Genomic DNA, 55,573 nt, shown 5'->3' on the forward strand with positions numbered 1-55,573 from the left:
AACTCCTCGGCGAGGAATATTCTGCGGCATATGTGTCACAAATCACAGACGATTTTCCGGCGGATGACCACACCATGGTGCCCATCAAATTGGCGGAGCCTGACATTATCCACCTTCTCCACCAAGGTGCCACGGTAAATATTGTCTCTACCAATAGCAACACTGGCACCCCTGACATCATTGCTACTGGTGGTCGCGTTGTTTTTGCAGGTGAAACCGATTCTAGTGATGCAGAAACTGTGTTAATTCTACTCCCCGAAGAGATGGCGAATGCGGCTGCGGCAGCTTCCCTCACAGCTCCCCTGACAGTCATACTTACCGAATCACATAAGAATATTTGAGCGTTTCTAACTTTACGAACAGAATTCGTCATAGTAACGTGCAGTCGTCGCGTGCGTCATGCACAAACTGCGCACGACTGACTTCGTTGTTGAAACCTTATTGAAGGAGACTTCTATGCTTCAGGGCTTTAAAGAATTCATTATGCGCGGCAATGTCATCGACCTCGCTGTTGGTGTTGTTATCGGTGCCGCGTTCACCGCTGTTGTCACTGCTTTCTCGGACAACCTCATTAACCCACTGATCGCCGCTCTGGGTGGCGCAGACTTCGCTGGCCTTGGCTTCAATGTCATCCCAGAGAACGACGCAACCTTCCTGGACTTCGGCGCTGTCCTCACCGCCTTCATCAACTTCATCCTGATTGCAGCGGTTGTTTACTTCGCAATCGTGATGCCAATGAACAAAGCAAACGAAGCTCAGATGCGTCGCAAGGGCCTCGACCCAGACGAGGAGACCCCAACCGACGTCGAGCTGCTCGCAGAGATCCGCGATCTCCTGCAGTCCGAAAAGGGCCAGGCACCACGCGTTTCCGAGTAATGCTCGCACCGAAGCATTTCGGCTAATAGAAAAACCTCGCATCACATCCTCAATTCGGAGGATGAGATGCGAGGTATTTCTTATTTCCTAATAATGAGGCGGTTTTTCGGTGAGGTAAGAGTCCTTCGACTTTTTCCCGTGATCGGCCTCGTCGTCATTCTCCGCCTCACCGTCGACCTCAAGGTCGACCGAGCGGACTGCATCCGCACTATTTAGCGAAGGGCTCCCCATCGTGCCAGGGGCATCCATTGAACGGTCATAGTCTGCTGCTGCCGAGCGCTTTTCTACACGACGACGCGGACGTGAACGGTCCCCCATCGCAGTTCACCTACTTAGCTGTTGGGCCTCTATTGGACCTCTATTGGACGCTGTATTTTTGCAAGTCACTGACCAAGTGATTAACCAGAGGAGCAACAGTGGCCATCCCGTCTCGCACCGCCAGGCGCGAGGAAGCAAGATTGACTACTACCGTCGAACCGGACACTCCGCAGATTCCCCGGGAAGTCGATGCATCGATTGCACCACATGCCTGACCCGATGAACGGATCGCCTGGGCTACGCCAGGAACCAGCTGATCGATGACCGCACGTGTCGCCTCGGGTGCTCGATCGCGGGCACCTACACCTGTAGCGCCGATAGTAAGCACGAGATCGACACCACCGACAACGGCGGTTTCGATTGCCTTGCGGATGTCGGACTTCTTCGACTTAACTCGCACGATCCCGTCAACCGTGAAACCTGCCTCGACGGCGAGCTCGCCAACCAAGCTACCGGTGTCATCGCTTTCAGATTCATAGCGGTGGTCGGAGACCAAAACTATGAGGGCACGCCTCACGGGTGGCAATGTTGCTTCCCGCTCAGCTGCCAAAAGATATGCATCATCTGGCTCTTCAATCTCTAAAGAGTCAAGAGAATCAGCCATACGGGTCTCCTCATATCGAATCTCCCCACTCGAAAGTAGGAAGATTTCTCATTGTCTTCTTGTAGTAATTTACTCGGAACTTAAGGTTACATCTACCGCTCGAGACTCTTCCGAGTTTCGGGGGTGGACTTCTAGGGTGACAGTTTCCCCAAATTGATGGGACCGTGCGGCCGCAATCAAATCATCCGCGGACTGGATCGTACGATCGTTGAGTTTCGTAACAATATCGCCTTCACCAAGACCAGCTTGATCGGCGGGACCTCCGGATTCGACACCCATAATGAGCGCACCATCTTCCTGGCTTTGAACATCGACTTGAACACCTAACATCGGCTGCTTGGCCTCACCGGTTTCCACCAATTGGTCGGCCACGCGTTTTGCAAAGTTCGATGGGATAGCAAAGCCCAATCCGATGGAGCCTGACGACTGCTCACCACTCGACAAAGATGCAATCACAGAGTTCATGCCGATGAGATTGCCATTCATATCAACGAGTGGACCGCCGGAATTGCCTGGGTTAATCGCGGCATCAGTTTGAATTGCGTCGATGAGAGAGCTCTCTCCCCCACCTTGAGAAGCACGAACAGGGCGGTCAAGCGCAGAAACAATACCCGAGGTCACAGTGGCAGACAGACCGAGTGGCGAGCCGACCGCGACTACTTCTTGGCCAACGTGTAGCTCATTGGAGTCACCGAAGTTGAGCACGGGCAAGTTACTTACGCCGTCGATCTTGATTACGGCAATATCGGTGTTGACATCCGAGGCGATGTATTGCGCGTTGTGCTTCTCACCGTTGTTCAGCGTGACCTGAATTTCGGACGGTCCGCTGGCGGCTTCGGATACGACATGGTGGTTAGTCAGAACCAGACCATCGGATGAGATGATCGAACCGGAGCCTTCAGCGCCACCCGACATCGTAGAAATCTGAATCGACACAACCGCAGGAAGTACTTGCTCAGCTACTGATTCGACAGATCCCGCTGGTGCTGGCTCCGATGATGAAACGCTAGGATTCTCCAGAGAGCTATAGGCTTGAGCGTCTTTAGTGGCATTGCCTGCAACATAGCCAGAAACTCCACCTGCGACAAGCGAGGTCACCAAGGCGATTGCAATGACTGATCCGGCTCCAAAACCCTTCTTTTCTTTCACGGGCTGTTGCTGGTTGCTCATCTGCGGGTCTTGAGAACTTTGGTTCCAGAACGACTGGCTGGATGAAGGAGTCTGTTGACTGTTGCCGTTTCCGTACGGTTGTTGCCCACTGTTGGGGTTGCCGTAGGGATATCCAGCTTGTGGTCGTTGTGGCTGCTGAGGAGTGTTCTCACCATTGTCTGGGCTGTTCATGATAGGAAATTATCCCCCACTGCTCTGTGCGAATTCTTAAGTTCCGAATCTGGCTAGCTACAGAATACCTGTAAGTTTCCTGTACCAGATACGCTGGCATTTTGCTTATGAATTCGATTCTAACGAAGAGCTCATCGCAGATGAAGCTGGCCCGGGAAGCACAAAAATCCCCGGTTCTAAAGAACCGGGGATGAATTGAGCTAGTGGCCTAGCTTAGAACTGCTCAACGTCGACCAAGCCGAGCTGTGCAGCCTTCACCAGACGACGTGGGATACGCACGGTCTGGCCGTCGATCTTCACTTCCTGCAGCTGAGTGTTATCAGCCTTCCACTGCGAGCGGCGGTGGCGGGTGTTGGACCGGGACATCTTAAACTTTGGGGTTGCCATATCTGTTTCTCCTCCTTCGACCTAAATTGTAGGTTCGAGCGACTTACTCTGCGGACTTCTTCTTGCGACGTGCCATGCCACCGAAACGGCGGTTGAACTTCTCAACGCGGCCAGCAGTGTCCATAACACGCTGCGCGCCGGTCCAGAATGGGTGGGACTCACTGGTCACGTCAACGACGATGAGTGGGTACTCATTGCCCTCGAACTCGACGGTGCGGTCAGACTCAACGGTCGAACGAGTCAGGAACTGGAAACCAGTACCTGCGTCCTGGAAGACTACCGGACGGTAATCTGGGTGGATATCCTTCTTCATAAATATTCGTTTCCCTCAGGATTGAACATCGGGTCGGTTCCAAGGCCTTGTATAACGTCCAGGGATCGTGCCCGAGTTGGGTGCGAAAATGTACTCTTATCCAGCAGCGACGCGAAGCAATCGCACGGAGTGATCCGAGTGAAAGCCCGATCGAGGCGGACAACTTGACCTATTCTACAGGTCAGCCCCCATTTTCAGAAATCGCTCTTTTGCCGACCGCGTCGTGGCGAAGTGCCCCCGACGTGCACAGACACACACGATCACAACTCCAGCCATCATTTGGGCAAGACCCGTGACTATCCACACCCGTGGACCGAGTTCCACGGGGTAGATCACCGAGCAGATTGCTAACCAGAAATGAAATCCTCCGTGAGTGCCGGCCGCCCACCAGAAATGACCCCGCCACAGTACTAATGCAGCACCCAGAACGGACATGCCGAGCGGAACGATGAGGTAATAAATGTGCTCTGCGACGCTTTGTTGACCACCTGAAGAAAAGAGGTGCGCGGCGACGAAGCCTACAGTTGTCCATCCGAACGCCGTCCACGGCCGGTGGCGCAAGACATCGAAAAGCCAGCCGCGGTAGAGTAGTTCCTCTGGAATGCCCTGCAGGAGAAATGATCGAGAGATCAGAAAGAACACGAGTGCTGTAATACTCGCGTTGTTAAGGTCTCCGCCCGGGCCAGTAAGTTCCTCCCCAGAAACAGCAGTCTCCGCGGGGCTCACCCCAGCAAGCATTGCCCAACTCGCCACCATCACAATGCCAATTATGAGGATTCCTCCCGCTAGGCCACTAGCGGCCGCCCGCGCATCGAGCATGCGAAGAACTCTGATCGGCCGACGTTCAATCCAGCGCATCCACACCCACACACCCAGAACAATCACGGCTGGGGTAAGAAGGAAGATCACGCTGGTTGCCACGATCTCGGCGTCCCCACTAAAGTGCGACTCCGCCCATGCATGAAGTGGCAGTCGTGCATAGTTGCTGCCGGATAAGACCGCCAGGGCGACCGCGAGGCGGATAAGTATTCCCCACCAGCGCGTACTCAGGACGGGCTGCGAGCTCGAAAGTTCATTTGATTTCATGCTTTCAACGCTATGAATTTGGCACGAACCACAAAAGTAGCTGCAGTCACGACTTTGCACCGGAAAAATCATGACCAAAGTCATGGGTCCAAGCCGGTAGTTTAGGACCCATGGCTCCACAATCTCGCACCTCGCAGGACCCCGCGAGTACCTTCCTGAGGTTCTTGGACTATTTCTGCATACTTTTTGCACTAGTCCTGATCAATTCGGGCATCTACGGCACGAACACCGCCCCCGTGTGGATCACCGTAGTAATCACCATTGCCTTTATGATCTCGTGGTTTGTATGGCGCCGGTGGCCTTCGGCAAGCACTGCCGCACTAGTCGGGATCGTCGGAGTCATGGTGCTGGTTGTGGCGAATAACCCGATTAGCGTGGCGGCTTTATGGCTCAGCATTGTGGCTCTCTCCCAGAGTCTGCCCCGCTCCATTGCCCTTGCATTGTGTTCCATACCGGTCGCCACCACGATCGGCCTCCACCTTGTCGTCGGTAGCCCGTTCAGCAAAATAGCCATTGAAGTGGGCGCCATGCTCATCGCGGTCGCCGCTGGCATCGCCCTTGCCGATTCCATCAACACCTCGATCGACAACACAAAGCAGCTCAAAGCAGCACTCCGCGACTCCCAGGAACTGGCACTTTCCCGGGAGCGCGAGCGCATCGCCGCTTCACTCCACGACGGCCTCGGACATCGCCTCACCAGTATCGGCCTGAGCCTGGACTATTCCGCGCGCATGATTGGCAGAGACCCAGCGAAGGCACGCAGCGAAATCGATTCCGCACGCCAGGCCACATCGGATGCGCTTGACAGCATGAGAACAACGGTCAGAGCAATGAAACCGATTTCGCTTAACGACGAGGCGCTCTCCCCCACCCTGCGCTGATTCGCCACGAGCTTCGATAACACGGACCTGGACGTGAGCGTTGAAGGCGAGCCCGAATCGTCGCTAAGCGATGACACTGCACAACTTATCTTGCACTTTGTCCAGGAAGCGCTGACGAACGTCGTGCGGCATGCACGCGCAGATCGTGTCATCATCCGCGTTGCCGAGGACGAAGTTGCAGTCTCCGATAATGGCATGGGTAACGACCACCAGGCGGGCTTCGGACTCGACTCTATGCGCGAGAAGGCGCACAGCCTCGGGGCCCGGATAGATACAGCGCCTCACGGCGGCATCGATGGTGGTTTCCGCCTGACTTTGAAACTCCCGAAGGAGCGCGCATGAACACGTCACTAAAGGTCCTGCTTATCGACGATCACGAGATGCTTCTCCGTGGCCTCACGCTCTTATTCGAGACGATTGAAGGGATTGACATCGTCGCAACTACGACGCAAGGTGGCCAATCGCTGAGTCTCGCGCGCGGCCATGCCGTCGATGTTGTTGTCACCGATGCGGCGATGCCCGGCGTGGATGGTTTGAGGGTGGTGAAAATGTGCGCGAAGGAATTTCCAGTCCTTGTCTTGACTACCTTCGATGATGCCAAGCTCGTCTCTACTCTGATTGCCGCGGGAGCGTCGGGCTATCTCCTCAAGGACATCCAGCCTGAGGAATTGGCACGCGCGATTCGGGCGGCTGTATCGGGAGGTTTGGTTCTGGATCCGCGGATTGCTCGGTTCGCTCATGGCACGGTTGAGCAACGTAGCGAACTTGCCATCCTGACGCGAGCGGAACGAGGAGTCGCGGAACTTGTTTCTCTAGGCCTTACTAATAAGGACATTGCGGGACAGCTCGTCTTAGCGGAAGGCACCGTGAAGAATCACGTGTCCCAACTACTGCGTAAACTTGGGGCGAAAGATCGCACGGCTTTGGCCCTGCGTCTGGCCCGGTCGCTTCAAAATGAAACTGCCTAGTTACTTTCTAGTTCTTCCCAGTTACCGCGTGAACAGGTGATTAGGAAAATTAAACACTACCAGGTAGCATTGACACTCGCTGTTGTCGAAGTACACGTTTACGCCCCGTCAACCGGCTACCAGTGACACCCTTGAACTTTTGGCCACACCTCACATCCGGTCAATCCTCACCTTTCAAGTGCGGAGTCACATTAATGGTCTTAGCCATGTCGTGGGCGGCAAGGAGAAAGAAGCACACCCATGTCGGCTATTTGCCAGGTCACGGGACGGAAGCCACAATTCGGCAAAACCGTCTCGCACTCGCACCGCCGCAGCTCGCGCCGTTGGAACCCCAACGTGCAGCGCAAGCGGTTTTACCTGCCCTCCGAGGGCCGTACCATCACCCTGACCGTATCTACTAAGGGTCTCAAGATCATTGACCGCGACGGCATCGAGTCCGTTGTTGCCAAGATCCGCGCCCGTGGGGAGAAGATCTAAGAGATGGCACGTAATGACATCCGCCCTATCATCAAGCTCAAGAGCACTGAGGGCACCGGTTACACCTACGTAACCCGTAAGAACAAGCGCAATAACCCGGACCGTATCTCTTTGAAGAAGTACGATCCGATTGCTAAGAAGCACGTCGAATTCCGCGAGGAGCGATAATTTATGGCTAAGAAGTCAAAGATCGCCAAGAATGAGCAGCGCAAGGAGATTGTCGCTCGTTACGCAGAGCGTCGCGCTGAACTCAAGGCAATTATCAAGAACCCAAACACGTCTGACGAAGACCGCTTGGATGCACAGTTCGAACTGAACAAGCAGCCACGCGACGCTTCCGCAGCACGTGTCCGCAACCGTGACGCACAGGATGGTCGCCCACGTGGTTACCTCCGTAAGTTCGGTTTGTCCCGTGTCCGCATGCGTGGCATGGCTCACCGCGGTGAGCTGCCAGGCGTTCGTAAGTCTTCGTGGTAAGGGAGAACTGCTGAAATGAAGCGCACTAATAACCGCAAGCCACGGGTTGAGCAGTCCCGTCGCCCAAAGAAGAACCCGCTCAAGGCCGAAGGCATTGAGAAGGTGGACTACAAGGACATCAAGACCCTTCGTCTGTTCATCTCCGATCGCCATAAGATCCGCTCCCGTCGCGTCACTGGCCTGACGCCACAGCAGCAGCGCCAGGTCGCTACCGCTGTGAAGAACGCACGCGAAATGGCTCTCCTGCCGTTCACCAGCCGCTAAATACGGTTGTTCGGACGATAGCAGCAAGAGTTCGAGAAACACCCGTTTCACCCCCGATTCATTCGGGCGTGGAACGGGTGTTTTATTTGGTTTAAGCACTTTCGGGGGCACCTTTTCCGATTCCGTCAGAAACGGTGTATCTTTCGGTCTATAGAAAAGTATCTTTGACGAAAGGTAGAAATGGCAGGTGCAGTCGGTCGCCCACGCAAGAGTGGGCCCCGCCGTAAAGGCAAAACAGCTCGGGATGAAATTCTCGATGCTGCATCTGAGCTGTTTACAACTCAAGGCTTCTCCACCACATCGACGCACCAGATTGCTGAAGCTGTGGGCATTCGACAAGCCTCACTGTATTACCATTTTCCGTCGAAGACTGAAATCTTCTTGACGCTGCTGAAAGAGACCGTGGACCCTGCACTGGCCATGGCTGAGGACTTTGCAGAGTCTGATGCCACGCCTGCAATGAAATTGTGGGCTCTTGTAGCCTCACAGTCACGCAGCCTGCTCATTAGCAACTGGAACATTGGTCGCCTTTATCAGCTTCCTATTGCCACCTCCGAGGAGTTCGCCGAATACCACGAATCTCGCCAAGCACTCGAGGAAATCTTCCAGTCGTTGGCGGCGGAACTCGTGGGCCCCGACGACCCGCGGACGGTCCTCCCCTTCCACATGGCGCTGATTGCCGTGGAGATGCGCGATAACACCGGCACGGCGCCGTTTAGCAAGAACAACCCCGAGCTTCCGCCTTATTCGATCATGCTTGCCGACGCCGTTCTGGAAGCCTTGGAAGCGCAAGTCCCCGACGACCACATTGAGCAGACGAAGGAACTGATTCAAAAGGTCGATGCGACTGCCGCAGCGAAGTAGTCAGTGCTGGTTTAGCACTCTCCGGCGAAATATTGGTCAATTATTCCAACCAGCTCCTGCGCTAGTTGGGTCGACATTGACTGTGCGGCTTCGTATGTGCCGGCTCCTGGTGAAGCTGTGAGAGCCACTCCGAGAGTGCCCGACGAATTGGGGATCAACGCTAACTGCCGGACATCGTAGGCGCCCGCTTCATTTGGGCCCCACCCACTTTTAGAACTGACACCAGCGACCTGGGTCAATCCATAGTTCTGCGATGGGTCGATGTTGCCCATCAATTCGATGACGGTGTCCGCTCCCTGCACACACCCCAGGTTCGCTGCAAAAGTGGCTTGCTCCGCGGTCGACCACGGGGTTTGCCCAAAAGCCGAGAACTCTGAACGAAGCACCTCTGCGTTTACCGCAATTGGCGAACCCGCTTCGGAGAGGACTGATTCAACGCTCAGCGCCGCCTGACTCGGTGTCCCCAGCGATTCCCAGAGGACGTTTGCAGCGTCATTATTCGACTCCGTGATCGCAGCAGCAGCGTTGTCGTATTGAGCCGGGTTGCCTCTCAGTGCAGCTAGCGCCAGTGGGACCTTAATCGTCGACCATGCCGGCGCATCAAAGTCACTACCTCCAACAGAGACTGATTGACCATTCGATATAGCGATCGCAGCACTGCCACCATGGACCGCTACGGCTCGATCCACGATCGCGCTAAGTTCAGCGTTGTCGATTCCGACCGCGCTTGATTCGGTCCTAGTTTCGGCGCTCGCTGACGGCACCTCATCGGGCGCAGCACGTGGAGTAGTCGTAATCGTGACGTACTCGGTGACATCCGCCGATTCACTTTCAGGCTGGAGCGTCGAGCATCCGCTCAAGGCGAGCGTGACGACGAGAAGAAGTCCCCCACTCCGTTTCATCTAATTACCGATGTAGACGACTGCGTTATTTCCGCCGGAGCACCGAATGTTATTCCCCGAGGCGACACAGCGCATGTTGTAGTTTCGGCCGGTCGTCGAGGAATAGACGTTAATATTTCCGCTCACGTTTCCGGTGCTATTGCGGTAGGCAATATATTCTCGGCGCACATTTTCGACGAATGGCGCACTGGTGACGCTAGTGCCCGCCCACGCAGTGTTCAACGAACCGCCGGGTAACACTGGCTCTGCCGGTGCCGGAGCTTGCGATGGAGCAGATTCTGGTGCCAGTGGCTCCGCGGTTTCTATCACCACCACGGTCGAGGTGCCCGACGTCGATCCCTCTGCGCCCCTACCGCCCGATTGGTTGTTCGTCAACCAATACACCAGGGTTCCAGCCAGGACGAGCACAAGCACGATGAGAACAATGATCAGACCGATAACAGCCCCGTTGCGCCTCTGGCGCGGAGGTTCGTAGGAGTACGCCTGCTGCGCGTATTGCTGTTGCGCATACGGCTGCTGGTTCCACTCCCCCTGCGAATTCCCGCTTGTCACGTTCCCCATCCCCTCTATGCTTAACGTTTGACAATGCAATCATAAATGCTGTCAATTATTGAAAATAATTGTCGCAGGAAAGTGTGCAATATAAAGCAAGTTGGAGAACTTCGACTCAGAATCCTGTTTCTTACCCCATTCCGGGTCGCAGGCCGAGGAGATATCGTGGCCCTTCTGCCCCACACATAAGTCATGCCCGGCACCAACTCGGTGCCGGGCATGACTTATTCTCTCAATAAATTAGTGAGCGAAGTGGCGCGTACCGCTCAGATACATGGTCACGCCAGCTTCCTTCGCTGCAGCAATGACCTCTTCGTCGCGGATGGAGCCACCAGGCTGAACCACAGCGGTAACACCCGCGTCAGCAAGAACCTGGAAACCGTCAGCGAATGGGAAGAACGCATCGGATGCGGCAACTGCACCGTTGGTGCGGTTGCGTCCCTCGTCGAGGGTGTTCGCGCGGTCCACTGCGAGCTTCGCGGAGTCAACGCGGTTGACCTGGCCCATGCCCACACCCACAGTCGCGCCGTCCTTGGCCACCAGGATGGCATTGGACTTCACGCAGCGGATCGCGTTCCATGCAAACTGCAGATCAGCCAGAACGTCAGCGGAGACTGCCTCGCCGGTAGCCAGCTCCCAGTTCTCTGCCTTGTCGCCCTCTGCCTGGAGGAAGTCGCGCTCCTGGACCAGCAAGCCGCCAGAGACCTGCTTGATCTCGTTGCCGGTGCGCACAGGTGCCTCAGCTTCAAGCACGCGCAGGTTCTTCTTCTCCTGCAAGATCTCAATCGCACCATCTTCGTAGGAAGGCGCGATGATGACCTCGGTGAAGATCGGCTTGATCTGTTCAGCCAGTTCCTTGGTGACCTCGCGGTTGGAGGCAATCACGCCGCCGTAGGCACTCATTGGGTCACAAGCGTGAGCCTTCCGGTGAGCCTCTGCGATGGAGTTATCCGAAACACCGATTCCGCAAGGGTTCGCGTGCTTAATAATGGCAACGCATGCGCGGTCGTGGTCCCAGGCCGCGCGCCATGCGGCGTCGGCGTCCTGGTAGTTGTTGTAGGACATTTCCTTGCCGTTGTGCTGCGTAGCGCCAGCCAGGCCAGTGCCGTCGGAGAACAGCTTCGCTGCCTGGTGGGGGTTCTCACCGTAGCGCAGTGGCGTAGCCGACTCGAAGGTGAAACCGGTCCACGTCTCGTCGTCAAGCTCGGAGCCCAACCACGATGCAACCGCAACGTCATAGCTTGCGGTGTGGCGGAATGCCTCGAGCGCGAGGCGGCGGCGCTGATCAAGATCGAAGCCGCCGTCCTTGACGGCCGCAATGACATCTTGGTAGCGCGAAGGCGAGGTCACAACTGCCACCGATGGGTGGTTCTTTGCTGCGGCACGCACCATGGAAGGTCCGCCGATGTCGATCTGCTCGACGCACTCGTCGAAGCTTGCGCCCGATGCGACGGTCTCAGCGAATGGGTACAGGTTGACAATAACCAGCTGGAAAGGCTCAACCTCAAGCTCCTTGAGCTGGTCCATGTGGTCCTGCTTGCGGGTGTCGGCGAGAATGCCGGCATGCACGCGTGGGTGCAGAGTTTTCACACGGCCTTCAAGACACTCTGGGAATCCGGTCAGTTCCTCAACCTGAGTGACCGGCACGCCGGCATCAGCGATGCGAGCTGCCGTCGAGCCCGTGGAGACAATCTGGACACCTGCCTCACCCAGTGCCTGTGCAAGTTCTTCCAGACCGGTCTTGTCGTAGACGCTAATCAGTGCGCGTTTAATCGGAGTGCGGTTTTGGCTCATGGGATTAAAACTTAACCTTCCTATCGGTGGGTGAAATCGCAGCGGAGCGAAGGACCTCAACGATCAGCTCGCGCTCGACAACTTTAATGCGCTCGTGCAACGAGGCTTGATCATCATCTTCCAGTACATCAACAGCGCGTTGTGCGATAATTTCGCCGGTATCGACGCCCTTATCCACAAAGTGTACCGTCGAGCCGGTGACCTTGACCCCGTATGCGAGGGCATCGCGCACGGCGTGGGCACCAGGGAAAGACGGAAGAAGAGCCGGATGAGTGTTAATCGTCCGGCCCTCAAAATGGGAAAGGAAGCCCTCCCCCAAGATCTTCATGAAGCCCGCTGACACAACAAGGTCAGGGTTTGCTTCAGCTACGGCATTTGCGAGAGTGACGTTCCACGCATCTCGATCCTGCTCCATTTCGACAACGCGAGTGGGAATCCCTGCACGCTGCGCCCTCTCGAGCGCGCGACATTCCACGTCCGCGACGACGAGATTGACGTGATAATGGGAATCCTGATTGTCCAAAATGGACTGCAGGAGGGTTCCTGTACCGGAAACCAATGCGGTTATGGATATTCCTTGCTGGCTAGTCACGGAAATAATCATAGCCCTTAGGCCATGGTCACTGGTAAAAGTGCCACGTCCCAGCTCGCTTTACGACGAAGTGGCTGCCGCATCTGAAGACACGACAGCCACTCCTTGCCCTGGCTCTACTCTGAGCGCTTCACGACTGTGTGCTTGTTAGTCCTTAATACTATGGTGCAGATTCCGCCGAGCACTGCGGTCACCGCGAAGACAAGGAATGCATCCGAGGTTCCCAGCCCGAGGGAGATAATAATGCCACCGAGCAGTGGGCCGAGGATTCCGCCGAGGCGACCGAAGCCAGCTGCCCAGGACATGCCCGCCTGGCGGGCGCGTGTTGGGAAGTGATTCGCGGTCAGGCCATAGATGAGGATCTGGGTGCCCATCACACCTACGCCGGTAATTGCGATGGCCGCGTAGATCATGGCTGCTGAAGTGAGGTACGGGAGTGCGAACAAACACACCGCCGCAATGGTGAACGTCGCGATGATCACAGGCTTGGGACCAATCTTGTCAGCAATTTTCGCAGCTCCGAGAGTACCAATCGCGGCACCGCCATTGAGTGCGACGAGCGAGTACAGCGATGCCTCCGCAGACATTCCGTTGATCTGCATAATCTGTGGCAACCAGGTGTTCAAACCGTAGGTCGCCATGATCGCGATGAAACTCATGAATCCGATCAGCAGTGTTGCAACCACAAATTTCTTGGAGAAGATCGCCGCCATTCCGACCTTCTGCTTTTTCGTTTCCACTCCCACAGGCTTATCTTCTGCGGATTCAACTCGAATGAACTGCTGCGTTGGCAGGTCGTACTTCTTGCAGATCGCTTCTGCACGAGCGATCTTGCCCACACTCATCAGCCAACGCGGGGATTCCGGCAGGAAGAAGAAGGCAAGTGGGACCAGGAAGAGCAACGGAGTCGCGCCGATGAGGAAAAGCCCACGCCAACCGATAGCGCCCTCGAACCACAGCGCAAAGAAGGAAGCAACGACGCCACCAACTGGGACACCCGTGTAGGCGATGGCATTGAAAAAGTTGCGGCGGTGCGCCGGCGCAAATTCTGCAATCACAGCGCCACCGCCCGCGGTAATCACGCCAAGCGCCAATCCGGTGAACAGGCGCGTCGCACCGAAGAATGCAATGGAAGTCGCCATTGCGCCAAGTGCCATTCCGAGCGAGAACCACACGAGTGCGACAATCATCATCTTTCGTCGTCCGATGCGATCTCCAATTGCACCCGCACCAAGTGCACCGATAAAGATACCGATCATGGTGTAGGAGCCGAGGCTTCCTGCAACGGTCGGGCTGAGGTGGCCGATCTGGGAGGGATCGGAAAGCAGGGATGGCAGGATGGCTCCGTAGATGACGATGTCATAGCCGTCGAAGACCATCGCGGTGAAGATGATGGCCATGACCGCGAGCACGGTGCGTCGATGCTTGGGGGACTTCCACCCCTCTTCATGGACTGCGCCTGCCGATGACGCTAGAGATGGCGGTTTGGTCACTGACTTAACTGACATTCGGTTCTCAACTTTCGGTAGATGGATGCGTTGCAGACACCACACACATAAGGTCTATGAGCCACATCACAATGTAGACCTATTTATATCAGCGGATTCATTAGTCGAATAGGAGGTTTTAATTATTTCCCTTTATACAACTTTAGAATTACCCCGTTTATGAAATAGTTTTTACCTGGCCCTATTTGGCACTTTTGAGTAATTCTTCACTAACTGAAAGTGTTGCAAAGGGGGAACTTCGCTAGATTCTCAACACCCTGCCAAATAGGCCGACTTATTTGGTCTACATATTTGACACGGTATTCATGCTTGCTTAAACCGCACCGCCCCGGCTGAGGTGCTGAGTCAGTGCTTAGTCCGAAAAAGCGTGCCTATTCGCCGTCGGCAAGCAATGCCGATATCGCCATCTGGGTTGCCTGCGTGCGCACCAGGTCTTCTCCTGCCCAATGGATCACAAACTGCACAGAGGTAACCAGTCCCGAGGCAAGTTGGGCTCGCAGGCGCGCCTCTTTCCGGCCGAGTTCCGGTCGCGCCGCCAACAACACATCTGACCACAACCGGAGATAGGCACGCTGCAAGGAGCGCACCTTCTCGGAGGCCTCTTTTTCAAGGTTCATCATCTCGCGCTGTTGCACGCGGATCAGGTTGGGTTGAGTAATGGCGAAATCTACGTGAAAATCTACGAGGCGTCGCAGCGCTTGAGTTGGATTCGTGCCTTCTTCCCGTGCTGCAGTGACGATCTGAGTGGAATTCTCCAACAAACTAGTGGAGATCTCGATGAGCATTTCCGCAAGCAAGTCGCCCTTGCTCGAAAAGTAGCGATAAAGTCCCGGCCCAGAGATGCCCACTGCAGCCCCGACATCGTCGAAACGCGTCTGATTAAATCCCTTCGATGCCATGATGTCGGCGGCAGCGACAAGAAGCTCTCTTCGACGTTGGTCTTTCGCTTCTTTACGTGATGACATCGTGCTGCACCTATTCTCTTGGGGTTGGGGACGGCAGAAATCGCCCTCGGCGAGCAATACGAAGACTATTTTTCCTGGGAATGCTCAGGGTCCACTTCGTCGGAGCCTTCCGCTACTTCTGAATCTTCTAACCCATCTAGTTCCACAGCTTCAGGGCCTTGTTCATCGTCATCCGCAGGCAAGTCATCCGAATCGGAGGCATCGTCATCGAGCGTTTCGACGACTTCCTCTTCCTCTTCTTCCGGTTCTTCCTCCTCTTCCAGTACCTCGCCCTCCTCCGGATTTTCCTGTTGCTCATACTCTTCGAGGACTTCATCGTCGTAATCCAGATCGTTCTGATCCGGATCGTCGTCGGAGTCTAATTGGGTGGTTCTACGCTGACGGAACGCCGCCACACCCCAAGAAACGAAGACAATTACGCCAACCCAAACAAGCAAGAGCAGCGCCATCAACCACAGCGTTGGCCCACTAAAGCCATATCCGCCGAGCTCTCCCGAAGCAAGATATGCCACAAGCAGCCCCCACAGGCCAGAGAAAACTGCGGTGCTGGCAGCACTGATCACATCCCAGCTTCGCTTGGCCACAAAGTGGATCAGCACTGCAAGTGGAATCAGCATTAGCGCCGGTGCCCATGTCGCTGCCGTGCCCGGAATGGCTGCGAAGAGCGGAAACACCGGCAGTGGCACCAAGTCAATAGAGAACAGACTGACGTGACCTGCACCAATAGCAAAGTCGCCACCGAGCAGTGTGGAGAGCGTGGCGATCGCGGCGTTGGGCAGGTACAAAACACACGCAACGATCAGACCAGCAGCGCCAGCGCTCGAAAGAATTGGGTAGGCAGCAAGAAGTTCCGAGAGCCGCTCGTAGCCTGCCGCAAGGAGGACAAGGTACACACCGGCAGAGACAAGTGTGAGTCGGGTAATAATCTTCCACGCCGCATGAGCACCGGTGACAATTCCTTCAGGTACCGATGAGCGTCGCGCGAGCAACTTCCACAACGTTGGCCCCATTCCAAGCACAAGGCCGGCGAGGTGAATGATCGCGGGTTGGACGAGAGTCAGTAGTACAGAAGGGGGCTCAACCGGGAAAACTTGGGCTGCATCCCAGACCATAAACCAGGCAATTCCAGACAATGTGAGTGGAATCACAAGCACTAAACCTGCGAGCGTATACAAATCCAATACGCTCACCCGATCTTTTACCGCGCGATGAACCCGACGCGATAAAAGTATGACGATTCCGATTGCGGGCAACAATGGCAGAACGCCGAGAGTGACACCGTCAAAAGTTATCGGCACGAGATGGACCGCAAACCACGATTCGGCAATCAATGCCGGCAACGTTGAAAAACTTCCAGCGGAAAATAAAATACCAGCGAAAGCAATTACGATGATGGCCAGCACAATTACAAGGTTTGGAATTAATACCACCGGCAAGTATTGGCGGATTCGCTCACGTTGATTCGTCGGAGCAATCGGCGCCTTTTTCTGCGGCGCTTTCACATTAACGCGTGGTCGCCGGACCCCCGAAAGGGCACGCGTCGACGACTTCCGCACGGAACCGGATCGAGGGCTGGACTTCTTACTCATCGCAATTAAGTGTTCCATGAAGCGCGCCCAAGATGCGCTTGGACACGACCGAAGATGACCTTGTAACGATTCTTAAGCATCGAACTATAAAGCAATTTCCACCAATTTAGTTGCCCCCACCGAACCGAAACGCTAATGTTACCTCTCGGTAGATAACAAGATGGTTACGATCACAACACGGAACCGTGATCGTAGACAGACAAAATGAGGTTACATGCGTAATTCGACACTTAACGCCAGCACTACTGGTGGCAAGCACCGCAAGCAAAGCCCAAACAAGGGTCGCGTCGCTTTGGTTGCTGTAGCAACCGGTGCAGTCTCCACTGCTGGCATCAGTGGTGCAGCAGCTGCGACGCTCCAGGCATCGCCTGAATCATCCGTCGCTGACTACGAGCTCACCAACGTCGCCTCCGACGTTGTCGATCAGGTCCAGCAGGCAGCCCCACAGATCCTTGCGATCTCCGAATACAAACCAACCGCCAATGTTTCCGAGCAGCTGGAAAAGGCCGTCGCAGCCTCCTCCGAGCGCGTTGAAGCCGACCTGGCCCTGCGCGCACCTTCCGTAGTGAAGCCTGCAGAGGGCGCCTTCACTTCCGGATACGGCCCACGCTGGGGCACGATCCACCAGGGCATCGACATCGCTGCCCCAATTGGCACCCCGATCCTCGCCGCCATGGATGGCGTCGTAACTGCTTCGGGCCCAGCCTCCGGTTACGGCAACTGGATCAAGATCCTTCACGACGACGGATCCACCACTCTGTACGGCCACATGTCCAGCCTTGACGTCGCTGTTGGCCAGGCAGTTACCGCCGGCCAAAAGATTGCGGGCATGGGCAGCGAGGGCTTCTCCACCGGCTCCCACCTGCACTTTGAGTACCACCCAGCAGGTTCGGGCCCAGTTGACCCACAGCCTTGGCTCGCACAGCACGGTATCTCGCTGTAAATCTCGGGGAATTTATTCCTTAATATATCTACCTCACTCCGCATCACGCTTCGCGTGGTGCGGTTTTTGCTGTCTGTATAAGTGAGGTTCGGAGACCTTCACACCGTGCGAGCAAGACGAAATTGCGCAGCGACACACCGTTCACTTAAGGGGTCACCCCCACCAACTACCCCTTATTTAACTCTATTCACAAAACTTTCTTTAGCCAATTTAAACACTCTAGTTCGAATCGTTATACTGGCATTTTCGATAACCAGCGAGCTTACTTTCCACCGAAACAGCACGTCAACGCATTGCGGGGCCGTGATACCAGCGTTATCTTAAGAGTCGTTGTGCCCACAGGGCTGCTTTATTTTTGTCGCACCACGAGAAGGACCGATATGAAACGCCGGATACTTGCACTCGCCACCGCTGCCGCAGTGGTCTTTGCCCCTACGGCTCAGGCACAGGCTCAAGGGCTCAACGTCAACATCGACGGAGCTCCGATCACCGATCTTAATTCCATACTCTCCGCAATCACGGATGCAACGGTCGAAATCTCATCAACCGGAGCGACCATCTCGGCCGCTGGCTACTCGATTGTGTACGACCCTCGTACTCTCGACGAATACATCCCAGAAGAAGCCGAGCCTACCTACCCGATCATGCATCAGGAAGGCATGGACACCCAGGGCCGTCGAGTCATCCTACCTTCCGAGGGCACCTTTACTTCGGGCTTTGGTGCCCGCTGGGGCGCGACGCACCAGGGAATTGATATCGCGGCACCACTTGGCACCCCAATCCGTGCCGTGATGGATGGCACCGTTGTCAACGCTGGCCCAGCAACGGGCTTCGGCAATTGGGTCGTGTTGGAGCACTCCAACGGCGAAAAGTCTGTCTACGGCCACATGGCGTCCTATAACGTTTCCGTCGGCCAGCAGGTCTCAGCCGGTGATGTCATCGCCGCGGTCGGTAGCGAAGGCCGCTCCACCGGACCTCATCTCCACTTCGAGATCAAGCCCAATGGTTCCACACCAGTTGATCCACGCCCGTGGTTCGCCGAGCGCGGCATTCTGATTAGCTAATCAGAGTTTCTCCATGGGAACGCCACCGATGAGCATCAGGCGAACCGTTCCCGCCGAACCAAAGTCGATGGTCACGGTCTCCCGCGCTCCGGCACCGTCGACTGCCATCACCGTGCCGAGACCATACTTTGCATGGTTGACCTTGTCGCCCACATCGAGCTTCAGGTTCTTATTTACCTTCATGCTCGATTTCGGCGCTTGGGTACGCTGCGGGCGAGACGGCTTCGGCTGGTGCGGTGTCCCCCACGCACTAGACGAATAGCTATAGGTGGGCTCTTCCCTCCGCCAGTCGATGAGATCCGAAGGGATTTCCACGAGGAAGCGACTGGCAGGGTTGGTCACCGGATTGCCCCACGACGAGCGGAGCATCGCACGTGTTAGGTAGAGACGCTCCCTCGCGCGGGTGATTCCGACATAGGCAAGACGCCTCTCCTCCGCGAGTTCAGCTGGGTCCCCCAATGCACGCAGATGCGGGAACTGCCCGTCCTCCCAGCCGGTAACGAAGACCACCGGGAACTCGAGGCCTTTGGCAGTGTGCAAGGTCATCAACGTGACCACTCCCTGATCGTTATCGGGAATCTGGTCGGCGTCCGCCACCAACGAAACCCGCTCAAGGAAGGCCTGCAGCGAACCGGGCTGCGGCTCCCCCTCTTCTAGCTCTGGCGCGTCATCGTAGGCCAAAAGGTTGGCCGCTTCGCTAGAAAACTCCCGCGCCACCGACACCAGCTCGTTCACGTTATCCAGGCGTGCTCCATCTTGTGGATCGTTGGACGCCTCCAATTCCGCCTTATAGCCCGTGATATCCAAGATGCGCGACACCAACAAGCCTAGATCCGGCATGCCGGTGACCTCGTTGGTCATCTCCGGCAGCTCCGCACGAACTGTATCCATCATTTCGTGAAAGCTGGTGATGGCGTTTTTCGCGCGAGTGGCCAGCATTTCCACGTTGCCGTTTTGCGCGTCGCGCAGTGCCTTGCCAAAGCTGATGTTGTGGTTGTCGGCGTGAAGCGCCACCATCGCCTGTGCCTTATCCCCGATCGCACGCTTGGGCACGTTAATAATGCGCCGCAGGCTCACCGTGTCATCCGGATTATCAATAACGCGCAAGTACGCCACAATGTCACGGATCTCGCGGCGTTCATAGAACCTGGTACCGCCGACCACCTTGTAGGGAATGCCCGAGCGGATAAAAATGTCCTCGAGCGCACGAGAGGAATTGTTCGTGCGATACATGACCGCGATGTCTGAGTAGCGACGTCCCTGATCCGATAGGGCATCAATCTCGCTGGCGATAAACCGAGCTTCGTCGTGTTCATTGTCGGCGACGTAGCCCACGATCTTGTCACCGGCGCCGTGATCCGTCCACAAACTCTTGGGACGGCGCCCCTCATTCTGAGAGATCACAGCGTTGGCCGCTTCCAGAATATTTTGCGTCGAGCGATAGTTTTGCTCCAGCAAGATCGTGGTCGCGTTCGGGTAATCACGCTCGAATTCCTCGATATTGCGGATTGTCGCCCCGCGGAACGCATAGATCGACTGATCACTATCACCCACAACCGCCAGTTCTGGTGCATCCGGACCGTCCCCGACCAGCGTATGAATCAATTCGTACTGCGCGTGGTTGGTGTCCTGGTACTCGTCCACGAGCACGTGGCGGAAGCGCCGACGATAATAGTCGGTGACCTGCGGATGCTGTTTGAAAATGCGGACGACTTCGCCGATCAAGTCATCGAAATCGACAGCGTTGGAGGCACGCAAGCGACGCTGATAGTCCGCGTATACCTCTGCCACGGTGAGTTCGAACAAGTTCTTCGTCCGATCGGCGTCAGCGTGCGCTTGGTCCGGGTCAATCAACTCGTTTTTGAGATTCGAAATCGCATTCGAGAGAGCCCGAGCGCTGAACTTCTTCAAATCCAAGTTCATGTCCTTGGCAATCATGGTCAGAAGACGCCGTGAATCATCCGAATCATAAATGGTGAAATTCGTGTTCAGCCCAGGCACGAGCTGTGCCTGCTGGCGCAAAATGCGCACGCACACGGAGTGAAATGTAGCGACCCACATCCTTTCCGCCTGCGGGCCGATTAGGCTGGCTACGCGCTCTTTCATCTCGGCCGCTGCCTTATTTGTAAAGGTAATGGCCAAGATCTGCCACGGCGCGACGCCACGATGAGTAAGCAAGTGCGCTATACGACGAGTGAGCACCGCTGTTTTTCCGGAGCCGGCGCCAGCGACAATGAGAAGTGGGCTGCCTGTGTGCTCCACTGCGGCAGTTTGTTGTGGATTAAGGCCCAAAGTCAGATCTGGAGTCATGATGTACATAAACCTACTAGTTGCACGAGACATTGCGACTAAGCACCAACCGCATGGCACAATAAGTGTCATGAGTGATGACAATCTTGAAATCCGCATGCCGTCGGGCACCGATGATCCACTTTCGGATGCTGAGATTCAGGAGTACCGCAAGGAGATCGATCGACTCGATCAGGTCATCCTTGATGCGGTAAAACGCCGCACAAAGGTGTCGCAGGCAATTGGTAAAACCCGCATGGGTTCGGGTGGCACGCGCTTGGTGCACACCCGAGAGGTGGCCATCATTAATCAGTTCCGCGAGGAGCTCGGCGAAGAGGGCCCGAACCTCGCGGGTATTTTGTTGCGTTTAGGGCGCGGAAAACTCGGTTAACCCCGGAGTCCGCGCCTCGTGGTCGTCGTTAATTATTTTCCGTCGGTGGAATCGAGCACTACCTCGAACTCGAGCAACTCGGAGTTCGTGGCTGCTGGCTTGCGAGGTGCATCCCCTTCGGCGCCCTCCTGCTGTGGGCGACCGTGTGCTGCCCTGGCGTCGCCGTCGCGCCATGCCGCGTAGGACTCTTCGTCCTTCCAGCGCGTGACCACGAAGTAGCGGTCCTCGCCTGCGACTGGGCGAAGAAGCTGGAATCCTTCAAAACCTGGTGCCGAATCGACGGCGTTCTTTCGTGCTGCAAAACGTTCTTCCAGCGTGCTCGCTGCCGCTTCTGGGACGGTCAACGCGTTAATCTTCACAATGCTCATGGAACCCAGTATGCCCGCGTTTCAGTTACTGCGCGCGAACTATCTTTTTTCACTAAGTTTGGTAGGTAAGAAGTCACCAATCTGGAGGAAGTATGTCGGATATCATAAGCACTGCAGCCTGGGAAAAGCTCACTCAACTTTATGGGGAGAAGAAGGATGCCACCCTGCGTACCCTCTTCTCAGAAGGTGATCGAGCCCAGAACTACACGTTCGACGCAGCCGGTCTGCACGTGGACTTGTCGAAGAACTTGATCGACGATGCCACGCTCGACGCGTTGGTCGCGCTCGCTGAGGAAGCACAGCTGAAAGAGAAGACCGAAGCGATGTTTTCGGGCGAGCACATTAACAACACCGAGGATCGTGCCGTGTTGCATACAGCACTGCGCCTTCCGGTAGAAAAGGACCTTGCAGTCGACGGCCAGGACGTTGCCGCCGATGTCCACGAAGTCCTGGGCCGCATGCGTGATTTCGCCTCTGCGCTGCGCTCGGGTGACTGGCTGGGCCACACGGGCCGCACAATCAAGAAGGTTGTCAACATTGGTATCGGCGGGTCTGATCTCGGCCCGGCAATGGCAACCAAGGCGCTGCGCGCGTACGCCACCGCCGGCATTACCGCTGAATTCGTCTCCAATGTTGACCCTGCTGATATGACCAGCGTCTTGGACAACGCCGACCCAGAGTCGACGCTGTTCATCGTGGCTTCCAAGACTTTCACCACCCAGGAAACCCTCTCGAATGCCCACGCCGCGAAGCGCTGGCTGCTCGAGCAGTTCAACGGCGACGAGTCCGCCATTGCGAAGCACTTCGTCGCGGTGTCCACCAACGCCGAGAAGGTGGCCGAGTTCGGAATCGACACCAAGAACATGTTCGGGTTCTGGGACTGGGTTGGCGGCCGCTACTCCGTAGACTCTGCCATCGGCCTGTCACTGATGGCCGTGATTGGCCCGCAGGACTTCATGCGCTTCCTGTCCGGTTTCTCTGACATGGACGAGCACTTCCGCACCACGGAGCTGCGCCAGAATGTCCCTGCGCTGATGGGCTTGATCAACGTTTGGTACCGCAACTTCTACGGTGCCCAGTCACATACAGTCCTGCCTTATTCCGAGGACCTTGGTCGCTTCCCCGCCTACCTGCAGCAGCTGACCATGGAGTCCAACGGGAAGTCGGTGCGCCACGACGGAACCACTGTCACCTATGACACGGGCGAAGTTTTCTGGGGCGAGCCGGGTACCAACGGTCAGCACGCTTTCTACCAGCTCATCCACCAGGGCACCTCGATGATCCCAGCTGACTTCATCGGTTTCGCAACGCCGAAGGCCGACCTGCCTACCGCCAGCGGCGAAGGTTCCATGCACGACCTTTTGATGGGCAACTTCTTCGCCCAGACCAAGGTCCTTGCTTTCGGTAAGACCGAAGAGGAAATCAAGGCCGAAGGTGTCTCGGAGGAATTGGCGCCACACAAGGTCATGCCGGGCAACCGCCCCACCACCACCATCCTCGCCGAGGAGCTCACCCCGCACACGCTCGGTGCATTGATTGCTCTCTACGAGCACATCACGTTCACCGAAGGCGTGATTTGGGATATCAACTCCTTCGACCAGTGGGGCGTGGAGCTGGGCAAGCAGCAGGCAAACCAGCTCGCCGGCGCAGTCTCCGGTGCTGAAGAGGCCAACACCGGTGACACATCCACCGATGCATTGATTAATTGGTACCGCTCGAAGAAGTAGCACTGAAGAAGTAACTCAACCAATTTCCCCCGCAACTGCCAATAATGCAGCAACAATGCGGGGGCAATTTCTGTATTTTTCTGTTCGTTCCTGCTGGTAGCGGGTAAAATAACGGCATGGGCGACGCAGTTTCTTCAGACACTTATACCCCGCGTGAACGCAGCACGTATCGCAAGCGGTTGATGGATGACCTAGAAATCTTCGACAAGCACCTCCAAGATGCGGAATTCATCGATCAGGGCACCATCGGGCTCGAGCTTGAGCTCAACCTGGTGGGCGATGATTTGCAACCAACCACGCGCAATCAGGAAGTTCTCGCGCAGCTGTCCGACGAATACCAGTCGGAAATCGGCGCGTACAACGTGGAGCTCAATCACCCACCGCTCTCCCTTGCCGGGGACGGGTTGCATAAGCTTCACCAGGGCCTCGACGCACGCCTGCAGAACGTCCGCGTGGCCGCAACCAATGCAGGAGCACGCGTGGCCATGATTGGCACCCTGCCCACGCTCACCACGGAATTCCTGGAAGATCCCGCCTGGATGACCCAGGAGAATCGTTATCTTGCGCTCAACAACGCGATCATCTCCTCTCGCGGTGAGCTTTTGCCCATCAACATTACGGGCGAGGAGCACTACAAACATGAGTTTGAAGACATCGCGCCCGAGTCGTCGTGCACCTCGATCCAGTTGCACTTGCAGGTCGCCCCGAACCGGTTCGCCGATGTGTGGAACGCCTCGCAGGCGATCGCCGCGGTCCAAGTCGCGCTGAGCGCGAATTCGCCACTGTTTTTGGGGCATCGCCTCTGGCACGAGTCGCGCATTGCGGTGTTCCAGCAGTCCATCGATACGCGTACCGACGAGCTGCTCACCCAGGGTGTGCGCCCCCGCGTCTGGTTCGGCGAGCGCTGGATTACCAGCGTGTTCGATCTCTTCGAGGAAAACGTCCGTTACTTCTCCCCGCTTCTGCCCGAGAACCGCTCCACCTCAGGCACCCCCATGATGGACGGCGACTCCCCTGCCCTGCACTACCTGAACTTGCACAATGGCACGGTGTGGCGCTGGAATCGCCCGATTTATGATCCGAGCGGGGACCTGTCCCACATCCGTGTTGAAAACCGCCTGCTTCCGGCGGGTCCCTCTGTGGCGGACATCGTCGCCGACGCGGCCTTCTACTACGGCATGGTGAAATATCTCGCGGAGCAGAACCGCCCGGTGTGGTCGCGCCTGACATTCGAGGAGGCCACAAGTAATTTCTACGCGGCCGCGAAGCATGGCCTCTATTCGCGCTTGAGGTGGCCAACCCTGGGCAGAATCAATGCGTCGACGCTGGTCACGGAGCATCTCCTGCCGCAGGCACGGGAAGGCCTCCAGGAGTTGCACGTTGCGCCACCGCTTATCGACGAATACCTGGGCATCATTGCTGAGCGTGCCCACACCCGCCAAAACGGGGCTTCCTGGCAGCTGGCGGCGCTGAAGCACTATGGTCGCGGCACGCTACCGGATACGCCCGATCGTCGTGAAGCGTTGACGCGGATGTTAAGTGACTACCTGGGCAACCAGCGCGGCGGCGACCCCGTGCATACCTGGAAGATCCCCACTACATCTTGATCATGGGTTCCCAGCCCACGGGGATGCGGTCGCTGTCGACGATGCGGCGACCGAATGGGAAACACGTCACCGGGATCATCCGAATATTGGCAATCGCCAGCGGGATGCCAATGATGGTGACCGCTTGGGCGGCTGCCGTGGTCACATGGCCGATGGCGAGCCAGAGGCCTGCGACAATAAACCAGATCACATTGCCGATGGTGGAAAACCCGCCCGTCCCGCCGAGCGGCTGGATAACGGAGCGGCCGAATGGCCAGAGTGCGAACTTGGCCATTCGGAATGACGCGATACCGGCGGGAATGGTGACCACAAAAAGGCAGGCGATAATCCCGAACAGGAAATAGCCCAGGGCTAACCAGATGCCACCGAAGACAAACCAGATGATGTTCAGAATCAGATTCATAGCTACAGCATATTCGGATGGCTGCCGATTTCCTGGGAAAAATAGGTGAAACGAGAACGAATATAGCCACACGGGCGTTCTGGATAGCATCCCTCTTGCTCAATGGGAGCATAATAAAGGTTGTTTGACGCTACTGCAGATTTCGTAGAAGGAGCCCCACGTGCAGGGAATAATTGACTGGATCGTCCGCTTGATGGAGATCCTTGGCGCACCTGGCGTCGGCATCGCCATCTTGTTGGAGAATCTCTTCCCTCCGATCCCTTCCGAGGTCGTTCTTCCACTTGCAGGTTTCACCATCGCGCAGGGCTCGCTGAACATGGTCAGTACCTTCATCTGGGCAACGGCAGGCTCGGTGGTTGGTGCCTTTATTTTGTACGGGCTCGGGGCCTGGCTGGGCGCCGCCCGCTTGCGCAAAATCGCCGATTGGATGTGGCTGGTTGAGGCACAAGATGTGACCAAGGCCCTGAATTGGTTTGATAAGTACGGTTCTGCCTCGGTGTTCTTCGGTCGCCTCATCCCGGGTGTGCGTTCCTTGATCTCTATCCCCGCGGGCATCGACAGGATGAACCTGTTCAAGTTCGGTCTGTGGACATTGCTGGGCTCCGGTATTTGGAACGCGCTGCTGATCTACTTGGGATACATTCTCGGCGATCAGTACACAAAGGTTGAGGGCTACGTTAACCAGTACTCCAACGTCATCTATGCGCTGATTCTGATCATCTTGGTCGCAGTATTGATTTACCTGATCGTGCGCCACAACAAGCGGAAGAATGCTCCTGATTTCCCGGCTGATACCGGCGACTGGGAGCAAGTACCGGAGCGCTAACCCCCTATTTTCCCTGGAGAGGCTGGCACTGCGGGCACCACCAAATTACGCGCTCGAGGTCGCCGTCGCCACCCAAGAAATCCTTCTGAATCAACGTCGTACACCGCCTGCACGGCTTGTTGTTTCTGCCAAATACATAGCTTGTTTCCCCGGCGCGCTTGATCCCAGTGGTCACGCGCACCGGGGAGTCTTTATTGGCCCAAATCAACCGCCTGGAAATCTCCAGGATGCGGCGCACATTCACGTCGCGCACCTTGGTTTTCGGGTGCACACCGGCAATAAAACAGATCTCCGCCCGGTACTCATTACCCAGACCTGCAAGATTCTTCTGATCTAACAGTGCCTGGCCGATCGTCTGCGTTGGCTGTGCCTCGATCCTGCTCAGGGCCTCGTCGATGTCCCACTCCGGTTCCAAAATATCCGGGCCCAGATAACTCACCCGCTCGTGGTATTCCCGCGCGGGGAACACCTCCACGAGCCCCAGCCAGAATCCCACCAGCTCGATGTCGCGGGGCTCGTCGGCAAGTTGTAAGACCACCCGCGCCGCGTGCCCCGGTTTCCTCCACTTCGCGCCGGCCCTGTGGATCGACCACGAGCCTTCCATTTTCAGGTGCGTCTGCAGGATATCGTTGCCGAATTGCATGAACAGGTGCTTCCCGTAGGGCCACACCCGCGTGCACGTCAACCCCGAGAAGTCCACAGTGGCATAGCTGGGCCAGCGTATCGAGGTCGCCGTGACCTCGCGGCCTTCCATCAATTTTAGGCGCTTGGCCAGCTGATAGACTGAATCACCTTCGGGCATAGCCCCTCATCATAATCGCGCCCCGTCAGTCGTCGAAGTTCAGCTCGTCGATGGCCTCAGCGTAGCTGCGACCACGGTTTTTGCTTTGCGACGATCGCCTGCGCCCCGTTATCTTCGCGCCGCGTGGGGTAACTTCTGCGCCGAAATCGCGCAGGATATAGGCCGACTCGCCGTTGACTCGTTCCACGTTGAGTGGTTGGACCAGCCCCTTCGCCACCACATCGGCCAGCGCTGCGATGACCTGCGGCATCGGATCCTCAATACCCGCGGGAAAGCTATCAAAAAACGTGGTCAGGGTCTTCCCGCCGCGGGTGACATGGGCTGCGAGTAGCCCGTCGATGAGCACCACAAGCGCTCCCGCCGCCCTGGTGGGCCCTTGCTCTGGCCACGGAAGCGCGGCACCGTAAGGGTTGGCCGGGTCAGTCGCTGCCAACACGTGCACTTGTGGTTCGCGCGTCCCCGAGGGCCAGCCCATCACGTCGTCGGTGTCCTGGTGCCCGCGCAACCTATCAATCACCGCTGGTGTGGAGAACTGCGAGGCGCCGAGCCCCTCCACCAGGTAGCCGCGCATCGCCTTGCCCGATTCCTCGAAGCCCGAGAGCACCTTGTAGGCCAGCGCGAATCCGCCGAGCACGTTCTCGGAGACGACCGAACCCCTAGTGACCACGCCATAGCGATCCAGCCAGGCCTCTCCTTGGGCCAGCGAGCGCTGCGTTACATCCGTGTCTGGGGACGGAGTAGCCGCCCATCGGCCCACCATGTCGGGCGGGGTGACAGGGGAAAAGTTCGTGCGCCCCGTCCGGATCCGCGAGCGCGACGGGCGCCTTTTTACCTTATGAGCTGTCTTGCCTCCCGCAAGCCTCGTGCGGATCGGTGCGTAGGAATCCGGCGCAATGACCCCTGCCTCCACCAGGTCCCACATCGCTTCGCGCAGCTCGTCGGTATCCGTGTTTTCCAGCAAGTCGGAGAAGAGGAACCCGCCGCCTGCGTGCATGCGTTCCATGATGTGCTGCTGGGTCAGACTGAGCACCGGTTCCTCAACCTGCGGGATTAACTGCTCCGCATAATCGGCGGGCAGCAGCATGATCCACGGGTCGCGCGCCCCGGCCTTGCCTGCACCCACGATGAGCACCTCGCCGGACAGCGTGAGCTGATCCAACATTGTGGGGTTGTAATCCCCTACTCGGCTGGGCAGCACCACCGACTCCCAGGCGCTGGCAGGCAGGCGCACCCCGGCGAGCTGTTCCAGTGTGGTGTACACGCCATCGGCTCCGCGCAGCGCGGCCCTGGTACCCACCGGTGCGACGTTGGCCCAATCCACGCTGAAGCGCGCGAATGCGGACTGAGACACCGGCCTGGTTTGCGCCCTCGCCGCCGCCAGCGAGCGCGTGCGAATGATTCTTAAGACCTCGGCCGCGCAGTATTCCTGTTCGTCGATGCCCTGGCGGAAGCGTCCCTCGACCACTTTCTCGGCATCGACCAGCGGTTGCAGCGCGGAATAGGCAGCGCCGATAGCCAGCCCGAACGCTGCGGCCAGCTCGCGGAGGGTAAAGGGACCGCGGGTGCGCACCCACCTGCTCACCAGCTGCGCGAGCGCATCCTGGATCGTGTCCTGCTGCGCCGCCACCCCAGGGGGAACCGGCACTCCCAGCCCGTCGCGCAACAAGGGTGCATCCAGGGACTGCGCAAAATGCTCACGTCCGCCAATGCGCACCCGCATCACACGCTGCCCCAGAGAATCTTCCAAGAAAGTCAGCGGCACTGAGGTGTAGGTAGGCAAATCGTCGATAAGCACTGGCCCTGTCATGCGCAACGTATCCGCGAACTGCTCCGAGGTCTGCGCCTTGCCCACGCGACGCAGATTCGCATCCACCTCGGCGATGATCTCCGGATCGAGCAGTTCGCGCAGCTCGACGGTGCCCAACAGCTTGGCCAATAGCGAAGGGTCCAGGGCGAGCGCCGCGGCGCGCTTTTCTGCCAGCGGAGTATCGCCCTCGTACATGAACGCGCCCGTGTAATTGAATAGCAGGCTCGAGGCGAAGGGACTGGGCTGCTCGGTGGTCACCTCGGCGACCCGGATGCGACGGGTGTTTAGATCCCCCATCACTTCCTGGAGCGCGGGCAGGTCGTAGACATCCTGGAGACACTCGCGCACAGTCTCCAGAATGATCGGGAAACTCGGGTATTTCCGCGCGACATCCAAGAGTTGTTCCGCGCGCTGGCGCTGCTGCCACAAGGGCGCGCGCTTGCCGGGGTTCCTGCGCGGCAGCAGCAAAGCCCTAGCCGCGCACTCCCTAAAACGCGAGGCGAAGAGCGCCGAGTTGCCTACCTGCTCGGTGACGATGTCCGCGATGTCGTCGGCTTCGAAGATAAAAAGGGAGGCGTCCGGCTCCTTGTCCATCTGCGGCAGACGCAGCACGATCCCGTCGTCGCCGGCGACGGCCTGGGCATCCATCCCGGTTTCCTGCGAGATCCGATAGCCCGTGGCCAGCGCCCACGCAGCGTTAACGCCCTTGCCAAATGGGGTGTGCAGCACCACGCGCCAATCCCCCAGCTCGTCGGTGAATCGCTCCAGCACCAGCGTTTTCTCATCCGGGATCGTGCCCGTAGCTTCCTCCTGCTCATCCAGGTAGCGCAGCAGATTGCCCTGGGCATACGCGTCGAGGCTCTTATCGACGAGGGCCGAATCGGAGTGCACCTCTCGTCGATAAGCACCAAGTGCCTTACCCAGCTCATACGGCCTGCCAAGCGTATCGCCTGTCCAAAACGGCAGGCGCCCGGTGTGGCCCGGCGCGGGCGAGACCTGCACCTGGTCGCGCGTGATGTTCTCTATGCGCCAACTCGACGCGCCGAGCGTGAACACATCACCGACCCGGGACTCGTAGACCATCTCCTCGTCGAGCTCGCCCACGCGCCGGGGTGCGGAGCCTGCTTCCCCACCGACGAGAAACACACCGAACATGCCGCGATCTGGGATCGTACCGGCATTGGTCACGGCAACGCGTTGCGCGCCGGGGCGAGCTTTGAGCACGGTGCCATCCAAGATCGCGCGGGGACGCAACTCGGCAAAGTCTGTCGATGGGTATACACCTGTGACCAAGTCAATCACCGAATCGTAGACCTCGCGGGCGAGGTCGCGGTAGGGCCAGGCGCGCCGAACGGTCTCGTACCAGTCGTCCACGTCTAGGTCCTCGACAGCCACGGCTGCCACCGTCTGCTGTGCCAGCACATCCAGCGGGTTCTTCGGGGTGTGCAGCTCCTCGATCTGGCCCTCACGCATCCGGGGCACCGTGACCGCTGTTTGGACCAGGTCGGAGCGGTGTTTCGGGTAGAAGGAACCGTGGGAGGTAGCACCGACGGAGTGCCCGGCGCGACCCACTCGCTGCAGGCCGGAGGCCACCGAGGGCGGTGATTCCACCTGCACCACGAGGTCCACCGCGCCCATGTCAATGCCCAGCTCCAGCGAGCTCGTGGCAACGACGGCACGCAGCGAGCCCTCCTTGAGCATGGTCTCGGTAAGGATACGCTCGTCCTTGGACACGCTGCCGTGGTGGGCGCGCGCGATCACGGGAGCGGCATGGCCCGCGGTATCGCTGGGAACCATCACCTGCGCTGGCGGGCGACGCAAGGTGGCGGACAATGAATCCGGATCGTGCTCCCGGGCCCAGCGCTCGTTGAGCTGGGAGGTCAGCCGCTCCGCGGTGCGCCGGGAATTCACGAACACCAAGGTGGAGCGGTGCGCCATGATCTCGTCGTAGAGCTGCGCCTCAATATGCGGCCAAATGCTGGAGGCGGCTGTGGGGCCCGCGCCGGGATCTACGCCCGGATCAAGCTCGTTCAGGCGATCGTCGATAATTGCCTCGCCGATGGTGGAGGCATCCTCGGGCACGGGTAGGTCGCTCATGTCCTCGACGGGGACGCGGACGTTGAGCTCCCAGCGCTTCTCGGCGGGCGGGTTGATAATGGTGGTGTTGCGGCCGAGGAAGTTTGCTACCGCATCCAGTGGGCGCACGGTTGCGGAGAGCCCGATGCGCTGGAAGTCGCCCGCGATCAGGCGCAACCGCTCGAGAGTGAGCGAGAGGTGCACACCCCGCTTCGTGCCGGCGAGCGCGTGGATCTCGTCGATGATGACGGTGTCTACGTCTTTTAAGATCGCAGCCGCCTTGCTGGTGAGCATGAGGTAGGCCGACTCAGGTGTGGTGATCAAAATATCTGGTGGCTTGCGCACCTGGCGGTTGCGCTCGGCCTGCGGGGTATCGCCCGAACGCACTCCGACCGAAATATCCGGCATGGGCCTACCCATGCGTTCGGCGACCCGCGCGATGCCGTTGAGTGGTGCGCGCAGGTTATTTTGTACGTCCACGCCGAGGGCCTTCAGCGGGGAAATATAGAGAACCTTCACGCCGCGCGTCTGCGAACCTGCGGGCTGGCCAATGGGCAACACCTGCTGGCCGGCGCGCTCTACCAGGGAATTCAGCGACCACAAGAACGCAGCCAATGTCTTACCGGAGCCCGTCGGCGCGACAACAAGCGAGTTCTCGCCTGCCGAGATCGATTCCCACGCCTGTGCCTGCACCGCCGTCGGAGCCGCGAAGACCTCCCGAAACCACGTGGCTACCTGCGGGTAGAAACGGTCCAGGATGAAATCGCTCATGGGACTACTTTAGCCCCCGCGATCGACACTTCCACGGTAATGTTTGGGTTATGACCGCTCAGTACTCTGACTCTCGGCTGACCAACCTGATCGCCCAAGGCACAGGGGAAATTCTCAAAGGTATTCGTGGCGTGGGCCTCCTGCGTGGCCGCGAGCTCGGCGAAGCCGGCGATGACCTCGCCCAAAACTGGATCGCGCGTGTGCTGCGCCAGCACCGCCCCGATGATGGTTTCTTGTCGGAGGAAGCGGCAGACAACCCGGCGCGTCTGGGCAAGGACAGGGTGTGGATCGTCGACCCGCTCGACGGCACCAAGGAGTTCGCCACCGGTCGCCAGGACTGGGCCGTACACATCGCACTCGTAGAAAACGGTGTTCCCACCCATGCCGCCGTCGGCCTGCCCGACCTTGATGTTGTGTTCAAGTCCTCTGACGTGCGCTACGTCAACGGCCCATTTGCTGGCAAGATCGCCATCTCTCGCAACCGCCCTCCCGCTGTTTCCAAGCACATTGCAGACGGCCTCGGCTACGAGGTCGAGGGTATCGGCTCAGCTGGTGCGAAGGCGATGCACGTACTTCTCGGCGACCACGATGCATATATCCACGCCGGTGGTCAGTACGAGTGGGACCAGGCCGCACCCGTCGGCGTCGCGCTCGCTGCCGGTCTGCACGCCTCCCGCCTCAATGGCGAGCCGCTGCGCTACAACAACTCGGACACCTATATCCCTGACTTGTTGATCTGCCGCCCAGAACTCGCGGATCAGATCCTCGAGCTCGCCCAGGGGTTCTACGACGAGCACGGCACTTTCGAGAATTAACATTTGCTTGACGACGAGGGCCCTAGTCACACTGCCTTGGCAAGTTCACCGTCAGAGCGTTAATCTAGGGCCCATGACTGTGCCTACTCCCTACGAGGATTTGCTCCAAGACATTCTTGATAACGGCCAAGCAAAGGGCGATCGCACCGGCACCGGCACCCGCAGCGTGTTCGGGCGCCAAATTCGCTATAACCTGGCTGATTCATTCCCGCTGCTGACCACGAAGAAGGTCTTTTTCAAAGGTGTCGTCGGCGAATTGCTCTGGTTCCTGCGCGGTGACTCAAACGTTGCATGGCTACAGGAAAATAACATCAAGATCTGGGACGAGTGGGCCGGCGAAGATGGCGAGCTCGGTCCAATCTACGGAGTGCAGTGGCGCTCCTGGCCAACGCCTGACGGCCAGCACATCGACCAGATCCAAGGCGCGCTAGACACGCTGCGCAATAATCCTGATTCACGTCGCAATATCGTCTCCGCGTGGAACGTATCCGAGCTCGATAAGATGGCACTTCTTCCTTGCCACTTGCTCTTCCAGCTCTACGTTGTCGATGGCAAGTTGTCCATGCAGGTCTATCAGCGCTCGGCTGACATGTTTTTGGGTGTACCTTTCAACATTGCCTCCTATGCTCTACTCACGCACATGTTCGCGCAGCAGGCTGACTTGGAAGTTGGGGAGCTGATTTGGACTGGCGGTGACTGCCACGTTTATAACGACCACATTGAACAGGTCACCGAGCAGCTTTCCCGCGAAGCGCGCCCGTACCCGCAGCTGAAGCTGAACAAGGTGGCGTCGCTTTTCGACTACACCTTCGACGATTTCGTCGTCGAGGGCTATAACCCGCACCCTAAGATCGCTGCCCCGGTTTCGGTATGATCGGCGCGATCTGGGCTCAATCCGTCGACGGTGTGATCGGCGACGGCCAAGGCATGCCCTGGCACATGCCTGAGGATCTTCGCCATTTCAAGCTGACCACCATGGGCAATCCTGTAGTTATGGGGCGGCGTACGTGGCTGTCCCTACCGAAGAAGCCTTTGCCGGGCCGGGACAACTATATTGTCTCTTCCCGCAATCCTGGCGAGTGGTCCACCGGTGCATTCGTGCTTCCCGATGTGCCAGATCTCGCCACGGACACATGGATCATTGGCGGTGCCAGGCTCTATGACTCCGTGATGGACATCCTTGATGTCATCGAGGTGACTGTCGTGGACGCGATCATCGCCGATGCCTACGGTGACGAGGCAGTCTTTGCTCCCCCAGTCCCCGAGGACGATTTCGCCCTCATGAAGGACTCCGACTGGCTGCAATCCGAAACCGGTCATCTCAACGGCTCCGATGTGCCATTGCGCTACCGTTTTCTCACCTACGAACGAAAGGTCCCCAAAGACCATGTCTGATACGTCTGATACCTCTGAAACACAGTCTGAGAACAATCACGTCACTGTCTACGCCACCAGTTGGTGCGGCTACTGCCGTCGCCTGAAGGAAGGCCTGGCCAGCAGCGGAACTCCGTACACGCTCATCGATATCGAGGAGCCGGGCAACGAAGAGGCCGCCGAGTGGGTCATGTCCGTCAACGACGGCAATGCAGTGGTGCCAACCGTGCGCTACTCCGACGGGTCGCATGCGACGAACCCGCCAGCGCAGGCCGTTGACGCCAAGTTCCAAGAACTCAGCGCTTAAGGTTTATTTAGTCCTCAGCTTTAATCCTCGTCGTCTTCGCCGAACAGATCCAGCATGTCCTTCGGCGACAGCGACGCGGTGTGTCCCGCGAGTTCGCGAGCCTCGACTTCGTTGAGGTAGTGCTCAAGCGCCGTCTTCAAACGACGCGCGTCGTGGTGGTTGAGCAGGAGAACGCGTTTCGACGATCCCCCGGGCAACTCTTTATCCAACGACAGCACCGGGATGCCATCCTTGCTGACGATTTCACAATCAATCTTGCGACGCTGGACGTCTGTAAACGACGGTTGGGTCTGAGACATTGGTTTCTCACGGCCTTTCTGGTTTAAACAGTTTTGGATACGCAAACACTTACCCAGTGGTCCTAGCCTAATTCACGGTGCCTTTTCGATGTGCGGTACCCTGTACTTTGTTCCGTTTGGATTTTGCCCTAGTAGCTCAGTGGATAGAGCACGGCTCTCCTAAAGCCGGTGTCGGAGGTTCGATTCCTCTCTAGGGCGCAATTTCTCCCCTGTCTCGCGACATCGTTCCGTTTTCCGGCGATGTTGCGAGATTTTTTATTTGAACCTTCAAAGACGTGCACTTCGCAAGATATCACCATTATCTGACCTGGGGTTTTATTTTTCGCCCGACGTTAGGTACGCGCCACCCGTACCCAACGCCCCGCGAAATATAAAAGCCCAGGTCGCTAAAAACCAAGTCGCGCAAAGTGCACATCATGGGGCACAACCAAGGAAAAAGGCTTACCTTAAAAAGTGAGTCACTTATCTAGCACAATGTAACTGGAGTTGCTACCGTGACATTTGTGAACAACTCTACCTATAGTCGTCGTGGCGTGCTCAAAGCCGCCTCCATCGCATTGGCAGCTGGCGCCGTTGGCGTTTCGGTCGCACCGGCTGCACAATCCCAAAGCCGCATCCTCGGCACTGTCATTGATTACTCAGCAGGAGTCCCATCGGGTCGAGCTGTAGCCGCAGCCGGCCACCTCGGCGCGGTGCGCTACGTTTCGCAGCCCCGGCCAGGTTCAGAGTGGATGAAGGGCAAGCCCGTCGGCCTCGCTGAAACCCAAGACTTCGCGGCAAACGGACTGTCCACGGCCTCCGTGTATCAATTCGGAAAAGACTCCACCGCTGACTGGCTCCAAGGCGCTGCCGGCGCCGCAACTCACGCACCTCAGGCGATCGCGCTCCACCGTGCGGCAGGCGGGCCAACTGGCCGTCCTATCTACGTTGCTATCGACGATAACCCCACGCAGACCCAGTACAGGAATCAGATTCGTCCCTACCTGCTCGCATTCCAGACAGCGCTAACAGCAGCGGGCTACCAAACGGGTGTCTACGGAAACTGGAACACCATTGAGTGGGCAAGCAAGGACGGAATCGGTTCTTTCTACTGGCAGCACGATTGGGGCTCGGGTGGCAAGATCCACCCTCGTGTCACGATTCACCAAAAGGCCGGATATGTGGGCAAAATTGACGGCATCGACGTCGATATCAATAACGTTTACGCCGCGGACTGGGGGCAGTGGAAGCCGGGACAGGCAGCCACGCCATCGACCAATCCCTCCACCAACGTGTCCATCCCCCTCCCCGATCAGGCCCAGCTAGACCAACTCAGCGCACAAGCCTCCACGCTGTCCTCCAACGTGAATCAGCAGGATCTCCAGGTTGCGCTCGAGGCGGCGCGGAAATTCATCCAGTAGCGAGCTCATAACAAAGAAAAACTCTTCGCCCCCAACCTCCGAATGGAGGTTGGGGGCGAAGAGTTTATTTGCGTGAACCGATTAGACCGGTAAGTGCTTAGTGGTCGACTGGCTTCTCAACACCGACACCGGTGAGGGAACGAACTTCCATCTCAGCCTGGAGGTGATCCAGGTTGTCAGGCTTGCCCAGGTAGGTACCGATGATACCTGCAAGGAACGCAGCCGGGATGGAGATAATACCAGGGTTCTTCAGTGGGAAGAAGGCGAAGTCTGCACCCGGAATCATCGAAGAGTCAGTACCGGAGACTGCTGGGGAGAAGATGATCAGTCCGAGAGCAAGGATCAGACCGGTGTACATGGAGGCGACAGCACCAGTGGTGTTGAAGCGCTTCCAGTACAGCGAGAAGAGGATGGTAGGAAGGTTAGCGGACGCTGCGATAGCGAACGCCAGGGCCACCAGGAAGGCCACGTTCTGCTCCATGGCCAGGATGCCAAGGCCAATCGCGACGAGACCGATGACGACAACGGTAATGCGAGAAACGCGGACCTGCTCTGCTTCGGAGGACTGTCCGTTGCGGATAACTGCGTGGTAAATATCGTGAGCAACGGAGGCAGAGGCGGTAATTGCCAGACCTGCCACCACAGCAAGCACTGTTGCGAAGGCGACTGCGGAAATCAGCGCCATGAAGATGGATCCGCCGAGCTCGAAGGCCAGCAGCGGAGCCGCAGCGTTTGCACCACCAGGTGCGGCAAGGATGCGGTCTGGTCCAACGAGTGCGCCTGCAGCGTAGCCGAGGACCAGGGTCATCAGGTAGAAAGCACCGATGAGGACAATTGCCACGGTCACGGACTTACGAGCTTCGGTAGCGGTAGGCACCGTGTAGAAGCGCATCAGAACGTGTGGCAGACCCGCAGTACCCAGGACCAGAGCCAGGCCGAGGGAAACGAAGTCAAGCTGAGTGGTTGCGGATGCACCGTACTGCAGACCAGGGGCCAGGATATCCGTTGCCTCGTAGCCCATTTCCTTGATGCGCTCGGATGCAGCGTGCATGTTCACCGCATCGTCAAGAAGCGTGCCCATGCCACCGCGGATAGCAACGAATACCAACACGGTCATGATGGCAACGCCACCAACAAGCAGGATGGCCTTGATCATCTGAACGTAGGTGGTACCCTTCATGCCGCCGATCAGAACGTAAGCGATCATGATGACACCGACGATGGCCACACAGATTGCCTGTGCGGAGAAGGTGTGCAGGTTCAGCAGAACGGACACCAGCGAGCCGGCACCAGCCATCTGAGCGATCAGGTAGAACAGGGACACGAACAGCGTGCCGAATGCAGCCGCAACGCGAACTGGCTTCTGCTTCAGGCGGAAGGAGAGCACGTCCGCCATGGTGAAGCGGCCGACGTTACGCAGTGGCTCAGCAACGAGCAGCAGAGCGACGAGCCATGCCACGAAGAAGCCGATCGAGTAGAGGAAGCCGTCGTAGCCGTTCAGTGCAATAGCACCGACGATGCCGAGGAAGGATGCTGCCGAGAGGTAGTCACCAGCAATTGCGAGACCGTTTTGGGTACCGCTGAACTGAGCACCACCGGTGTAGAAGTCAGATGCTTCGCTGGTGGACTTACCAACCCGGGAAACGATGGTGAGGGTAACGATGATGAACACTGCGAACACGCCAATGTTCAACCATGGATTGCCGACGCCTTCTGCGGCATCTTGCGCGAGGTAAACGGTATTCATTGTTTAGCCTTCCATTTCTTGGCGGATTGCAGCCGCCTGAGGCTCGATGTTCTTGTTCGCGTAGACAACGTATGCCCAGGTGATCAAGAAGGTGGTGGCAAACTGGGCGAGGCCCAGCCAGAGGCCGACATTGAGGCCCCAGAATGGCTGTGCCATCTGGTCTGGCAGGTAGGTAGCTACGAGAACGTAGAAGATGTACCAGACGAAGAATGCGACAGATACCGGGAAGGTGAACTGGCGATAGGTCTTACGTAGTTTCTGGAACTGGGGACTTTTTTGCATTGCAATAAAGTCTTCGGAAGTGGGTTCCCGGCGGGTATCCCCGGCGGTTTTCGTTGAATCACTCACGGTCGACTCCCTTCATTTTGTGGTCTAAACAAGTTCGACACATTGCAAGTTACCTGGCTCACATTGCAACTTCGATTGGTTTGACACTCAAAATGGAAATGACCGGATGAACTACCCCCACAAAAACCTGTCACCAGCGCTTTAATAAGATACCACCTCTCCCCCCGAAATGGTATAAATCGCTGTTTTGCAAATTTTGCAAATGCTTAACTTGGAAGTGCGTCAGCCTTTACAGCAGTTACATACCGAACGTATTGCAACCAGTCCTTTTAGACAGGGAACGTCCGAGGATCATTGGAAAGGCGCTCGCCCGCGATCCTCGCCAACACATCCATATCCCCTTTAACCAGGCGAAAGTCAAAGATCCCGAGGTTTTCCTCAAGCCGCTCCGGGCTCGAGGTCTTCGGCACAGAGGAAATACCTAATTGAAGTAAGAACCTCAACATGATTTGACTATAAGTCTTGTCATACTTAGCAGAGATTGCCTTAATGTCCGGATTATGTACCAATGTCGCCCGCGCCAGGGGTGCCCAGGCCTCCGTCACGATCCCCCGTTTTGTGTTATGGGACCGCAATTCATCTTGGGTAAACCCGACGTGAAGCTCCACCTGATTGACTGCCGGAGTGATCCCTGATTGCTCGATCAGTTCATCCAGAACTTCCTCATAGAAGTTCGCCACACCCAAGGATTGCAGCTGCCCCAGTCCTTGCAGTCGCGCCATATCCTCGAAGGCTTGAACGAATCGCCCCTGCCGAGGATCTGGCCAATGAATCATGTACATGTCCACGAAGTCCAAGTTGAGCTTGCGAAGCGATTCTTGATACGCCTTCCCCACGTTGCCCTGGTCGTCGTTCCACAGCTTTGTGACGACAAAGAGATCTTCACGGCTCACGTCCCCTGCCGCGATCGCGCCATTAATCGCGCGGCCGACGGCTTCTTCGTTGCCATAGAGGGAGGCTGTATCAATGTGGCGGTAGCCGAGCTCGATGGCACGACGTACAAGGTTCTCCGTGTCGTCGCCTAGCTTGTATGTGCCAAGCCCCAGAAGCGGCATCTCATATCCATCATTGAGCGTCGTGGAAGGAATCTGCGGAATAGTCATGATTCTATTCTGCCTTGTCCATCGCCCCTCGTGCGCGAAGCCCGCATAACAATTCGCTTCACGACGATTACCTGCCCGCAGGCTACCTTGTGCACAGAAAAACGCCTCCGCGCCTTCCCCACAGGGAAGCACGAAGGCGTCAAGTGCGTGCGAATTTACTTAGCGTCGATCAAATCAATGACGAAGATCAGCGTACGGCCAGACAGCGGGTGTCCACCGCCAGCGGCACCGTATGCCTTCTCTGGCGGAATGGTGAGCTGACGACGACCGCCGACTCGCATGCCAGGGATCCCTTCCTGCCAGCCTGCAATCAGACCGGTGAGTGGGAATTCGCTGGAGGAACCACGATCCCAGGAAGAGTCAAACTCTTCGCCAGTTTCGTAATCGACTCCGACGTAGTGAACTTCTACTAGTCCACCAGCCTGGGCTTCAGCGCCCTCGCCAATCACCAGGTCCTCGGTAACAAGATCAGTTGGTGCAGGTGTTTGAGGAACGTTGATGGTGGGCTTGTCCATGGAAAATACTCTCCTTGACTAAATGTGGAATTGTCCTGGCAAAACAAAACGCCAGGAACGCGTTCTCCCTAGTATAAGGGCGAACCACCTTCCTGGCGGAATTGTCTCAACCGTTGAAGCAAAGAAACTTGCTATTAGCGCTGTTCGCGAGGAACAACCTTGCGCAAGGTCTCACCGGTGTAGATCTGGCGAGGACGGTTGATCTTGGTGTTCATCTTGAGCTGCTCGCGGTAGTGAGCGATCCAGCCAGGAAGACGACCGATTGCGAACAGGACGGTGAAGAAGTCCGTTGGGAAGCCCATCGCGCGGTAGATCAGGCCGGTGTAGAAGTCGACGTTCGGGTAGAGCTTGCGGGAGACGAAGTAGTCGTCCTTCAGCGCGATCTCTTCCAGCTGCATTGCCAGATCCAGCATTGGGTCGCCACCGAGGTGGTCAATGATCTCGTGTGCGAGCTCCTTGACAATGGCTGCGCGTGGGTCGTAGTTCTTGTACACGCGGTGTCCGAAGCCCATGAGGCGGACACCCTTTTCCTTGTTCTTCACGCGGTTCATGAAGTCGGTTGCGTCGCCGCCGTGGTTGTTCTGGATGTCTTCCAACATCTCCAGAACAGCCTGGTTTGCGCCACCGTGCAGTGGGCCGGACAGCGCGTTGATGCCACCAGCGATGGAGACGAACATGTTCGCCTGTGCGGAACCGATCATGCGAACGGTGGAGGTGGAGCAGTTCTGCTCGTGGTCAGCGTGCAGGATGAGCAGCTTGTCCAGAGCCTTCACGACGATTGGGTCAACCTCGTATGGCTCGGTTGGGTAACCGAACATCATGCGCAGGAAGTTCTCGCGGGTGTTCAGCGAGTTATCTGGGTACATGTAAGGCGAGCCCTTGGATGCGCGGTAGGCGTACGCCGCAAGCATTGGCACCTTTGCCATGAGGCGGACAGTTGCCTTGTCCAGCTGCTCTTCATCCATTGGATCAAGCTGATCCTGGTAATAGGTGGACAAGATGTTCACCGAGGAAGCCAGCACCGACATTGGGTGGGCCTTGCGTGGGAAGACGCTGAACTGGGCCTTGAAGTCCTCATCGAGGAGGGTGTGATGGCGAATCTCATCGTTGAACTTGTGCAGTTCATCCAGGGTTGGAAGTTCGCCGTTAATCAGCAGGTACGACACCTCATTGAAGGTCGCGTTTTCCGCGAGATCAGCAATGTCGTAGCCACGGTGACGGAGAATTCCGTTCTCACCGTCGATGTAGGTGATCTTGGATTCGGTGGAACCGGTTGATACGTAACCTGGGTCAAAGGTGACGTAGCCCGTGTTACCAAGCATATTGCCCAGTACCACACCATCATTTCCCTCGGTGGCGTGGATGATATCCATCTCGTATTCACCGTTAGGTAGGTGAAGTACCGCCTTGTCCTTGTTATCAGTTGCCACTATGAACCTTTCAACGTAATTTGCTCGGCACTGCCAGAGTTTATCTACGGGTTTATTACACCCAGATATAACGTGACGCTAGCACTTTTTTCGCTAACGCTTCCAGTACCGGTATTCAATTGCAGTCATTGGTAGTCACCGCATCCCACTGGGGACGACTCTAGGTCGACTCATGGTTCCGTTAGCTAATACTATTGGTCCTGTGCCGGGTACGGTCAGCGCCTTGAAGACACGAGATGAGTTTAGCAAAGTTTGTGAGCTAGCGAACAATGTTCGAAAAACTTGCCCCAGTTCACCCCCTACCCCCATTTGGGAGGAAGTCGGCATGTGGCCCCTTTCATAGTTTCCGTTAAGTGGCCCGGTACAGTGTTCAATAGTCTTGCCCCTATTTCGTGGCAAGGATCCCGCTCTCCCAGATTTTGGAAATGGACTTTATCGATGACTGATTACCCAGTTCTTCCCGCAGAATTCACCCCAGCTGACGGTCGTTTCGGCTGCGGCCCTTCCAAGGTCCGCCCAGCACAGATCGACGCTATCGTCGCCGGGGCCAACGGAATCATCGGCACCTCCCACCGCCAGCCAGCGGTGAAGAATGTCGTCGGCGAAGTGCGCCAGGGCCTCTCCGATCTGTTCTCCTTGCCAGAGGGCTACGAGATCGTTTTGTCCCTCGGTGGAGCAACCGCTTTCTGGGATGCGGCCACCTTCGGCCTCATCGAAAAGAAGTCCGCTCACCTGTCTTTCGGTGAGTTCTCGTCCAAGTTCGCCAAGGCTGCGAAGCAGGCACCGTGGTTGGATGACCCAGAGGTAATCGAGTCCGAGACCGGTGACGCACCTACCCCACGCGCAGTCGAGGGCACCGATGTGATCGCTTGGGCGCATAACGAAACCTCCACTGGCGCGATGGTTCCTGTCGTTCGCCCAGAAGGCACCGACGCACTTGTCACCATTGACGCCACCTCGGGTGCTGGCGGCCTGCCCGTCGACATCACCCAGTCCGACGTCTACTACTTCTCCCCACAGAAGAACTTCGCCTCCGAGGGTGGCCTGTGGCTCGCAGCGATGAGCCCTGCTGCCATCGAGCGCATTGCAAAGATTAAGGACTCGGGTCGTTTCATCCCAGCTTTCCTTGACCTGCAGACTGCCGTGGACAACTCCCGCAAGAACCAGACCTACAACACCCCTGCCGTTACTTCGCTGATCATGCTGGCAGACCAGGTGAAGTGGATGAACGAAAACGGTGGCCTCGACGGCATGGTCAAGCGCACCACCGAGTCTTCCTCCATCCTGTACAACTGGGCCGAGAACAACGAGGTCACCACCCCATACGTCCAGGATCCGGCAAAGCGCTCCCTCGTTGTCGGCACCATCGACTTTGCAGACAACGTTGATGCAGGCGAGATTGCTAAGGCACTGCGCGCAAATGGTGTCCTTGACACCGAGCCTTACCGCAAGCTCGGCCGCAATCAGCTGCGCATCGGCATGTTCCCTGCGATTGATCCAAGCGACGTCGAGCGCCTGACCAAGGCAATTGATTTCTTGCTCGAGCAGGGTGTCGGCGCGAAGTAGTTTCGACAAAGTTCGACATTCTTTAACGCCGGAAGGGCTTGTGCTGCACGGATTGTTCCTTTATTTACGTTAGTCTGGACGAAATACTAACTACTAAGGAGACGAGATGCGCGAGCTTTTCCCGGTTGATGAAGAATCAACCGAACAGTCGTTGGTGTTGCGCACCGAAGACGGCGAGCTCTTTAGCTTGTCTCGCCGCTTTCTCGCTGACTCGAACGACGCGACCCCGGGCACCCCAGTTGCCCCGGTCGCCCCGGTCACCGCGGTAACCTCAGCCGCAACGGACGAAGACTCCCCTGAAAACGGCGAGCAGCTAGAGCCTGCAAATCCTCAGGCCGGCGAAAGCACCCCCGATTCCACCAGCGCATCCAGCGAGAGTGAAGTTGCAAAGGAATCCGAAGCAGGGCGCTCACTCCCCCAGCCCGACCCGCTCTATGCCACTCCTTTCTCGATGCGTCCGTCCGAGATCCAGCAGCGAATTCGCGCTGGTGCCACGACGCAAGAACTAGCCGAGGAAATGGGTGTGGCTGAGTCCCGGCTCGAGGCCTACGCGCACCCCGTACTTTTAGAACGCGAGCAGGTCGCCCAAGCGGCGAAGCAATCCCGCCCCGTCCGTGAAGATGGGCCAGCGAAACTGACATTGTTTGAAATTTTGGCGACCGCTTTCGCCGCCCGCGGTCATTCCCTGTCCGAAGCTTCATGGGATGCCGTCCGCGAGCCCGGCGACGCCTGGGTTGTCAGGGTCTCGTGGAAGGCAGGGTTATCCGACAACGTCGCGGAATGGTCCTTTAAGCGCAGTGGCCTCAGTGCGACGACCGAGGCACGCAATCCGATCGCAGCCGATCTGACGGACCCTAATTTCGTTCAGCCAGTCCGCTCGCTCACCGCAGTCTCTACCGGTTCCTCGCGCCCCGTATCGCCGTCAGACGACACTAGCGACCTTGAACTGGATGCCGACTTCTCCGATGATCTCGAAGCCGATCAGCTACCCGAAGGCAAGGATGATCGAGGCGATTCAGGGCCCGAGACCAGCGAAGAAGTCTTCGCTGAAGGAGAATTCCTCCAAAACCCAGAGTCAGACCAGGCCCCGCAGAAACGCAAGCGGAAGGCAGTGACTCCACACTGGGAGGATGTCCTTCTAGGGGTCCGCACGAACCAGAAACGCCCAAGGAAGTAGTCCGAACAAGTAGAGTCCGAGCTAGTAGTCAGTTACTCACGAAGAGGTAGCACGCGATGCACTTTCCTGCGGTTGTCACGTTGTGGTTCGTCAATACTAATGATGTTGCCAGTGTTGTCTCCCAAGAGCCGAAAGCTGATCGTGGATTTGGCAGGAAATACTTGGCTCAGCTCAATCCGGCTTGGCCGATTACCCCAATTGGGCAATTTCCGCTGAATCGCTCGGCCCGCCCCTCGCGGCAGGAGTACTACATCGCCGGGTATCCCGGCGTGACTATCGTGCAGTCCTTCCTGGAGGAAGTAGATACTCTCTCGGATATTCCGGATCGGCTGCGGAAATCCGTGCACGCACGGGACGTCTATGTGTTCGCGCGGGGCACGGATAGCTCCTATGCAGGTTTCGCCCACTTCCAGGGCGACAAGGTGTGCCGCTCGTTTACCGCCACCCGGACCTCGGTCGTGGAAGACCTCGGTGTCCCCGAGCCATTTGAGGCCCCCTATTGGGCAGGTGAGATGAACGATCAACTAGGAGGCATCGCGTTGCCTTTTGAGCCTCAAGATCTTGCAATGGCGGCGCATGAGGCGTGGTTGGGTGTGGATATCTCTCCCTCAGGTCCCGATATCAATGTGGTTGCCTACGCCGTTGATGGTCGCCCTGAGCCAAAGGTCGATCCTCCCCCAAAGCGGACGAAGACCGTCGACGAGGTCGCTGCTAAGTTCAGCGCATCGAACTCTGACTACGACGATTATGAGACCCCCGAAGACGAATCCGAGGACGAATTCGTGCGCCTCGCCGACGCGTCAGTTGCAGCAGCGAAGCGCCTGGGTCGGGGTTTCATGCGGCGCGCGAAAGACGCCCGCGATGCCATCGGAGAGCGTATTCGGCATTCCGATCGCGACATCACCCGCGACTAAAAGCCCCTACCTCAAACTCCGTGCGCGCTCATAGAAAGCAATGGCTGCTGAGGTCGCCACATTGAGCGAATCCGTGCCGGGCGCCATCGGAATCCGAGCACGGACATCAGTCGCACGCATCGCGTGCTCGGTCAGGCCGGGCCCCTCGGCCCCGACTAACAGGGCGACCTTCTCAAATGGGGCGCCGGTGTCGTCGATAAGCGCATCTGCGAGATGGACCGCCGCATCGTCGGGGGTCAGCGAGACAAGGCGAAAACCCGCCTCCCGCAGCTGCTCGAGCGAGCGCTGCCAGGTGGTGAATCCACCGTCGAGGTGCGCCCACGGCAGCCGCAGGACGTGCCCCATGGACACGCGCACGCTGCGGCGATACAGCGGATCGGCGGTGCCCGAGCCCAGCAGCACGCCGTCGACGCTCATGCCGGCGGCGTTGCGGAACAGTGAGCCGATATTTTCGTGGTCACCGACGCCTTCGAGCACGAGGAGGGTGCGTGCTTGGAGCAGATCACTTAGCGACGATTCCTCGGCCCGGTCCGCCACCGCCAACAACCCGCGGTGCATGTCGTATCCTGCGACCTCGGCTAGTGTTGCTCGATCGACCTCGTAGACGGGGCAGTTCACCTCGTATTGTGCGAGGAATTTCTCCAGCTTGGTGCGAAAACCAATCAGACACCGCAGCGGGTAACGCGACTCCACCATTCTCCCGGCAACGAGGGGACCTTCTGCAACGACATGTTTCTTCTCGTTGCGCTTGAGGTCTCGAATGTCATCGAGGCGGGGATCTAGTGGGTCGGTTACCTGCTGTGGTGTCTGATTCACAAGCAGTAAGTGTAGTTGTTTCGCGAATTGCTAAGCCAGCAGGGCCAAGATCGGATCCATGGCGAAGTAGACCACGAACAGAGCCGAGATCAGCCACATGATCCAGTGGATGTCCTTGATCTTGCCAGCTGCGACTGCCATCAGAGTGAAGGCGATGAAGCCTACGCCGATGCCGTTGGCGATGGAGTAGGTAAATGGCATGGTGACCATGGTGAGGAATGCTGGGAGAGCGATGTAGAACTTGGTCCACTCGATATCGCGAACCTGCGCCATCATCATCGCGCCGACCACCACGAGTACAGGAGATGCCGCTTCGATGGGGACAATCTCGTAGAGCGGGGTGAGGAACATGGCCAGCAGGAATAGCACGCCGGTCACAACGTTGGCCAGACCGGTGCGAGCGCCGTCGCCGATACCCGCAGAAGAGTCTGCGTAGACCGTTGCCGACGAGGACGAGCCCAGGCCACCGGCTACGGCGCCGAAGCCCTCGACAACCAGTGCCGACTTCATGTTAGGCAGGTTGCCGTCTTCGTCGACGAGGTTAGCCTGACGTCCCAAACCAGACATAGTGCCCATGGCATCGAAGAAGTTCGTCAGGACCAGGGCGAATACGAATAGGGTCGCCGTGACTACGCCAAGTTGGGTGAAGGCACCAATCAGATCAACCTTGCCCACGATGGAGAGATCCGGGATCGATCCGAAGGAGCTTGGAATCTGTGGGACCGCGAGGCCCCAACCGGTTGGGCCTGAATCGGCAGAGGAACCAACACCGGTGATCGCTTCGATGATCATGGCGATAATCGTGGTGGCCACGATGCCGAGGAAGAGCCCACCCCGGATATTGCGCACGACGGCGAAGCCACAGATGATTAGGCCGATCACAAAAGTCACGGTTGGCCACGATGCGATCGAGCCGTCTATGCCGAGGCCGACAGGAACGGTGGTGTTCGCCGCATCAGGCACGCGGGTGACAAAGCCACCGTTGACAAAGCCGATCATGGCGATGAACATGCCGATACCGACACTCATGGCGGACTTCATTGAAGGCGGGATAGCTTTGAACACTGCAGTTCGGAACCCGGAAATTCCCAGCAACACGATGATAATGCCGTCGATCACGACAAGACCCATGGCTTCCGGCCAAGTCAGGCCTGCCCCACCGACAAGGGTGACCGCCACGAGTGTGTTGAGGCCGAGGCCGGCTGCAATACCAAAGGGGTATTTCGCAACGACACCAAAAATGATGGTCATGACACCGGCGACCAGAGCCGTCGCGGCCGCGACCTGTGGCACGCCGAGGACTGTTCCTTCTCGGTCTGGGGAGGTACCCAGGATGAGAGGGTTCAGCAAAATGATGTAGGCCATGGCGAAGAAGGTGACAACACCCGCTCGCACTTCTGTACCTACGGTTGAGCCGCGCTCTGAGATGTGGAAGAACTTATCCACGGCACTTTTTGTTTGGCGCCCGCTGGTAGTGCTGGTTGATCCATTGTGACTCATGCCGAGCCTTCCCCTTATATGCCAATAGAAGGTTTAAGTATTCATTTTTCGTGCACAGGTTTTCTCAACCAGATTGGCAGAGAATTGCAATCTGGACAACCTAGCCCATGAAAATCACACCATACAATTCAATTCTTCACATCCGCAAAATTGCTGAGGTTAATCTTGCCGGTCTGACTCACAAAAAACGCTGTGCGCTGATAGTTTAGGGGGTAGATACTGCGTTGGCATGTCGCACAGAACCAGCCACATTGGAGTGAGTACGTGGAAGTCTTTACATTTGTAGTCCGCGATGGTGCTGCTGTGGATCTGGACACTTACCTCAAAGCAATCGCCGCGCACGGGGTCAGTCACCCGACGATGAACTTGCTGCGCCTACGGTTAGCGCAGGTCAGCGGCACGCGCCGTGCGGTAATTGAGGTCGCCAATGGCAATGCTTCTCTCTCTCTTCGCCCGCTTGTTTCCCAACCCTCGGAAATCACTGTGGATTCAGCGGGAGTCCTTGACAAACGCTCCTCGCCCGCACGCCGTGGCGCCGACTTGGGTTGGCAGCACAACTTACAGATGCTCACGACAGCCGATGACGGCATGCTTGTCGACGAGTCCGGGGCAGTCGTCTCATCTTTTATCGCGCCCTTTGTCATGATCCGCGACGGTGCGGCTTTCCTCTCAGCCCACCCGCGGACGACACCGTCGATCGCGCTCGACACTGTGGAGAGCATCTTAAAGAAACAGGGTGTTGAGATTCGCACCCTCGAAAAGGGATTTACGCGCCAGGAACTAATGCAGAACGAAACCTGGGTGGTCTCGTCGCTGTATGGTGCTTCCCTAGTCACGGGCTGGTTGGAATACGGCGGGATTGTCCCGGCACGCTCCCACATCAATCGGATGGGCGTTCCTACGCACCGCGAGGTCAACGATTTGCGTCTCGAGCGGATGCAACCCGCCTAAGGCGCGGGTTAGTAGATGGGCTTTTCGTCGTCGTAAAGCTCATCGATCGGCTCGGCGCCTTCTTCTTCGATATGGGTGTCGGAATGGGCTCCGCACCCATAGCTGGCCGCCACGACATGACCATCGGCAGAGAACTCGTTGGCACAAAGACCAAAATTGTCACCGATAGGCTGGCCAGCAGGGACATAGAAGGCACAGGAGCGGCATTGCATGGCGGCTTTTTCCGCGAACTCGCTGGTGGGCCCGAAATCGCCGGTTCGCCAACGCTGTTTTGCTGCCTCTAAACCGGTCGTGGTGAGGTATTTCTTCGTCTCACGACCAGGAAAAGTCACTGCGTCACGCGAAAAGGAATCCTCGGTGAGGCGCTCGTCGTCGGGAGCGGGCGCCATGAGGTCACCTGGGCCAAGGTCGCCCGGGCGCAAGCGGTCGGAGTAAGGAATCCATTCGGGAGCACGCAGGGCGTCACCAGACGGCGCGGGAACAAGCGCCACCTCATTTACCGTGACATGCGACGAACCTGACGCGCATGCGATGACCGCGTTCCACTCCCACCCCGGATAGCCCGGCACCTCGGCATGGAAGCGGTGGACTGCAACATTGGGCGCCAATCCGGTTACCCCAATGTGCTCGCCAATCTCCTCGCCTTCTGCGACATCGACGAGCGCTGCGCGAGCGACGCGCACGGCGGTGGAGCTGAGCAGCGGGTTGGACTTCTTAGACTTATCTGGGTGGGACACTCCCCTATTATGGACGAGGCCGACGATAATGGATCACATGGGTCGCATCTTGAAGAATTCTCGTCGTTCACTCCGTTCACAAACTCGCGCATTCGGGATCGTTGCAGCAATTACTGTCACGTCCTTGGCACTTGGCGGATGTGCCGTTTCGCAATCGGCGCCCTCTTCTTCCGATGCGACGGAAGCGATCGGCTCGTCGACAAGCGACAATGCTCCCGTCGAGGAATTGATTCCGCGAATCCACGAGGTCTACCCCTTTGATCAGACTTCTTTTACTCAGGGCCTTGAGCTCGCGCCGGACGGAACGCTGCTGGTGGGTACGGGTCAGGAGGGAGAATCCCGGATTTATCGTCGCACGATCGAGGGTGAGGAACTGCAAAGCGAAGACCTCGACCCAGCGTATTTCGGTGAAGGAATTACCGTTGCGGGTGATCATATTTGGCAGCTGACATGGAAAGACGGCATCGCCATCGAGCGGGATGCCGTCACATTAAAAGAGGTCGGGACAGCCGAATACGAGGGAGAGGGCTGGGGGCTCTGCGCCTTCCGTGACCACATCGTCTTCTCGGACGGCACCTCTCAATTACGCCGGATGACGATGGATACCCTTGAGGAATACGACCGCTTCGATGTCACCCTAGAAGGGCAGCCGGTCGAGGGCATCAACGAGTTGGAATGCGTGGGCGACGATGTCTACGCGAACGTCTTTACCACCTCAGATATCTACCGGATCGACGGCGAAACGGGTGTGGTCACCGCTGTGATTGACGCGTCCGGTCTGCCGAATAACGCAGAATCCGACCCCGATAACGTGCTCAATGGCATTGCATACGACAGTAAGAAGGAACGCTTCTTGTTGTCCGGGAAGCGGTGGCCCGATCTCTACGAGGTCACCTTCGAGCCCGCAGCGAACGCCCGCTAAACTGAATCATCATGGCCAAGAAAAAATCGTCGTCGCTGCAGTTGCTCGCGCTCATCGTCGTCATGGTGCTGGTGATGGTCGTTGGTGCCTATGGCATCATGACGTGGCAGAAAAACCGCCCACCTACTCCTCCGCAAGAAGTTGCAATCACTGTCAGCGCTGGGGATGAGTCGCTGGAAGCGACTCCGTACTTGGTGTGTGAGCCTGGGGTGGAGTGCCCCGAGGGCGAGATTCCCACGTTGAAAGTCGCCAGCGGAGACACGGTCAATGTAGAAATCCCCGAGGATATTTACGACCACGACTGGACACTGCTGACGATTTACGACGATCCCGGCGCGAACGACGAGCAGGTGCACGGCCCTTACGACACCGATTCGGTGGACATTCCTGTCTCCGCAACACCTGTCGGCGATTCCGCCGAGCAGCCGCAACTCGTCGTCATTGAAGTGTCCTCGATCATGATCGGCCTCGATGACAACAATGAAGAAAGCCCCTACTTGGTGACCTGGTCGATTGCTGTCGAACAGTAGAACACCAATGTAGGGGCGAGAGCTTCAGTAAGTACTTAAGCGTCAAGCTCTTTCGCTACAGCCCGCAGGATCTCCGCGACCTGGCGGGCTTCTTTCCGCTCTGGGTAGCGGCCTTGTGCGAGGACGGGCTGCACGCGGGACTCGATGACGGTCATTACGTCCATCAGCATCGAGTTGAGCTCTTCCGGCTTCCGACGATTCACTGGGCGACGTCGGGGGGTGTCCAAAATTTTTACACGCAGAGCTTGAGGCCCGCGGCGGCCGGCAGCGAAATCGAACTCGATGCGCTGGCCGTGAACGAGCTCGTCCACGCCTTCTGGCAGGACATCCTTACCGATATATACGTCTTCATCGCCTGGGTTGGAAGCGAAGCCGAAACCTTTATCAGCGTCGTACCACTTAACTTTTCCGACGGGCACGGTCATCACCACTTTCTTTCAACGACATCGACCTGCGACGTGAAGCGCGCAGGATTAAATACTCCACCATACTCGGGTCTCAAAAGAAAACCCATTTTGAGACCACTTCATTCCCGCCTCGGAGTTGCCGAGCTTTTTCGGCCCAAAACTACCGGTAGTGCGTGATTATTGGTAAAAATGTGAAAACTGTTACCCAAAAGTGACATACATCACATAAATTGATTTGCCCGACTTGACCTCGAAAAACAGGCGAATTCATGAGGACAAGACCACAAATGTGCGCCAATTCGTGTCGCTAGCGTGACTAAATCGTTATCAAACGATAAAGTCTTGCGCAGACCTTCCAGAGGCAATCATTTTGACAGACATTCACAGTTGGACTATCCACGCCGAGCCCTGTCCGGGTAGTTCACTATACGGAACCTGTACTCAACAAACTTCATAGGACAGGGGCGGGGAACCCACCGCCTGCTTCGCAAGGAGCAAGCACCGTTCCTATACAACGTGCACTTACAACGTACACAGATTGTATAGGCGCTTGGGGTGAAGTTCATCCATTGAACCGGGCGCTCTCACCTCTGCCCGAACCCGACAGCTCACCTCGTAGGCGCACAAGAGAGGAAATTCTTTTTCATGGCACAGCACTCACGTAAGTCCGTCCGTCCAGCCGCAAAGATCGCTGCAGGCGCAGCAGCCGCAATCGCAGCAACCGCCCTCATGGCACCACAGGCAAGCGCCGCTCCAGATTCCGACTGGGATCGTCTCGCACAGTGCGAGTCCGGCGGCAACTGGGCAATCAACACCGGCAACGGCTACCACGGTGGCCTGCAGTTCTCTGCTTCCACCTGGCAGGCATACGGTGGCGGCGAGTTCGCACCTTACGCATACCAGGCAACCCGCGAACAGCAGATCTACGTTGCAGAAAAGACCCTGGCAGGCCAGGGTTGGGGCGCATGGCCAGCATGTTCGGCAAAGCTGGGCCTGAACTCCGCTCCAAACACCAACCGCCCACACCCTAATGCGGCACCGGCTCCTGCCCCAGCTCCAGCTACACGCATCGCAGCTGCTCCTGCTGCAGCGGCACCAGCTGCTTCCACCACCACCCCGGTTGACGCTCTCTACAACCAGATCAAGAGCACCCTGGCTTCGTACGGCATCGCTGTTCCAGCTGGCGTCACCGACTTCTACAAGGCTAACCGCGACAACTACAATGCGTTCTACTCCGCGAACGCTCAGCTGATCGCAGCTGTTCAGTCTGGCGACATCCAGAAGATTGCAGGCGCTGTCAGCTTCTAAGCAAGCTCCCAGACGCAGTAGTTCAAAGCTGTGCCCCGCACCCGAGTCATTGGCTCAGGTACGGGGCACAGCTTTTTCCAACGCAAAACACCCCTACCACCTGGGAACAACCCAAAGTGGTAGGGGTAGAGCAACCGCGAAGGGACTACTTAGCGGTTGACGCGGGTGTACGGATGCACGTAGCCAAGTTCCTCAACAGGGCGTGGCAGCACCAAATCATCACCGTACGGGCTGGATGCGCCAGCGAGCTTGGAGGAGATTTCTGTCACCGGGTGGCCGTTGCCTGGAGTATCCACAGGCCAAGCCGGGTTATTAACATTCTTCTTGTCTACATGATTAGCCATAGTCCATATTGTGCCAAACACCTGGCAAAAAAGTAACTGAACCGGCGAGAAACCCACCGCGTAAGATTGCCATCACCATGACCGAGCCCACCACCACCCTTGATTTGCGCACCTCACTTGCTCAAATGAGCGACACCGAGTTGGGAGAACTCCTCCGCAACCGCCCAGATCTGTCCGTTCCCCTACCCCCAGGGGTAAGTTCGCTGGCCTCGCGCATCACGCTGCCGGGCTCTCTTGCCCGGGCCATCAAAGATCTGAGCGCGCTCGAGATCGCAGCCTTAGAAACTGCGGGAGACCTCGGTGCCGAGCTCACGCCGGTCAAGGCAGAGGCAATCGTCGCAAAGCTTCCCGTGTCTCCGGCGCTCGCCGACGAAGCGCTGCGCCGTCTCCGCGCGTTCGCTCTGATCTTCGGTACCGACAGCGCCGACACGGTCCAGGTGACACCCGGCGCGTTGGGCGCGCTCCCCTCCGGCTGGCGCGTGTTGGATTCCCTGCCCGGCACCGCCGAGGAAACCACGGCGCTCATCGAACAACTCGACCGGCCCGCGCGCGCCATGCTGGAGACCTTGGCATCGTCGGGCTCGGTGGGTACGACTCGCGACGCAGCCATCGACGCCGATCCTTCCCGCCCAATCCCGCGACTCATTGAACTCGGCCTCCTTGTCCGCGTGAACGCCTCGACGGTGCGCCTGCCTCGCCCCGTGCGCGACATCGTCCGCGGCGAAACACCGCGACAGTTTTCGCTCCAGCCGTCGTCACGTATTCAGGGCGGCAGCAAAGCACCGGAGCCCACAGAGATTTCGCTTATCGACGATGCCGCCACCGCCCAAGGGCTCGATGCCACACGCGCGATGCGCAAGATTGTCACCCGGCTTGGGCGCGAACCGATTGCTTTAAATCGCGATGGTTCCGTCGGTGTGCGCGCTCTGTCAGGCCTAGCCAAGGAGCTCAAGGTTGACGAGTCCATCACCGCGCTGCTGATCACTATTGGTGAATCGGCAGGGCTCATCGGTCGCGGTGAAATCGAGGCGGATGTTGATGGCTTGGCACCGACCCGGGAGGCGCTCGAGTGGGCGGATGCGACGCTCTCCGACCAATGGGCGATTGTGTTGGCTGGCTGGATGGCCTCGCCATGGCAGGTCCACCTATTAAATGAGAAGGACGCGAAGGGCCAACCGATCCGGCTCCTGGCCGAGGCCATGCACGATCCGGGGACGCGCCGCACGCGCACATTGATCCTGCAGCAGCTTACTCGCGTCCCGGGCACCCAACTGCAGCGTGCCGATATCGTGGAAGACCTGCAGTTTAGCGCTCCGCTTGCTGCCTCGGGGATCTCCGAATCAGCGCTGGACGCGGTCCTTAAGCAGGCCCGACTGGTGGGCGGAGTGGCCAACAACGCCTCGTCGTCAGCTTTAGTCTCCCTGCTGCGCGGCGAGGATATCGCGCAGGCAACGCGCGCGCTCGTGCCCGCAGAAGTATCGTATGTGATCCCGCAGGCCGACATGACCATCCTGGCACCGGGGCCGTTGCCACCTGAGATGTATAACGAGTTGGAGGCTTTCGCGGATTTGGAGTCCCCCGGTCTGGCCAGCGTTTTCCGCGTCACCGAATCTTCAGCCCGCCAGGCACTCGACGCGGGAAAACAACCCCGGGAAATCATCAGTTGGCTCGACTCCCATTCGCCCACGGGTGTCCCGCAACCCATGGCCTTTCTCATCGAGGATGCCGGCCGCAATCACGGCAGAATTCGCACTGGTGAGGCGCTGAGTTATGTTCGCAGCGACGACGAGTCCTTGATTACTCGGGCTGCGGGGCTACTGGGTCCCGAACTCACGGTGATCGCAACGCAGGCGGCTGTGTCGCGGTTGCCCTTGTCTGAATTGCTCAAGCGCCTGCGCGACTTCGGGCTGCAGCCTATCGCCGAGGATGCCTCCGGTGCGTCGATCTCCATGGCACCCGAACCGACGCTTGTGCGTTCTACTCCTTCTACCCTGCTACGCGATCAGACTCCGAGTGACACCCACGTTGCCGAGGCCGTGGCATCCATCCGCGCTTCGGATTCCGCAGCCCCTGCTGCTCCGAAGGAGCATGACGGAGACCATTTATCTACGTTGCAGGCTGCTGCTCGCTCGAGCCGGCAGGTCGCCATCGGCTACGTGGACAAAAATGGCCGTGGCAGTCAGATCACGGTGGTCCCACTGTCCGTGACGGGTGGCCAGGTGGATGGTCTCAACGAGAAGACCGGTTCTGTGGTGCGCATCGCGCTGCCAAGGATTACGAAAGTGATCCTCCTTTAGGCGTCTCCACTACCCCACCACCCACCGTGGTTTTCGCTCATCCTGCAGGATCGATATCTGATTGTTACTCTAAGGCCAACCCAGTTGCTTAACTTTTCAACTTATTGCACAGCCACTGCAAAAAGGATGGTTGGACATGGCAGTCCCCCGCGAAACCAAGAAGGCGGAAACGCGCACTAATCTCATGCGTGAGACCGCCCGTCTCGTCATCACTCGCGGCACAGAACACACCACGGTCGCCGATATCGCCGAAGCCGTCGGCGTCTCTGCCCGCACCTTCCATAACTATTTCTCGTCTCGCGAAGACGCGCTCGAAGAGTTCGCTGCCATCCACGCAGCTACCCTGAAGCAAGAGCTAGAAAACGCAGGCCCCGGCGCCAACCTCTTAGAAACCCTGGAATCCATTGTGTTGGATTCCTTCTGCGGCGATCAGGACAGCAGCGTGGACAATATCGTGGTGCTATTTCGGGTTTGCACGATCCTTGAAACCCTCCGGGGCACCGATCAGCACAGTCGCCTGCTGCCCGAAAATTTCCCGCGCGATGCCACCATCGCGATGCGCGGAGCCATCGCCATCGCCTGGGCCGCAGTCGATGCTTATTACCAACTGCCCGAGCCACGCGATCCGAGCCAGGGTGAACAGATCGTCCGCGAGGCCTTTACAACCGCCCGCTCCCTCGACAGCGTCCGCCTGCCCTAGCAGTCCCACCGAAACGTGGAAATATATTGTGAATCTATTATAAGTTGATAGATGTGCTAGAAATACGCGACCTCACAAAACGTTTCGGCGACACGCTCGCCCTCGATGGCATGAGTTTCACAGTCCACGCCGGCGAAATCTACGGCTTCGTCGGCTCCAATGGGGCCGGCAAGTCCACCACCATGCGCATCGCACTCGGCGTGCTGGCCAAAGACGATGGCGAGGTCCTCCTCG

At 57.7% G+C, this 55,573-nt stretch carries 60 protein-coding genes, 1 tRNA gene and 1 riboswitch (2 of these 62 cut by a window edge); of the genes, 32 read left to right on the top strand and 29 right to left on the bottom strand.

The genetic code is table 11. The annotated features are described in order from the left end of the window. Both A37O_RS0111040 and mscL read left to right on the top strand, forming a co-directional pair. Positions 1-341 carry the 3' end of an SAF domain-containing protein gene (locus A37O_RS0111040; RefSeq protein WP_018297563.1) on the top strand. Its footprint begins 343 nt before the window's first position, so 341 of the gene's 684 nt are visible here — the last part of the coding sequence; its start codon lies beyond the left edge, outside the window; it ends in the stop codon at positions 339-341. Positions 342-456: 115 nt separating this feature from the next. Then, positions 457-876 (top strand): large conductance mechanosensitive channel protein MscL, encoded by a 420-nt coding sequence (gene mscL / locus A37O_RS0111045; protein ID WP_018297564.1) that lies wholly within the window; start codon positions 457-459, stop codon positions 874-876. Positions 877-963: 87 nt separating this feature from the next. On the opposite strand, the gene A37O_RS0111050 is transcribed toward mscL, so the two are convergent. From A37O_RS0111050 to A37O_RS0111075, 6 genes are all read right to left on the bottom strand, one after another. After that, the gene (locus A37O_RS0111050; protein ID WP_018297565.1) at positions 964-1,194 is read right to left on the bottom strand and encodes a hypothetical protein; all 231 of its coding nucleotides are present in this window, start codon (positions 1,192-1,194) and stop codon (positions 964-966) included. 40 nt (positions 1,195-1,234) lie between these two features. Beyond that, positions 1,235-1,798, bottom strand: coding sequence for a MogA/MoaB family molybdenum cofactor biosynthesis protein (locus A37O_RS0111055; protein WP_018297566.1), 564 nt, complete (start codon positions 1,796-1,798; stop codon positions 1,235-1,237). 69 nt (positions 1,799-1,867) lie between these two features. Beyond that, the gene (locus A37O_RS0111060; RefSeq protein ID WP_083912654.1) at positions 1,868-3,139 is read right to left on the bottom strand and encodes a S1C family serine protease; all 1,272 of its coding nucleotides are present in this window, start codon (positions 3,137-3,139) and stop codon (positions 1,868-1,870) included. A gap of 213 nt (positions 3,140-3,352) precedes the next feature. Further along, positions 3,353-3,526, bottom strand: a complete 174-nt coding sequence (rpmF, locus tag A37O_RS0111065) for a 50S ribosomal protein L32 (RefSeq protein ID WP_018297568.1) — start codon at positions 3,524-3,526, stop codon at positions 3,353-3,355. A gap of 43 nt (positions 3,527-3,569) precedes the next feature. Next, complete coding sequence (locus tag A37O_RS0111070) at positions 3,570-3,839, bottom strand: type B 50S ribosomal protein L31 (RefSeq protein WP_018297569.1); 270 nt, start codon at positions 3,837-3,839, stop codon at positions 3,570-3,572. 174 nt (positions 3,840-4,013) lie between these two features. Further along, complete coding sequence (locus tag A37O_RS0111075) at positions 4,014-4,925, bottom strand: CPBP family intramembrane glutamic endopeptidase (RefSeq protein ID WP_169332159.1); 912 nt, start codon at positions 4,923-4,925, stop codon at positions 4,014-4,016. 110 nt (positions 4,926-5,035) lie between these two features. Between A37O_RS0111075 and A37O_RS0111080 the strand changes: the two genes are divergently transcribed. The 8 genes from A37O_RS0111080 to A37O_RS0111115 all read left to right on the top strand — a co-directional run bounded on the left by A37O_RS0111080 (position 5,036) and on the right by A37O_RS0111115 (position 8,856). Beyond that, the gene (locus tag A37O_RS0111080; protein ID WP_018297571.1) at positions 5,036-5,806 is read left to right on the top strand and encodes a sensor histidine kinase; all 771 of its coding nucleotides are present in this window, start codon (positions 5,036-5,038) and stop codon (positions 5,804-5,806) included. A 33-nt stretch (positions 5,807-5,839) separates the two neighbouring features. Then, positions 5,840-6,148, top strand: coding sequence for a sensor histidine kinase (locus A37O_RS0111085; RefSeq protein ID WP_018297572.1), 309 nt, complete (start codon positions 5,840-5,842; stop codon positions 6,146-6,148). Continuing rightward, on the top strand, positions 6,145-6,774 hold the full coding sequence (locus A37O_RS0111090) for a response regulator (RefSeq protein ID WP_018297573.1): 630 nt from the start codon (positions 6,145-6,147) through the stop codon (positions 6,772-6,774). The genes A37O_RS0111085 and A37O_RS0111090 overlap by 4 nt, the downstream gene beginning before the upstream one ends. Before the next feature lie 240 nt (positions 6,775-7,014). Continuing rightward, positions 7,015-7,251 (top strand): 50S ribosomal protein L28, encoded by a 237-nt coding sequence (gene rpmB / locus A37O_RS0111095; RefSeq protein WP_018297574.1) that lies wholly within the window; start codon positions 7,015-7,017, stop codon positions 7,249-7,251. Positions 7,252-7,254: 3 nt separating this feature from the next. Beyond that, entirely contained in the window at positions 7,255-7,419 is a 165-nt protein-coding gene (gene rpmG, locus A37O_RS0111100; RefSeq protein ID WP_018297575.1) for a 50S ribosomal protein L33, read from the top strand. Positions 7,420-7,422: 3 nt separating this feature from the next. Beyond that, a complete protein-coding gene (gene rpsN / locus A37O_RS0111105; protein ID WP_018297576.1) occupies positions 7,423-7,728 on the top strand; it encodes a 30S ribosomal protein S14 in 306 nt (101 codons plus the stop codon). A gap of 15 nt (positions 7,729-7,743) precedes the next feature. After that, positions 7,744-7,992 carry a 30S ribosomal protein S18 gene (gene rpsR / locus A37O_RS0111110; protein WP_018297577.1) on the top strand — a complete coding sequence of 83 codons (249 nt, stop codon included), beginning with the start codon at positions 7,744-7,746 and terminating at the stop codon, positions 7,990-7,992. Between the two features lie 180 nt (positions 7,993-8,172). Further along, positions 8,173-8,856 carry a TetR/AcrR family transcriptional regulator gene (locus A37O_RS0111115; protein WP_018297578.1) on the top strand — a complete coding sequence of 228 codons (684 nt, stop codon included), beginning with the start codon at positions 8,173-8,175 and terminating at the stop codon, positions 8,854-8,856. Between the two features lie 11 nt (positions 8,857-8,867). Here the strand turns inward: A37O_RS0111115 and A37O_RS15410 are convergent, their stop codons facing one another. The 7 genes from A37O_RS15410 to A37O_RS15420 all read right to left on the bottom strand — a co-directional run bounded on the left by A37O_RS15410 (position 8,868) and on the right by A37O_RS15420 (position 16,776). After that, positions 8,868-9,758 carry a serine hydrolase family protein gene (locus A37O_RS15410; protein ID WP_018297579.1) on the bottom strand — a complete coding sequence of 297 codons (891 nt, stop codon included), beginning with the start codon at positions 9,756-9,758 and terminating at the stop codon, positions 8,868-8,870. Next, the gene (locus A37O_RS15415; protein WP_156802586.1) at positions 9,759-10,310 is read right to left on the bottom strand and encodes a hypothetical protein; all 552 of its coding nucleotides are present in this window, start codon (positions 10,308-10,310) and stop codon (positions 9,759-9,761) included. A 240-nt stretch (positions 10,311-10,550) separates the two neighbouring features. Continuing rightward, complete coding sequence (purH, locus tag A37O_RS0111130; protein ID WP_018297581.1) at positions 10,551-12,104, bottom strand: bifunctional phosphoribosylaminoimidazolecarboxamide formyltransferase/IMP cyclohydrolase; 1,554 nt, start codon at positions 12,102-12,104, stop codon at positions 10,551-10,553. Between the two features lie 4 nt (positions 12,105-12,108). Further along, entirely contained in the window at positions 12,109-12,708 is a 600-nt protein-coding gene (purN, locus tag A37O_RS0111135) for a phosphoribosylglycinamide formyltransferase (RefSeq protein WP_033378096.1), read from the bottom strand. A 104-nt stretch (positions 12,709-12,812) separates the two neighbouring features. Beyond that, on the bottom strand, positions 12,813-14,096 hold the full coding sequence (locus A37O_RS0111140) for an MFS transporter (RefSeq protein WP_425386901.1): 1,284 nt from the start codon (positions 14,094-14,096) through the stop codon (positions 12,813-12,815). Positions 14,097-14,575: 479 nt separating this feature from the next. Next, the gene (locus A37O_RS0111145) at positions 14,576-15,169 is read right to left on the bottom strand and encodes a TetR/AcrR family transcriptional regulator (RefSeq protein WP_018297584.1); all 594 of its coding nucleotides are present in this window, start codon (positions 15,167-15,169) and stop codon (positions 14,576-14,578) included. A 65-nt stretch (positions 15,170-15,234) separates the two neighbouring features. After that, positions 15,235-16,776: a cell division protein PerM gene (locus tag A37O_RS15420; RefSeq protein WP_342661961.1), complete on the bottom strand. Its 1,542-nt coding sequence runs from the start codon at positions 16,774-16,776 to the stop codon at positions 15,235-15,237. A 196-nt stretch (positions 16,777-16,972) separates the two neighbouring features. Between A37O_RS15420 and A37O_RS0111155 the strand changes: the two genes are divergently transcribed. Beyond that, positions 16,973-17,701 carry a M23 family metallopeptidase gene (locus A37O_RS0111155; protein ID WP_018297586.1) on the top strand — a complete coding sequence of 243 codons (729 nt, stop codon included), beginning with the start codon at positions 16,973-16,975 and terminating at the stop codon, positions 17,699-17,701. Positions 17,702-18,081: 380 nt separating this feature from the next. Continuing rightward, positions 18,082-18,765: a M23 family metallopeptidase gene (locus tag A37O_RS0111160; RefSeq protein WP_018297587.1), complete on the top strand. Its 684-nt coding sequence runs from the start codon at positions 18,082-18,084 to the stop codon at positions 18,763-18,765. Here A37O_RS0111160 and pcrA read toward each other — a convergent pair whose 3' ends face one another. Next, positions 18,766-21,075 carry a DNA helicase PcrA gene (pcrA, locus tag A37O_RS0111165; protein WP_026196323.1) on the bottom strand — a complete coding sequence of 770 codons (2,310 nt, stop codon included), beginning with the start codon at positions 21,073-21,075 and terminating at the stop codon, positions 18,766-18,768. It lies immediately after the preceding gene. A gap of 70 nt (positions 21,076-21,145) precedes the next feature. Between pcrA and A37O_RS0111170 the strand changes: the two genes are divergently transcribed. After that, positions 21,146-21,445, top strand: a complete 300-nt coding sequence (locus tag A37O_RS0111170; protein WP_018297589.1) for a chorismate mutase — start codon at positions 21,146-21,148, stop codon at positions 21,443-21,445. A 32-nt stretch (positions 21,446-21,477) separates the two neighbouring features. On the opposite strand, the gene A37O_RS0111175 is transcribed toward A37O_RS0111170, so the two are convergent. Next, positions 21,478-21,813, bottom strand: coding sequence for an antibiotic biosynthesis monooxygenase family protein (locus tag A37O_RS0111175; protein WP_018297590.1), 336 nt, complete (start codon positions 21,811-21,813; stop codon positions 21,478-21,480). 92 nt (positions 21,814-21,905) lie between these two features. On the opposite strand from A37O_RS0111175, the gene pgi reads away from it, so the two are divergent. Beyond that, on the top strand, positions 21,906-23,540 hold the full coding sequence (gene pgi, locus A37O_RS0111180; protein WP_018297591.1) for a glucose-6-phosphate isomerase: 1,635 nt from the start codon (positions 21,906-21,908) through the stop codon (positions 23,538-23,540). A gap of 116 nt (positions 23,541-23,656) precedes the next feature. Then, the gene (locus A37O_RS0111185; protein WP_018297592.1) at positions 23,657-25,147 is read left to right on the top strand and encodes a glutamate-cysteine ligase family protein; all 1,491 of its coding nucleotides are present in this window, start codon (positions 23,657-23,659) and stop codon (positions 25,145-25,147) included. Here the strand turns inward: A37O_RS0111185 and A37O_RS0111190 are convergent. Then, positions 25,137-25,550: a YccF domain-containing protein gene (locus A37O_RS0111190; RefSeq protein ID WP_018297593.1), complete on the bottom strand. Its 414-nt coding sequence runs from the start codon at positions 25,548-25,550 to the stop codon at positions 25,137-25,139. The genes A37O_RS0111185 and A37O_RS0111190 overlap by 11 nt on opposite strands. A gap of 160 nt (positions 25,551-25,710) precedes the next feature. Between A37O_RS0111190 and A37O_RS0111195 the strand changes: the two genes are divergently transcribed. Further along, complete coding sequence (locus A37O_RS0111195; protein WP_018297594.1) at positions 25,711-26,376, top strand: DedA family protein; 666 nt, start codon at positions 25,711-25,713, stop codon at positions 26,374-26,376. 4 nt (positions 26,377-26,380) lie between these two features. Here the strand turns inward: A37O_RS0111195 and A37O_RS0111200 are convergent, their stop codons facing one another. After that, entirely contained in the window at positions 26,381-27,178 is a 798-nt protein-coding gene (locus A37O_RS0111200; RefSeq protein ID WP_018297595.1) for a DNA-formamidopyrimidine glycosylase family protein, read from the bottom strand. Positions 27,179-27,203: 25 nt separating this feature from the next. Beyond that, positions 27,204-31,832: an ATP-dependent helicase gene (locus tag A37O_RS0111205; protein WP_018297596.1), complete on the bottom strand. Its 4,629-nt coding sequence runs from the start codon at positions 31,830-31,832 to the stop codon at positions 27,204-27,206. A gap of 50 nt (positions 31,833-31,882) precedes the next feature. Between A37O_RS0111205 and A37O_RS0111210 the strand changes: the two genes are divergently transcribed. The 4 genes from A37O_RS0111210 to A37O_RS0111225 all read left to right on the top strand — a co-directional run bounded on the left by A37O_RS0111210 (position 31,883) and on the right by A37O_RS0111225 (position 34,328). Next, the gene (locus tag A37O_RS0111210; RefSeq protein WP_018297597.1) at positions 31,883-32,647 is read left to right on the top strand and encodes a 3'(2'),5'-bisphosphate nucleotidase CysQ; all 765 of its coding nucleotides are present in this window, start codon (positions 31,883-31,885) and stop codon (positions 32,645-32,647) included. A 73-nt stretch (positions 32,648-32,720) separates the two neighbouring features. Next, positions 32,721-33,521: a thymidylate synthase gene (locus A37O_RS0111215; protein ID WP_018297598.1), complete on the top strand. Its 801-nt coding sequence runs from the start codon at positions 32,721-32,723 to the stop codon at positions 33,519-33,521. Further along, a complete protein-coding gene (locus A37O_RS0111220) occupies positions 33,518-34,042 on the top strand; it encodes a dihydrofolate reductase (protein ID WP_018297599.1) in 525 nt (174 codons plus the stop codon). The genes A37O_RS0111215 and A37O_RS0111220 overlap by 4 nt, the downstream gene beginning before the upstream one ends. Next, positions 34,035-34,328: a mycoredoxin gene (locus A37O_RS0111225; RefSeq protein ID WP_018297600.1), complete on the top strand. Its 294-nt coding sequence runs from the start codon at positions 34,035-34,037 to the stop codon at positions 34,326-34,328. The genes A37O_RS0111220 and A37O_RS0111225 overlap by 8 nt, the downstream gene beginning before the upstream one ends. 20 nt (positions 34,329-34,348) lie before the next feature. Here the strand turns inward: A37O_RS0111225 and A37O_RS0111230 are convergent, their stop codons facing one another. Then, positions 34,349-34,627 (bottom strand): cg0963 family protein, encoded by a 279-nt coding sequence (locus tag A37O_RS0111230; RefSeq protein WP_018297601.1) that lies wholly within the window; start codon positions 34,625-34,627, stop codon positions 34,349-34,351. Between the two features lie 125 nt (positions 34,628-34,752). Between A37O_RS0111230 and A37O_RS0111235 the strand changes: the two genes are divergently transcribed. Together A37O_RS0111235 and A37O_RS0111240 are read left to right on the top strand one after the other, a co-directional pair. Next, positions 34,753-34,825, top strand: a tRNA-Arg gene (locus tag A37O_RS0111235). Between the two features lie 296 nt (positions 34,826-35,121). Then, positions 35,122-36,027 carry a DUF1906 domain-containing protein gene (locus A37O_RS0111240; RefSeq protein ID WP_018297602.1) on the top strand — a complete coding sequence of 302 codons (906 nt, stop codon included), beginning with the start codon at positions 35,122-35,124 and terminating at the stop codon, positions 36,025-36,027. A 97-nt stretch (positions 36,028-36,124) separates the two neighbouring features. Here the strand turns inward: A37O_RS0111240 and A37O_RS0111245 are convergent, their stop codons facing one another. The 5 genes from A37O_RS0111245 to A37O_RS0111265 all read right to left on the bottom strand — a co-directional run bounded on the left by A37O_RS0111245 (position 36,125) and on the right by A37O_RS0111265 (position 41,170). Next, a complete protein-coding gene (locus A37O_RS0111245) occupies positions 36,125-37,774 on the bottom strand; it encodes a solute symporter family protein (RefSeq protein WP_018297603.1) in 1,650 nt (549 codons plus the stop codon). Positions 37,775-37,777: 3 nt separating this feature from the next. Beyond that, complete coding sequence (locus A37O_RS0111250; protein ID WP_051077992.1) at positions 37,778-38,056, bottom strand: DUF485 domain-containing protein; 279 nt, start codon at positions 38,054-38,056, stop codon at positions 37,778-37,780. 335 nt (positions 38,057-38,391) lie between these two features. Beyond that, positions 38,392-39,225 (bottom strand): aldo/keto reductase, encoded by an 834-nt coding sequence (locus A37O_RS0111255; protein WP_018297605.1) that lies wholly within the window; start codon positions 39,223-39,225, stop codon positions 38,392-38,394. 155 nt (positions 39,226-39,380) lie between these two features. Then, positions 39,381-39,740: an FKBP-type peptidyl-prolyl cis-trans isomerase gene (locus A37O_RS0111260; protein WP_018297606.1), complete on the bottom strand. Its 360-nt coding sequence runs from the start codon at positions 39,738-39,740 to the stop codon at positions 39,381-39,383. Positions 39,741-39,874: 134 nt separating this feature from the next. Continuing rightward, a complete protein-coding gene (locus A37O_RS0111265) occupies positions 39,875-41,170 on the bottom strand; it encodes a citrate synthase (RefSeq protein ID WP_018297607.1) in 1,296 nt (431 codons plus the stop codon). Between the two features lie 438 nt (positions 41,171-41,608). On the opposite strand from A37O_RS0111265, the gene serC reads away from it, so the two are divergent. The 3 genes from serC (at position 41,609) to A37O_RS0111280 (ending at position 44,827) form a co-directional block, all read left to right on the top strand. Continuing rightward, positions 41,609-42,736, top strand: coding sequence for a phosphoserine transaminase (serC, locus tag A37O_RS0111270; RefSeq protein ID WP_018297608.1), 1,128 nt, complete (start codon positions 41,609-41,611; stop codon positions 42,734-42,736). Between the two features lie 106 nt (positions 42,737-42,842). Further along, positions 42,843-43,913: a septation protein SepH gene (sepH, locus tag A37O_RS0111275; RefSeq protein WP_018297609.1), complete on the top strand. Its 1,071-nt coding sequence runs from the start codon at positions 42,843-42,845 to the stop codon at positions 43,911-43,913. Positions 43,914-43,969: 56 nt separating this feature from the next. Next, a complete protein-coding gene (locus A37O_RS0111280; RefSeq protein WP_018297610.1) occupies positions 43,970-44,827 on the top strand; it encodes a DUF6928 family protein in 858 nt (285 codons plus the stop codon). Between the two features lie 6 nt (positions 44,828-44,833). On the opposite strand, the gene A37O_RS0111285 is transcribed toward A37O_RS0111280, so the two are convergent. Next, positions 44,834-45,643, bottom strand: a complete 810-nt coding sequence (locus tag A37O_RS0111285; protein ID WP_018297611.1) for a TrmH family RNA methyltransferase — start codon at positions 45,641-45,643, stop codon at positions 44,834-44,836. Between the two features lie 30 nt (positions 45,644-45,673). After that, positions 45,674-47,143: an NCS2 family permease gene (locus A37O_RS0111290; RefSeq protein WP_026196325.1), complete on the bottom strand. Its 1,470-nt coding sequence runs from the start codon at positions 47,141-47,143 to the stop codon at positions 45,674-45,676. A 264-nt stretch (positions 47,144-47,407) separates the two neighbouring features. Between A37O_RS0111290 and A37O_RS0111295 the strand changes: the two genes are divergently transcribed. After that, positions 47,408-48,094, top strand: coding sequence for a hypothetical protein (locus tag A37O_RS0111295; RefSeq protein WP_018297613.1), 687 nt, complete (start codon positions 47,408-47,410; stop codon positions 48,092-48,094). Positions 48,095-48,102: 8 nt separating this feature from the next. Here the strand turns inward: A37O_RS0111295 and A37O_RS0111300 are convergent, their stop codons facing one another. Then, a complete protein-coding gene (locus A37O_RS0111300; RefSeq protein ID WP_018297614.1) occupies positions 48,103-48,831 on the bottom strand; it encodes a DUF3027 domain-containing protein in 729 nt (242 codons plus the stop codon). A 28-nt stretch (positions 48,832-48,859) separates the two neighbouring features. Between A37O_RS0111300 and A37O_RS0111305 the strand changes: the two genes are divergently transcribed. Continuing rightward, positions 48,860-49,753, top strand: a complete 894-nt coding sequence (locus A37O_RS0111305) for a glutaminyl-peptide cyclotransferase (RefSeq protein WP_018297615.1) — start codon at positions 48,860-48,862, stop codon at positions 49,751-49,753. Between the two features lie 11 nt (positions 49,754-49,764). After that, positions 49,765-50,283, top strand: a complete 519-nt coding sequence (locus tag A37O_RS0111310; RefSeq protein WP_018297616.1) for a DUF2771 domain-containing protein — start codon at positions 49,765-49,767, stop codon at positions 50,281-50,283. A gap of 35 nt (positions 50,284-50,318) precedes the next feature. Here A37O_RS0111310 and A37O_RS0111315 read toward each other — a convergent pair whose 3' ends face one another. Beyond that, complete coding sequence (locus tag A37O_RS0111315; protein ID WP_026196327.1) at positions 50,319-50,702, bottom strand: cold-shock protein; 384 nt, start codon at positions 50,700-50,702, stop codon at positions 50,319-50,321. A gap of 420 nt (positions 50,703-51,122) precedes the next feature. Beyond that, a riboswitch (cyclic di-AMP (ydaO/yuaA leader) is annotated at positions 51,123-51,327 on the top strand. An 8-nt stretch (positions 51,328-51,335) separates the two neighbouring features. Here A37O_RS0111315 and A37O_RS0111320 point away from each other — a divergent pair. Continuing rightward, complete coding sequence (locus A37O_RS0111320; protein ID WP_018297618.1) at positions 51,336-51,998, top strand: resuscitation-promoting factor Rpf1 domain-containing protein; 663 nt, start codon at positions 51,336-51,338, stop codon at positions 51,996-51,998. A gap of 149 nt (positions 51,999-52,147) precedes the next feature. Here A37O_RS0111320 and A37O_RS0111325 read toward each other — a convergent pair whose 3' ends face one another. Continuing rightward, positions 52,148-52,342, bottom strand: coding sequence for a hypothetical protein (locus tag A37O_RS0111325; protein ID WP_018297619.1), 195 nt, complete (start codon positions 52,340-52,342; stop codon positions 52,148-52,150). A 77-nt stretch (positions 52,343-52,419) separates the two neighbouring features. Between A37O_RS0111325 and A37O_RS0111330 the strand changes: the two genes are divergently transcribed. From A37O_RS0111330 to A37O_RS0111340, 3 genes are all read left to right on the top strand, one after another. Next, positions 52,420-54,639, top strand: coding sequence for a helicase-associated domain-containing protein (locus A37O_RS0111330; protein ID WP_018297620.1), 2,220 nt, complete (start codon positions 52,420-52,422; stop codon positions 54,637-54,639). A 136-nt stretch (positions 54,640-54,775) separates the two neighbouring features. Then, a complete protein-coding gene (locus tag A37O_RS0111335) occupies positions 54,776-55,339 on the top strand; it encodes a TetR/AcrR family transcriptional regulator (RefSeq protein ID WP_018297621.1) in 564 nt (187 codons plus the stop codon). A 47-nt stretch (positions 55,340-55,386) separates the two neighbouring features. Then, positions 55,387-55,573: the start of an ABC transporter ATP-binding protein gene (locus A37O_RS0111340; protein ID WP_211208375.1), read on the top strand. Its footprint extends 695 nt past the window's final position; 187 of the gene's 882 nt are visible here — the first part of the coding sequence; it begins with the start codon at positions 55,387-55,389; the stop codon falls past the right edge of the window.

Origin of the sequence: Corynebacterium lubricantis DSM 45231 (genome assembly GCF_000379425.1) — a bacterium.
GTDB lineage: Bacteria > Actinomycetota > Actinomycetes > Mycobacteriales > Mycobacteriaceae > Corynebacterium > Corynebacterium lubricantis.

Coding starts and splice junctions, on each gene's coding strand:
- mscL (WP_018297564.1), top strand. CDS start 457: ATGCTTCAGGGCTTTAAAGAATTCATTATGCGCGGCAATGTCATCGAC.
- A37O_RS0111050 (WP_018297565.1), bottom strand. CDS start 1,194: ATGGGGGACCGTTCACGTCCGCGTCGTCGTGTAGAAAAGCGCTCGGCA.
- A37O_RS0111055 (WP_018297566.1), bottom strand. CDS start 1,798: ATGGCTGATTCTCTTGACTCTTTAGAGATTGAAGAGCCAGATGATGCA.
- A37O_RS0111060 (WP_083912654.1), bottom strand. CDS start 3,139: ATGAACAGCCCAGACAATGGTGAGAACACTCCTCAGCAGCCACAACGA.
- rpmF (WP_018297568.1), bottom strand. CDS start 3,526: ATGGCAACCCCAAAGTTTAAGATGTCCCGGTCCAACACCCGCCACCGC.
- A37O_RS0111070 (WP_018297569.1), bottom strand. CDS start 3,839: ATGAAGAAGGATATCCACCCAGATTACCGTCCGGTAGTCTTCCAGGAC.
- A37O_RS0111075 (WP_169332159.1), bottom strand. CDS start 4,925: ATGAAATCAAATGAACTTTCGAGCTCGCAGCCCGTCCTGAGTACGCGC.
- A37O_RS0111080 (WP_018297571.1), top strand. CDS start 5,036: ATGGCTCCACAATCTCGCACCTCGCAGGACCCCGCGAGTACCTTCCTG.
- A37O_RS0111090 (WP_018297573.1), top strand. CDS start 6,145: ATGAACACGTCACTAAAGGTCCTGCTTATCGACGATCACGAGATGCTT.
- rpmB (WP_018297574.1), top strand. CDS start 7,015: ATGTCGGCTATTTGCCAGGTCACGGGACGGAAGCCACAATTCGGCAAA.
- rpmG (WP_018297575.1), top strand. CDS start 7,255: ATGGCACGTAATGACATCCGCCCTATCATCAAGCTCAAGAGCACTGAG.
- rpsN (WP_018297576.1), top strand. CDS start 7,423: ATGGCTAAGAAGTCAAAGATCGCCAAGAATGAGCAGCGCAAGGAGATT.
- rpsR (WP_018297577.1), top strand. CDS start 7,744: ATGAAGCGCACTAATAACCGCAAGCCACGGGTTGAGCAGTCCCGTCGC.
- A37O_RS0111115 (WP_018297578.1), top strand. CDS start 8,173: ATGGCAGGTGCAGTCGGTCGCCCACGCAAGAGTGGGCCCCGCCGTAAA.
- A37O_RS15410 (WP_018297579.1), bottom strand. CDS start 9,758: ATGAAACGGAGTGGGGGACTTCTTCTCGTCGTCACGCTCGCCTTGAGC.
- purH (WP_018297581.1), bottom strand. CDS start 12,104: ATGAGCCAAAACCGCACTCCGATTAAACGCGCACTGATTAGCGTCTAC.
- purN (WP_033378096.1), bottom strand. CDS start 12,708: ATGATTATTTCCGTGACTAGCCAGCAAGGAATATCCATAACCGCATTG.
- A37O_RS0111140 (WP_425386901.1), bottom strand. CDS start 14,096: ATGGCCATCATCTTCACCGCGATGGTCTTCGACGGCTATGACATCGTC.
- A37O_RS0111145 (WP_018297584.1), bottom strand. CDS start 15,169: ATGTCATCACGTAAAGAAGCGAAAGACCAACGTCGAAGAGAGCTTCTT.
- A37O_RS15420 (WP_342661961.1), bottom strand. CDS start 16,776: ATGGAACACTTAATTGCGATGAGTAAGAAGTCCAGCCCTCGATCCGGT.
- A37O_RS0111155 (WP_018297586.1), top strand. CDS start 16,973: ATGCGTAATTCGACACTTAACGCCAGCACTACTGGTGGCAAGCACCGC.
- A37O_RS0111160 (WP_018297587.1), top strand. CDS start 18,082: ATGAAACGCCGGATACTTGCACTCGCCACCGCTGCCGCAGTGGTCTTT.
- pcrA (WP_026196323.1), bottom strand. CDS start 21,075: ATGACTCCAGATCTGACTTTGGGCCTTAATCCACAACAAACTGCCGCA.
- A37O_RS0111170 (WP_018297589.1), top strand. CDS start 21,146: ATGAGTGATGACAATCTTGAAATCCGCATGCCGTCGGGCACCGATGAT.
- A37O_RS0111175 (WP_018297590.1), bottom strand. CDS start 21,813: ATGAGCATTGTGAAGATTAACGCGTTGACCGTCCCAGAAGCGGCAGCG.
- pgi (WP_018297591.1), top strand. CDS start 21,906: ATGTCGGATATCATAAGCACTGCAGCCTGGGAAAAGCTCACTCAACTT.
- A37O_RS0111185 (WP_018297592.1), top strand. CDS start 23,657: ATGGGCGACGCAGTTTCTTCAGACACTTATACCCCGCGTGAACGCAGC.
- A37O_RS0111190 (WP_018297593.1), bottom strand. CDS start 25,550: ATGAATCTGATTCTGAACATCATCTGGTTTGTCTTCGGTGGCATCTGG.
- A37O_RS0111200 (WP_018297595.1), bottom strand. CDS start 27,178: ATGCCCGAAGGTGATTCAGTCTATCAGCTGGCCAAGCGCCTAAAATTG.
- A37O_RS0111205 (WP_018297596.1), bottom strand. CDS start 31,832: ATGAGCGATTTCATCCTGGACCGTTTCTACCCGCAGGTAGCCACGTGG.
- A37O_RS0111210 (WP_018297597.1), top strand. CDS start 31,883: ATGACCGCTCAGTACTCTGACTCTCGGCTGACCAACCTGATCGCCCAA.
- A37O_RS0111215 (WP_018297598.1), top strand. CDS start 32,721: ATGACTGTGCCTACTCCCTACGAGGATTTGCTCCAAGACATTCTTGAT.
- A37O_RS0111220 (WP_018297599.1), top strand. CDS start 33,518: ATGATCGGCGCGATCTGGGCTCAATCCGTCGACGGTGTGATCGGCGAC.
- A37O_RS0111225 (WP_018297600.1), top strand. CDS start 34,035: ATGTCTGATACGTCTGATACCTCTGAAACACAGTCTGAGAACAATCAC.
- A37O_RS0111230 (WP_018297601.1), bottom strand. CDS start 34,627: ATGTCTCAGACCCAACCGTCGTTTACAGACGTCCAGCGTCGCAAGATT.
- A37O_RS0111245 (WP_018297603.1), bottom strand. CDS start 37,774: ATGAATACCGTTTACCTCGCGCAAGATGCCGCAGAAGGCGTCGGCAAT.
- A37O_RS0111250 (WP_051077992.1), bottom strand. CDS start 38,056: ATGCAAAAAAGTCCCCAGTTCCAGAAACTACGTAAGACCTATCGCCAG.
- A37O_RS0111255 (WP_018297605.1), bottom strand. CDS start 39,225: ATGACTATTCCGCAGATTCCTTCCACGACGCTCAATGATGGATATGAG.
- A37O_RS0111260 (WP_018297606.1), bottom strand. CDS start 39,740: ATGGACAAGCCCACCATCAACGTTCCTCAAACACCTGCACCAACTGAT.
- serC (WP_018297608.1), top strand. CDS start 41,609: ATGACTGATTACCCAGTTCTTCCCGCAGAATTCACCCCAGCTGACGGT.
- sepH (WP_018297609.1), top strand. CDS start 42,843: ATGCGCGAGCTTTTCCCGGTTGATGAAGAATCAACCGAACAGTCGTTG.
- A37O_RS0111280 (WP_018297610.1), top strand. CDS start 43,970: ATGCACTTTCCTGCGGTTGTCACGTTGTGGTTCGTCAATACTAATGAT.
- A37O_RS0111290 (WP_026196325.1), bottom strand. CDS start 47,143: ATGAGTCACAATGGATCAACCAGCACTACCAGCGGGCGCCAAACAAAA.
- A37O_RS0111305 (WP_018297615.1), top strand. CDS start 48,860: ATGGATCACATGGGTCGCATCTTGAAGAATTCTCGTCGTTCACTCCGT.
- A37O_RS0111310 (WP_018297616.1), top strand. CDS start 49,765: ATGGCCAAGAAAAAATCGTCGTCGCTGCAGTTGCTCGCGCTCATCGTC.
- A37O_RS0111320 (WP_018297618.1), top strand. CDS start 51,336: ATGGCACAGCACTCACGTAAGTCCGTCCGTCCAGCCGCAAAGATCGCT.
- A37O_RS0111325 (WP_018297619.1), bottom strand. CDS start 52,342: ATGGCTAATCATGTAGACAAGAAGAATGTTAATAACCCGGCTTGGCCT.
- A37O_RS0111330 (WP_018297620.1), top strand. CDS start 52,420: ATGACCGAGCCCACCACCACCCTTGATTTGCGCACCTCACTTGCTCAA.
- A37O_RS0111335 (WP_018297621.1), top strand. CDS start 54,776: ATGGCAGTCCCCCGCGAAACCAAGAAGGCGGAAACGCGCACTAATCTC.